Raw genomic sequence first — 56731 nt, 5'->3', positions numbered from 1 at the left:
CCCCGAACAACACTTCCCGTTTATCGGCGAAGTGCCGGAAGAAGGTTCGCTCGGTCAAACGCGCTCGTTCGGCGATCTCCGCGACGGTCGTCTGTTCGAATCCGCGCTCGGTGTAGAGCTCCAGCGCCGCCTGCTCGAGGCGGCCGCGGGCGTTGGGCTCCCACCGGCTCATGCCGCGATCTTAGGGGATGACAGCGACTGTCATCGGCGTTACTGTGATGACAGTAGCTGACATCAATGGGGGGTTCCAATGCGAGTCTTTGTCACCGGTGCGTCCGGCTTCATCGGTTCGGCCGTCGTTTCCGAGCTCATCGCGGCAGGTCATCAAGTCGTCGGCTTGGCGCGCTCGGATTCGTCCGCGCGGGCCCTCGAGGCCGCCGGAGCGCAGGTTCACCGCGGTGATCTCGACAAGGTGGAAAGTCTGCGCGCCGGTGCGGAGCCCGCCGAGGGAGTCATCCACTTGGCGTTCAAGCACGATTTCGCCGACTACGCCGGTGCCGCCGCGCTCGACCGACAAGCCATCAAAACCCTGGGCGCCGTGCTCGCCGGCTCAGACCGTCCGCTCGTCGTCACCTCTGGGCTGGCAGGCTTCCGACTCGGCCGGACGATGACGGAGGACGACGCCGCTTCTCCCGAGTCGCCTCGGTTCTCGGAACAGGCGGCGCTGGAATTCGCCTCGCGCGGAGTGCGTGTGTCGGTGCTGCGGCTGCCGCCGTCGGTGCATGGCGAAGGTGATCACGGCTTCGTCCCACGGTTGATCGACATCGCCCGCGAGAGGGGTGTTGCGGCCTACCCCGGCGACGGCTCCAACCGGTGGCCTGCAGTGCACCGGGTCGATGCGGCTCGACTGTTTCGGTTGGCACTCGAGTCCGCACCCACAGGTGCTCGGTTGCATGCGATCGGCGACGAGGGAGTCCCGGTGCGCGACATCGCCGCCGCCATCGGCCGCCACCTCGGCGTGCCCGTCGCCGCTGTTCCGACCGAAAAGGCGCTTGATCACTTCGGCTGGCTCGGCACGTTCTTCTCGCTGGATGTCCCGGCGTCAAGCGTTCAGACGCGGGAACTGTTGGGGTGGCAGCCGACGCGGCTCGGCTTACTCGACGATTTGGACGAAGGGCATTACTTCCGCGAACGAGCGGCGTGAGGTTGTCGGGCAATGGAGTATGATCGAACGTATGTTCGACGAGAGGGTGTTGGCGGCGGTGGATCCGCACGCCGATGACGCCACTCTGATCGAGCAGATCGCCTGGCTGGAACGGGTGAAGTCGGCTGCGGCGGCGGGCCAGGCGCGGGCGGCGGCGGCGCTGGATGAGAATCGTCGGGCCGCCGAAGCGGCAGCCGGGGTGCCCCCGGCCAAGCAGGGTCAGGGTTTGGCCAGTGAGGTGGCCTTGGCGCGACACGACTCTCCGGTGCGCGGTGGCAAGCATCTGGGCTTGGCCAAGGCGTTGGTGCACGAGATGCCACATACGCTGGCCGCGCTCGAATGCGGCGCCTTGTCGGAGTGGCGCGCAATCTTGATTGCGCGGGAGTCGGCCTGTCTGACCGTGGCCGATCGTCGACTGCTGGATGTCGAATTGTGCGAGGACACTTCGAAACTCGACGGCATGGGCGACGCGCGTATCACCGCCAAGGCGAAGGAGATCGCGGCCAGGTTGGATGCGCAAGCCGTGGTCGATCGGGCGGCAAAAGCTGAGGCGGGCCGGACGGTCACCATCAGGCCCGCGCCGGACTGCATGACGTATGTCACGGTGTTGTTGCCGGTCAGCAAGGGAGTCGGGATCTATGCGGCGCTCAAGCGTGAGGCCGACACCACCTTTGACGACCGAACGCGGGGTCAGGTGATGGCGGACACGATGTTTGAACGGGTGACTGGCCGCCGGGTCGACGAACCGGAATCGGTTTCGCTGAGTCTGGTGATGTCGGATCAGGCGTTGTGGGGGCAGGACAACGCACCGGCGGTCCTCGCGGGATACGGACCGATACCAACGTCGCTCGGACAACGTCTGGTTCGCGATGCGGTCGTGGACAAGCGGTCGTTGGCGACGCTGCGGCGACTATATCGACATCCGAAGAGCGGATCGTTGGTTGCGATGGAGTCGAGATCGCGGTACTTCCCCAAAGGGCTGGCGGCGTTCATCGGGCTTCGCGATCAAACCTGTCGCACACCGTATTGCGACGCGCCGATTCGACACCGCGACCATGCCAATCCACGCAACCGCGGAGGACCGACCAGTGCGAAGAACGGGCTGGGAGCGTGTGAACGTTGCAACTACACCAAGGAAGCTCCGGGCTGGCAGGTGACGGCCGACGACGAGAACGGCACGCATACAGCCGAATTCATCACTCCGACCGGCGCCCGATACCGCTCGACAGCGCCACCGTTGCCCGGCGCGCCGTTGGTCGCGATCAGCGAAGTGGAGGTAAGGATCGCGATCGACCTCGCCGACCTCCACGCCGCCTAGAGGTGAGAATCAGCCGGACCGCAGTTCGTGCGCCTCGCGGTAGACCTGCGCAACCCCTTGATCGACAGGGCGGCCCCGCTAGCCAAGGTGTCGAAACTGATTGTCCGGCACCGGCAATCCATAGTGCTCGCGTAGGGTTGTCCCCGTGTAATCTTCGCGAAACAGTCCTTTTCGTCGCAGGATCGGCAACACGTGGTCGATCAACGTTTCCAGGCCGGACGGTAGCGCGGCGGCCATGATGTTGAATCCGTCTGCCGCGCCACCTTCGAACCACGCGACGATCGTGTCGACGGCCTGGTCTGGCGTGCCGACGAAGGTGAAGTGGCCGCGTCCGCCCCCAAGCCGGGACAGGATCTCGCGGACAGTCAGGCTTTCCCGGTGCGCCAGTTCGATGATCAGGTCTGCCCGGCTCTGTGCGCCTTCGAGGTGCGGGCGCGCCAAAACCGCAGCGGGCAACGGACTGTCGAGCTCGAACTCTGACACGTCGACCTCGAGAATGTTCGACAACTGCCACAGCCCGTATTCCGGAACTCGAAGCTCGTCCAGTTCCCGGGCCAGCTCACGGGCTTCGCGCTCCGTCGAACCGATTACCGGCACGATCCCCGGCAGCACGAGCACGCCGTCGGGATCGCGGCCCGCGGCCTTTGTGCGCGCCTTGATGTCGCCGTAGAAATCGGCGGCACTCTCGTAGGTTTGGTGCGCGGTGAAGATCGCCTCGGCGTGCCGGGCGGCGAAGCTCTTGCCGTCCTCCGATGAACCCGCCTGCACCAGCAACGGATGGCCCTGCGGCGGCCGCTCCACGTTCAGCGGGCCCGCGACCTTGAAGTGGTCGCCGCGGTGGGCGATGGCGTGCAGGCGCGCCGGATCCGCGTAGCGACCCGACGATTTGTCCGCGAGGACAGCGCCGCTTTCCCAGCTGTCCCACAACGCTTTTGCCACAGTCAGAAACTCATCGGCTCGCGCATACCGCGACGCGTGGTCCAGGCGATCATCGAGGCCGAAGTTCGCCGCCTCTTCCGGGGTCGCCGAAGTGACGATATTCCAGCCGGCCCTGCCGCCGCTGACATGATCGACGGACGCAAGCCGCCGTGCCAGGTTGTAAGGCTCGTTGTACGTCGACGACACCGTCGCGATCAGCCCGATCCGCTCGGTGTGTTGCGACAGCGCGGTCAGCAGGGTCAGCGGCTCGAGCTGACCGGGTGGACGGAACTCCCCGGTGCCTGTCAACGACGGACCGTCGGCGAGGAAGACCGAGTCGAACTTCGCGTCTTCCGCCAGCTGCGCCAATTCGATCCAATGCGTCAAGTCGAAGTCGGCCCGTGGATTGCTCTGCGGCAACCGCCACGCCGCCTCATGGTGGCCGGCCTCCATGAGAAACGCGTTGAGATGAAGCTCCCGACGACCGCTCATGTCAGCTTGGAGCTATCGAAGCCGTCGGGCAGCAGGTTGTCGGTGATCTCGGCGAGGTCGACCTTCTTGGCGATCTCACCGGCCTCGAAGAAGGCATCAGACAGATCCTGTTCAGCCTTGATGTCCGCTGGCAGTACCTGAGTGACCTTGAATTGGTAGGCGTCGACCGTCGTGCGCGCATCGTCTTTCGAGATGCCGGTTTCCTTGGCGATGGCCTTGGCGTACTCGTCAGGATTGAGCTGGGCCCAGTTGAAGATTCGAGCGATGCGAGTCAGCACGTCTGCAAGGGCAGCCCGCTTGGTCGCGTCGCTGAGCGACTTCTCGTTGGCGACATAGTAGTTGTTGACCTGGTCGATCGGCGGAATGCCCTTGGCCAGGATGCGCGCACCGTCCTTGACGGCAATCGCGGAAGGCGGGTTCCAGATGGACCAGGCGTCGACCTTGCCGGTGTTGAACGCCGTGGCGCCGGCTGCGGGGCTGAGGTACACGAGCTCCACATCCTTCGGCGTCAGGCCAACACTCTTGAGCACGAGTAGCGCCAGCCCGTGCGCGGAACTGCCCTGCGGGATCGCGATCTTCTTCCCCTTGAGGTCAGCCAGCGTCTGGATCGGCGAGCCCTTCGGCACGATGATGTTCTCGGCGGCCTTGGTGGGGTCGGTGCCGTGCTGCGTGGCGACGATCTTGAAGCCGAATTGCTTTGCCGCACCGGTGATCGGCGGAACCGTGCCCACGTAGCCGAGGTCGATGTCACCGGTCGCAGCGGCCTGCACGAGTGGCGGGCCGTAGTCGAAGCGGGCGAATTTGACCTTGTACGGCGCATCGTCGAACGCACCGGTGACCTTGGCGAGTTCTTCGCTGCCGTCGCCGCCGTTGTCGCCGATGGTGAACGTGTACTGGCTCCACTCGGGGTGGGTCGCGGCTGTCGACCCGCCGGTGCTGCTCAGCGGGGCGGCAGGGCCCTTCGACGTGGAGCAGGCCGCAAGCACGCTCGCCACCGTGAGCAGCACAGCTGCAGAAGTGAGGCGAAAAGGTCTGTGAGACATGACTTCTCCTGTCAGTGGGTTAGTGCTGGCTTGCGAGCCCGAGGTCGGCCAAGAGCGCGGCGCGCAGTTCTTCGCGAGCGATGCTTGCCTCACGGTCAGCGGAGCAGAGGCGGACCGTGTGCGCATCGCCGATGCGCCCGTTGCTCATCACCACGATTCGATCGGCGAGCGCGATCGCTTCGTCGACGTCGTGGGTGACCAGCAGCATGGACGCATGGTGCTGACGCCGAAGTGCGCGCACCAGATCGTGCATTCGCAGCCGAGTGATCGCGTCCAGTGCCGCGAACGGCTCGTCGAGCAGCACCAGCTCGGGCTCCGAAACCAGCGCACGGGCCAATGCGACGCGCTGTGCTTCACCGCCGGAAAGCTGTTTAGGCCAAGCCTTTTCGCGCCCGGCCAGGTTCACTTCCGCGAGCACCGTGCGCGCCCGCTCGTCGGCCTCGGGTCCGCGCAGGCCCAGGGTGACGTTGCGAAGCACGCGCTGCCACGGCAACAACCGGTCGCCCTGAAACACGATCGCGCGCTTGGCGGGGACTTCAATGCGGCCGCCGTCTGGCTTGTCCAACCCGGCCAGTAGACGCAGCAGGGTGCTCTTGCCGCACCCGGACGGCCCGAGGAGGACGACGAGTTCGTCCTCTGCGATCGCCAGGTCGAGGTGGTCCAGGACGACGCGATCTCCGAATCTGCGGACGACCCGGTCGACCAGCACGCCCGTCTGCGTGCGCAATGCGGCGGTCATGGAGCCTCATAGCTGGGACGCCACCGCAGCAGCACCTGCTCGAGGATCCGGACGATCTGGTCGGCGAGAAGACCGAGAACGGAGTAGATCACCAAGCCGACGAACACCTTGTTCGTCTGCAGGTATGTCTGGGCCTGGGTGATCAAGAACCCGAGTCCCTCGTCGGCGTTGACCGTCTCGGCGGCGACCAAGCCCAAAATGCTGTAAGCCAGTGAAAAACGCAGGCCGACAAGGAAACCGGGCAGCGCACCCGGCACGAGCACACGCGTCACGATGCGCCACGACCCTGCGCCCGTGGTGCGGGCCATCTCAATGAGGCGTTGGTCGACGCCACGAATCGCCGCGAAAAGGTTCAGGTACATCGGAACCCCAGCCCCGAACGCGATCAACAAGACCTTCGTCAGCTCGTCGATGCCGAACCACACGACGAACAGCGGCAACACCGCGAGCAGCGGGATCGTGTTGAGGATCTGCGCAACGCCGTTGAACAGATACTCCCCCGTGCGCAGAAACCCGCCAAGGACACCTGTCACCATTCCGATGGCCAGCCCTATGCCGAGACCAATCCCCGCCCGCTGCAACGAAATCGCCAGATCCGGACCGAGCACCCCGTCCTGCCACAGCTCAACGGTCGTGCGCAGGATGTCGGATGGCGCCGGCGCGTATGTCGGCTTGAGGGCTCCCGCGCGGGCGAGCATCTCCCAGAGGATCACGATCGCGACCGGCGTGGTGTAGATCCCCAGCGGCCAGCGCAGCCACCGGTGCACGCTGCCAAGCCGGGCCGGCCGTTGGGCATCGCCGGGCAGAAACACGTCGCGCGGACGCGACGGCGCGCTGGCGGGCGCTGGGGGCGCGAGTAGGGCCATGGCATGCCTTCCATACCGAAGCGATGTGTCGGGGCGCTTTTTCCTTGCGCGCCCGTACGATTCGCGTGCACAAAATGTTGTCAACACCATGTCGCACTCGGGTCGACTGCGGGAGCCATGAAATCGACGCGATTCTTTCTCGGCCGCCGCAATTGGGGCGCGGAGCCGCGACTCGCCGAAAAATCATTCCCGGAAAGACTTGACTGATTCCAGAAAAGGGACAATATTGGGTGCCGTGACGTCCGCACCCGATTACGCGGATCAGCTGCGCGCAGCCGATCTACGCGTGACACGCCCTCGACTGGCGGTGCTGGAAGCGGTCCACGCTCATCAACATGCCGACACAGAGTCGATCTTCGGTGCCGTCCGTGCCGGCTTGCCCGACGTGTCGCGGCAGGCGGTATATGACGTGCTCGCCGCCCTGACCACCGCTGGCCTGGTCCGCCGGATTCAGCCGTCGGGGTCTGTCGCGCGCTACGAGTCGCGGGTCGGCGACAATCACCACCACGTGGTCTGCCGCTCCTGCGGGGTCATCGAAGACATCGACTGTGCGGTCGGCGAGGCCCCGTGCCTCACTCCGTCTGACCACGAGGCCTTGGATGGCTTCGTGCTCGACGAGGCCGAGGTCATCTACTGGGGACTGTGCCCTGATTGTTCGACAGTGAGAAGTTCGTAGATCACGCACCGTGATCGCAGCCCGTAACACCCACCCCCGGAAGGAATGCTGTGTCATCTGATACATCTGGCGCCCGCCCGCCGCACGACGACTCGAATACGGCTAGTCACAGCGAGAGCGAGAACCCGGCGATCGATTCGCCGAAGCCGAAGACGCACGCTCCGCTGACCAATAGGGATTGGTGGCCGGAGCAGGTCGACGTTTCCGTGCTGCACAAGCAGAACGAGAAAGGCAACCCGCTCGGTGAAGACTTCAACTACGCCGAGGAGTTCAAGAAGCTCGACGTCGAAGCGTTCAAGCGCGACGTCATCGAGGTGATCAACACTTCACAGGACTGGTGGCCCGCCGACTACGGCAGCTACGCAGGCCTGTTCATCCGCATGAGCTGGCACGCCGCGGGTACCTACCGCATCTTCGACGGCCGCGGTGGCGCCGGGCAGGGCGCGCAGCGCTTTGCTCCGCTCAACAGCTGGCCCGACAACGCGAACCTGGACAAGGCACGCCGGCTGCTGTGGCCGATCAAGCAGAAGTACGGCAACAAGATCTCCTGGGCCGACCTGATCGCCTACGCCGGAAACGCCGCTCTCGAGTCGGCGGGCTTCAAGACGTTCGGTTTCGCGTTCGGCCGCGAGGACATCTGGGAGCCCGAGGAGATGCTGTGGGGCCAGGAAGACACCTGGCTCGGCACAGATCAGCGCTACGGGGGGACGAACGACTCCGACCGCAAGCTGGCCGAGCCGTTCGGCGCCACCACCATGGGTCTAATTTACGTCAATCCGGAAGGCCCGGAAGGCAAGCCGGATCCCCTCGCCGCCGCGCACGACATCCGCGAGACGTTCGGCCGGATGGCGATGAACGATGAGGAAACCGCCGCGCTCATCGTGGGTGGCCACACCCTCGGCAAGACCCACGGCGCCGGCCCGGACGACGGCATGGGACCTGAACCCGAGGGCGCCCCCATCGAGCAGCAGGGTTTGGGCTGGAAATGCCCGTTCGGCTCCGGCAAGGCCGGTGACACGATCACCAGCGGTCTGGAGGTGGTGTGGACCAACACGCCGACGAAGTGGAGCAACGCCTACCTCGAAATCCTCTACGGCCACGAGTGGGAGCTGACCAAGAGCCCGGCCGGTGCGTGGCAGTTCGAGGCCAAGGACGCCGAGGCGACGATTCCTGACCCGTTCGGCGGCCCCAACCGCAAGCCGACGATGCTCGTCACCGACATCTCCATGCGGGTCGACCCGATTTACGGCGAAATCACCCGGCGTTGGCTCGACCATCCCGAGGAGCTCAACGAGGCGTTCGCCAAGGCGTGGTACAAGCTGATGCACCGCGACATGGGGCCGATCGAGCGCTACCTCGGTCCGTGGGTGGCGGAGCCGCAGCTTTGGCAGGACCCGGTGCCGGCCGTCGATCATCAGTTGATCGATGAGGCTGACATCGCGTCGCTGAAGGCCAAGCTGCTCGACTCCGGCCTGACCGTGCAGCAGTTGGTCAAGACGGCGTGGTCGTCGGCTTCCAATTTCCGCGGCACGGACAAGCGCGGTGGCGCCAACGGCGCACGGATTCGTCTTGAGCCGCAAAAGAACTGGGAGGCGAACGAGCCGTCGGAGCTGGCCCAGGTGCTGCCTGTGCTCGAGAAGATCCAGCAGGACTTCAACCGCTCGGCGACTGGCGGCAAGAAGGTGTCGTTGGCCGACGTGATCGTGCTCGGTGGCTCCGCGGCGGTCGAGAAGGCGGCCCACGACGCCGGCCTCGAGATCGACGTGCACTTCGCGTCCGGTCGCACCGACGCAACGCAAGAGCAGACCGACACGGACTCGTTCGCGGTGCTCGAACCGCGCGCCGACGGGTTCCGTAACTTCTCGCGGCCGGGTGAAAAGGCGCCGCTGGAGCAGCTTTTGGTCGAGCGTGCCTACATGCTCAACCTGACGGCTCCGGAGCTGACGGTGCTGATCGGTGGACTGCGTGCGCTGAACGTGAACCACGGCGGCAGCAAGCACGGCGTGTTCACCGACAAGCCGGGCGTGTTGTCCAACGACTTCTTCGTCAATCTGCTCGACATGAGCACTGAGTGGAAGCCGTCGGAAACGGCGGAGAACGTTTACGAGGGACGCGACCGGGCGTCGGGTGCGGTCAAGTGGACTGCTACCGCGAACGACCTGGTGTTCGGCTCGAACTCCGTGCTTCGTGGTATCGCGGAGGTGTACGCCCAGGACGACAGCAAGGACAAGTTTGTCGAGGACTTCGTCGCCGCATGGGTGAAGGTCATGAACAACGACCGGTTCGACCTGGCCTGATCGATCAAAGACGGCACCCCGCAAGTCAATCCGGCTTGCGGGGTGTTGTTCTTTCTAGATCTGTCGAGTCAGCTGTGCGCCGATCAGTGGCGCGATCTTCTCGGCCATGTAGGCGTGACCCGCATCGGTGGGGTGAACACCGTCCTTGCCGATCAAGTCGGGCCTGCCGACGAACCAGCCCTGCGCGATGGGGTCGATGAACGTTGCGCCCGCGATCCCGGCCTGATACTTCAGCGCATCGCGGATCCGTAGTACCGGATCGGGCGGGTCAGCCGTCGGCCACGGCGGACCGATCACCAGAAACTTCGCGGAAGGTGCTGTGCGCCGCGCCAATTGGAATGTGCCGTAGGCGAGAATCGACAGCTGCGTCGGGTCGACGCCCTGGTCGTTGCGGGAGCCGAAGAACACCACCAGGTCATCGTCGGGCTTGACGGCGTCGGCTGTGAGGTCCTCGAACACGCTGCCGTGATTGCCGCGCGTACCGTAGCCGGCGCCACCTTCGGCTGCCACGTCGGGCGCCACCCGGATGCCGTCGCGCGCGAGCAGTTGCCAGGCTCGGGTAGTCCAGCCATGGGAGCCAAGGCCACCCAGCTCGCCACCCGTCGTGTAGGAATCCCCCACCACGGCGATGCGGTTCAGCGATGAGTCCAACGTCCTTATCTCGTTGTGTCTCACCGGTGTTGGCTGCCCGCTGAACAGCCCAACGAGCAGAGCGATCGCGACGACGAACGTGACCAGACGACTCACCGGAACAGCCTACGGCCCAACTCGCAAGAACGCCGGGGCGGACGAAATTGTGCGCAATGTGTTACGAAATCGCTGCATTGTCATCGCACACAGCGCAATTGGGCTCTGTACCATGCCTCAGCCCGCTCGTGCGGTGACGGAATTCGCAGGCAGCTGCCGCGGGCCATGAATCGGTTGAAGCTTGCTCTGCGCGGGGTCGGGCGCCTCGGAGTGCGGGTCTGCGACGGGAAGTTTTCGTTCCTTGACCATTCTGCGCATCCAGATGCGAGCCGGCTCCTCGACGAACTGGTACAGCAGTACTGCACCGACGAGCGCGACCGCGAACACGCCGACCATGATCAGCTTCGCCGACCAGCCGGGCGTGAGAACGATTTCGAATTGCGCCGTGAACCAGTTCCACGCCGTGTGCACCAGCTCGTGCACCATGTACAGACTGAACGAGATGTATCCGCCGTACACCATGACTCGGGTGGACAGGAGCCGCGGCAGGCTGCCGATGCCGACGGCCAACGTGGCCACCAGCGGCACGAACAGCACATCGACCAGCCCGCTCGAGTCGGACACCTTGGGTATCGGATGCGCATCGAGGAAATAGAGAATGCCGATGATGCCGACGAAGAGGGCAAGCGACAGGTAGCCGGCCAGACGCCGACCTGACTCTGAGAGCTCCATCTTGCGGACCGCTGCGCAGGCCAGTGCGCCCGCGGTGAACTGCATCACGATTCGAGGGAGCCAGCTCCACGGTGTGTAGAAGTGGCCGGTCGCCAGCAGGAGCAGCGCAGGTGGCAGGCACGCGGCCACCGCGAGCCACAGCAGGCCCCTGACCCGCGTTGCCCGGGAGATGCGGAAGACGGCCAGTATCAACACCCCGAACAGCAGATACGCCAGCCACTCTGCGCTGATCGACCAGGCGGGTCCGTCCCAGCTGGATCCGTCGAAGAACGGCTGGAACCAGAGTTGAACAAGCAGGAGCTGGCGGGCATAACTGACCGCGCTGAGCTGGTCTGCGGCCGGTGACGGCAGGTGGCCGACATAGAGCGTGAAAATGATCCAGGCCAACGCGAGGTGAAGGGTCACCACGTAAACGGGCCACACTCGCGCTAGCCGTAGCCACAAGAAATGCAGGGTGGCCTTGATGGAGAACGACTGCCCCATCCGGTCGATGTAGTTCCACGTCAACACGAACCCGCTGAGCATGAAGAAAAGGTCAACGCCTTGTGCGCCGCAATTGATGACCGGGGCGAGTGCGGATCTGAAGCCGGGCGCCGATACCTCGAGCCAAGGCCGGAAGTGAAACAGCACCACCCACACTGCAGCGACGATGCGCAAGCCGGATAGGGCTTTGATCTCTCCGGTGCGCACAAAACTCTTTTCGTGAGGGAGTCTGCTGTTTCGGGTCATGGTGCCAGCGGTTACCTACCGGCGCTTGGCAGAATATCAGCGCGCTCGCCCGATTCGTGCGACCGGAAAGCTGTGCGATTCCTGCGAACCGGCGTGTCGCGGTGGGTCAGCTAAAGCAGTCCGCCGAGTCCGCCGAGTAGCCCGCCGCGTTGATCGTTATTACCCGGCGGCGGCTGATTCGGAAACGGCGTGCGGGTTTCGGGGCTGACGCTGATGGGTGCGCGCGTCGTCGGCGGCGGCATCGTGGCGGGCGGCGCGCTGGCAACGGTGGTCGGCTGCTCTTGCGGCGGCGCCAGCGGTGGCGGTGCAGCGGTCGGTGCCACTACCACCGACGTACTGATCGTGGCCGGCAGGACGGGAACGGGTGGCTCCGTCACGGTCAGTAACGGGGCGGGCATCGCCGAAGACGTCGGCATGGGCATCGTTGTGGGCGACGTGGTGGCGTCGGTCGGCGTGATGATTTGCGGAGCGGGCTGCGCCGGCTGAAGCAGGACAACCGCCGTCGTGATGGCCGCGACTAGAGTTGCTACGACGACGCCGGTGAGCACTATTCGGCGCGACCAGCGGCCCTCGCCGGCGTCGGCTGCGGGCGCGTCAGGACCCTCGTCGTGGCCGTCACCGGCCGAATCATCGACTTCCAGCGGTTCGAACAGGTAGTCGAACCGACCGGAAAGGTCCCCCCGAGGCATGCGCCGATGGTACGCGTACTGTTTGCCATACGTTGTGCATCTGCAAGAACAGCGGCGACGAGGCAGAGTGGATATGCTTGCGCCTTCTTGACGGAGGACGACTATGTCTGCTGAACCCGGCGCCGCGGCGCCGTCGCCTGCCAAGTCGAACGGCGCCTCCGGCCATATCCGCCTGACCTCTCACAGCGGCGGCCTCGACGCTCCGCCCATTCGCTGGGGCGCGCCGACGGCGGCCGAGCGCGGACCGCTTATCGGCACCACCACCAAACGCGCCCATCGCAACGTGATTGGCACACACAGCGGGTCCTACAGCGTGTACCGGGCCTTGGCAGTGGCCGCAGGGGCGTTGTCGCGTCAGCACAAGGCAGACCTCACCGACACGTCCCCCACTGACGTCATCGGCCCGTACCCGCAGTGGAGTGACCCCGGCAAGATCGTCAGCCTCGACCCGTGGGGCGCGATGGTGGCCGACGTGTTCGCCGCCGATCTGGCCGCTGGCTATGACATCCGCCCGACCATCGCGATCACCAAGGCGCATGTGATCGTCCCCGAGGTCATCGACGCCGTTCAGAAGGGACGCCTGGTCCCCGACGGCCGGATCCTGCTGCCCAACGGCGCGGCGCTTGTCACCAAGGCGGCTGTCGAGCCCGTCTGGCACCTGCCCGGGGTTGCGCACCGATTCGGCTGCAGCGAGACGGATCTGCGTCGGGTGCTGTTCGAAGAGACCGGCGGCATGTACCCCGAACTCGTCACGCGCTCCGACCTCGAGGTGTTCCTCCCGCCGATCGGCGGGCAGACGATCTACATCTTCGGCAGCGGCCGCGACTTGGGTGATCCCAGTGTGGAATTGACCGCGCGTGTGCACGACGAGTGCAACGGCTCGGACGTGTTCGGATCTGACATCTGCACCTGCCGCCCCTATCTGACGCATGCGATCGAGGAATGCATCCAGGGCGCGCAGCGCGGAGGCGTCGGTCTGGTGGCCTACTCCCGTAAGGAAGGCCGCGCCCTGGGCGAGGTGACCAAATTCCTCGTCTACAACGCCCGCAAGCGCCAAGTCGGCGGCGACACCGCCGAGGCCTACTTCGCCCGCACCGAGTGCGTGGCCGGCGTGCAGGACATGCGCTTCCAGGAATTGATGCCCGACGTGCTGCATTGGTTGGGCATCCGCAAGATCCACCGCCTGGTCTCGATGAGCAACATGAAGTACGACGCGATCACCGCTTCGGGAATCGAGGTCGGCGAGCGGGTGAACATCCCGGATGCGTTGATCCCGCCGGACGCGCGGGTCGAGATCGACGCCAAGATGGCCGCCGGGTACTTCACCCCTGGGCCGGTGCCCGACATCGAAGAACTGCGCAAGGTCAAGGGCCGGGGGCTCGACGGGTGAGCGTGGTCAGCGCCCATCTCGAGCATGACACCAGTGAGCCGGCCGGCGCAGCGGCGGCGCTACGGACCACGACCGCGATCCGTGAACGCGCACAGTTTCTGTTGAGTCGCGCGCGGGCGGGCGAGTCCCCGTGGTTCGTCGTCGACGACTCGTCACTGGCTAAGGCGGCGGCCGAAGTCGCCGACCTGACCCTGGCCCGCTACCCAGATCTGCGCATCCCGTTTCACGGCCGCTGGCGTCATTTCGAGGCTGGCGGCGTGGACCGCAAGGCAGAACTCGACGCGCGAGCCAGAGTCGATCTGACCGTGGTCAGCGTGCTTCTCGACGCAGGCGCGGGGCCGGATTGGTCCTACCGGGAAGCCTCCACCGGACAGCGCTTCAGCCGATCCGAGGGATTGGGCGTGGCGAGCTGGCATGCCTTCTGCAGTGGATTGTTTTCCGGGGATCTGGCGCAGCCGTTGCAGGCGGACGCGGCGGGCCTGCACAGTCTGACGGCCGGGCGGCTGGCCGAGGCGTTTCAGTGTGGACCCGCGAATCCGCTTGTGGGCCTGGACGGCCGCGTGTCGGTCCTGCATAGGCTTGGTGATGCCCTGGGTCCGCAGGGCAGGCCCAGTGATCTCTTCGACCTCACAGAAGGGAGTCGGATTTCCGCACACGACATTCTCAGTCGGCTGCTCGCCTCGCTGTCAGGAATCTGGTTGGCGGACAACAGTATTGGTGATGAGGCGCTCGGCGATTGCTGGCGCCATGACGCCGTCGGCGGGCCGGGGCTGACGCAGGGTTGGATGCCGTTCCACAAGCTGTCGCAGTGGCTGACGTACTCGCTACTGGAGCCCTTCGAATGGGCAGGGGTGCGTGTCGAGGACCTGGATGCGTTGACGGGACTGCCGGAATACCGCAATGGCGGGCTGCTACTCGACACGGCTGTGTTGCGTCTGCGCGACCCGGCGTGGGCGGCACGGGCCTGGAACGTCGGCCATGAACTGGTGGTGGAGTGGCGAGCCCTGACGGTGGCGCTCCTCGACGAACTGGCCCCGCTGGTGCGCGAGCACCTGGGCGTGGATGCGGAGCAGATGCCGTTGGCGTGCGTGCTCGAAGGCGGAACATGGGCGGCGGGCCGCGCGATCGCCGCGCGCATGCGGGACGGTCGTCCGCCGCTGTCTGTGGTAAGCGACGGGACGGTTTTCTGAGGCCATGGCCGCCGTACACCTGATCGACCACCCACTGGTCCAGCACAAGCTCACACTAATGCGTCGAAAAGACGCCTCCACCAATAGTTTTCGCCTGCTTTTGCATGAGCTCTCGGCCCTGATGGCCTACGAGGTGCTCAGGGACATGCCGATGCACGAAATCGAGATCGAAACTCCGTTGGAAAGCACCACCGGAATGGTTATCGACGGCAAGAAGCTGGTGTTCGTATCGATCCTGCGGGCAGGCAGCGGAATTTTGGACGGCATGCTGACCGTGGTGCCCGGGGCCCGCGTCGGGCACATCGGCCTGTATCGCGACCCCAAAACACTTGTTGCCGTTGAGTATTACTTCAAGATGCCCGGCGAGCTCGAAGAACGTGACGTGGTGGTGGTCGATCCGATGCTGGCCACCGGTAACTCAGCCGTGGCGGCGGTGGACCGGCTGAAGGAATGCGGCCCGAAGTCGATCAAGTTCGTCTGTCTGCTGACCTGTCCCGAAGGGTTGGAGGCCATGCAGACCGCTCATCCCGATGTGCCGATCTACACGGCCGCAATTGATCGTCAGCTCGACGAGCACGGCTACATCCTGCCTGGCCTCGGCGACGCCGGGGACCGCATCTTCGGCACCAAATAACCCCTAATCCCCTAACGTCGCGCACTCCCATATGCCCTGGGTGCGCCGTTCGCGCAGGGGCACACGACCCGTTTTGGCCGATCGGGCAGCTCCATACCGTGGCTTCCACACGAGTACATCGCCATCGCGAAAGGAGTTGGAGTCATGGCGCACTGTCGATACTGCAATCATTTCAGGTTGACCCGGATGGCAGGCCCTGGTGCCTGGCTCCTGGAATGCGGCCACACCTACCTGCCGCTACCCAGCGAGGCGCAGACCTGGGCGGCCTACACGCAGGAGGCGCGCCGCCCACGGGGTTAGTGGCGGCGTCGGGTGGGCAGTCTGCGGATATGCGGACGGTTGAGTATGCCCCGGGGAGAGCGGTCGACTTGTTCGGCGAAGCAGGACCTGCAGTTTTGATGTGGCACGGCGCGCAGACCGATGCCCGCAGCTCGATGCGACCGCTTGCCGAACTGGTCGCCGGCCACGGCCTCATGGTGGCGGTGCCGGATTGGGACTCGCACGCGGCGGATGGCGGGCGGAGTGATCTGCTCGGATCGGTTGAATTCACCCGCGAACGCCTCGGCTCGGGTGGCCTCATTCTCGTCGGTTGGTCGCTAGGTGGTGCCGCCGCTGCCGGGTTGGCCATCACTGCTGAGCGGCTCAATGTGCCCGTTGCACATACCATTTGCCTTGCGGGCGCGTTTATTGCGCGCAATGCGATCACGGGCGCACCGCTGCCGACCAAACTGCCGCCGAAGCCCTCGCCGTTCACCCTGCTGCACGGCTCTGCAGACGATGTGGTGCGGCCCGAGGTGAGTCGGTCCTTCGCGGCGACGCTTGAGGACAACGGGTGGCCGCTCGAATACGTCGAGCTGGCCGCCGATCACGGATCGATCGCCGGCGCCACGTATGACCGCGCTCGCGATCGCTACGTGGCTGCAGATGATCCCGAAACGTTGGCGGTGGCCACCGATGTGGCGACGCGGATCGCCGCGGTCGTCACCTAACCGTCCTTGAGGGGCGGGCGTTGATCGTTCGGGTCGTTCGGGTCGGGGTCGCCGAACCATCGCCACGGTGTGTGCTCGGCGTAGGTGTCGTGCCAGTTCCACCATTCGTACGGCGGCGTCTGCGGATAACCCACCGGTGAGTCTTCCCACTCCTCTTGGCGGCCAAGGGCAGTCATGTCCAGGAGGTTCCAGGTGTTGACAAACACCTCATCGCCGCGGCCGTTGATGAAGTACGTTTTGAACACCCTGTCGCCAGCCCCGTCATTCCAGCGGATGAACGCCGTCGTGCCGTGCCACTCGTCGACACCGAAGTCCTTGGCGAAATCGTCGGTCATCGTGTACCACGGGATGTGCTGCCAGCCCATCTTCGCCTTCATCCGTTCGAGCTCGGGCTGCGATGCGAGGGAGGCGTAGACGAATGTGGTGTTCCGAGCATTGAGGTGGGCAAGGTTGGGCACATGGTCGGCCATCAAAGAGCAACCCGTGCAGCCATGTTCGGGCCAGTCACCCGTGCCGGGTTCGATGAATGCGCGGTAGACGATCAGTTGGCGTCTGCCGTCGAACAGGTCGAGCAGGCTCGCCTTGCCATCGGGGCCGTCGAATGTGTACTGCCGTTCGACCGGCGTCCATGGCATTCGGCGGCGCTGCGCGGCCAACGCGTCGCGCGCCCGCTGCACTTCCTTTTCTTTTACGAGCATCTCCTTGAGCGCCGCGTCCCATTCTTGCGCCGAAACAATCGGTGGTGTTTGCATTTGCCTTGTCTCCCTTCGCTAGTCAGCTCAGCGCGTCGGAGCGACCCGCTTCGAGGCGGGACCACTGGGCGATCGGTCGTCCATTCATGCGCACGCGTTCATTGTTGTTCGAGATTGGTCGTATCGGCCAGCCGGGTGGTGAGTCCTCCCACTCCTCCTGGCGTCCGTACGCGCTGAGGTCCATCAGCGCGAAGCTGTAGTCCATGGCTTCGACGCCGCGGTAGTTCGTCCAGTAGGTCTCGAACACGCGGTCGCCGTCCCGGAGGTAGCACACAATGTGCATCAGGTTCTTCTGGCGTCCGACGAGAAGCGTGTCGAGCGAGTCTTGCGCCGAGTACCAGGGCATCTCCCAACCCATGAAGTCGCGGTAGCGACTGCTCTCGTCGAACGGACCCTGGCAGAACACCGCGTAGGTAATGTCGCGGGAATGTAGGTAGGACAACTCGGCGACATGGGTGGTGCACCATGTGCAGCCTTCGCACTGTTCCGGGGCGGGATGGCCGGTGTGCCACATGAAGTAGTACGCGATCAATTGCGAGCGGCCTTCGCACGCGTCGAGCAGTGTGACTGATCCGGCGGGCCCGACCAGCGGCGTCGTCGCGTCCACTTCGACCATCGGCAGTCGTCGGCGCGCCGCGGCGATCGCGTCTCCCTCTCGCGTATGCGCCTTTTCGCGGACCCGCAGCGCGTCAAGCTCGTTTTGGAAGGTCGTCCGGTCAGCCACCCGGGGCATCGCGGTCATGACTGTTCGAGGGCGGTCTTGAGGTTGGAGAGCTTCCATGGCCAGCCGCCGGAGATCAGGCCGAGCACCGTGCTGTCCGGGCCGAAGTCGTCGTGGATGACGGTGAGCTTGACCATGTCGCCCTCGGGTTCGAGGTCGAACGACACCTTCGAGCGTCGTTCGGCCGCGCAGGTGGCGACCGTCTTCTCGTCGAGTTGTTCGACGGCAGTGGCTAGTTCGGGGACGAACGTGTGGAAGGTGAAGGCGAGCCGGCGATACGGGTCGGATTCGAGGATCACCTGCTCGGGGTGTTCGATCTTGAGTCCGTGGTCCTCCCAGGCGTATGTCGACCCCTTCTGGAAGTCGGACACCATCGCGTGGCCCATGTAGCGGTGCGAGAACGCGGGGTCCGTTATTGCCTGCCACAACTTTTCCGGCGTGGTCCGGATGTAGGTGGTGTAGACGAATTCTCCACTGCTGCTCATTGATTCGGTCTCCAATGCTGTTTTCAAGTCCGCGAGTGCCTGTACTCGCGGACGGTCGTACTGAGTGATCCAGCGATCGGCGATCGCATTGATCGGTTCTGCGTTGAGGTAGTGCAGCTTTTCCCTCCCCCGCCACACGGTGGTGACCAGGTTGGCTGCTTCGAGGACGGCAAGATGCTTGCTGACCGACTGCCGCGCCATCGACAATCGCGCGCACAACTCCTGCAGGTTCTGCCCGTTGCGCGCATTGAGGCTGTCGAGCAGAAGACGTCGGCTCGGGTCAGCCAGCGCCCTGAATACCTCGTCCATCTCTTCCGTTTCCTTGATATGCAGCTGATTGGCTGCATATCGGACTATATGCAGCCCTCTGGCTGCATGTCAACGGTTAGGCCCCTTTTAATTGCGTGAATCGGGCTAGCGCCTGCTCGCGCTGGTCGGCGTCGAAGAGCTCGAAATGGGTAAGGCGATTACCTTCAAAGAAGCTCAGCAGCACCATCGGGATCTCTATCTCGACGCCGTCAAGCGATGTGCCCTTCGCTACGAGGTCGCCGACAACTCCGGAAGCCGAGTAGCGGAGGATTTCGGATGGCTCTACCCATACGTTCGGGATGAGCGACACAACCGCGGTGACCGACGTGGCAAAGTCGGTGACCGTCTCGCCGGTCCCCAGTTGACGATGGTTGACGTATGTGGCGCCGGCCAAGCTCGCGTTGTGCGCATCCCAGTCGTGGCGGTTCAATTCCTGCAGAATCCTAAGGTGCGCCTTGATGACTTGGGGATGTGCGACCTCTCCTGATGCGATCCAGCGGGCCGTCAGCTCAGCGATCGCGCCGTTGATGTCCTCAGGATCGAACCTCACGGAGTGACGCAGAAGGCCGTCGTCGCTGACTTCCACGACCGTCAAGTACTCCGCTGCGATCGGCACGTCGGGCTCGGCGGTGTCACGGAAACGGTTGCGCATCAGCGCAAAATGAGCACCCCTGATCGCGACGAGGTCCGCCTCCGATCGCCAGCTGGGGGTGGCGTCGAACATCGCCTGCGCGGCGTCGCGCGGTGCCAACCTCTCGAACGAGGCGCGCAGACCTTTTCGCCGATCCTCCGCATGGCAGTCCTCGGTAATCAGCGACTGAAAGTCGTCCACGTCGCGGCGGTTGAATGTATCCGCTAGTTGCGTCCAAGTCCGAGTAGCGGCGTTTTCAAGCGGCGCAGGTGAATTGAGCTTCTCAAAGCTCGCGAGTGCGGCTTCGATGTCTATGTCGTCGAACATCTCGCAACGGTCAATCCGGTCGCTTTCGATCGAATAGACGTCGACCACTCGCCACTCGGTGTCCGCGCCGTCCTGTGACGTCGCCTTCGCCACATGGGTAACAACCGCGCCGCGGTCTGTTAGCCGATGCACGGCCTCGATGTAAACGGTGATGTCAGGGGTGAGGTCGAGCGTTGCCGCGATGTATGCCTTCAAGTCCACCCCGTCAACCGGCGCTAGCCGGCGTCTGTCGATGAATTGTCCTGTTATCGACGGGACTTCGCCCCGATTGATCGCGGCGTACCCCTGCGCGATGAGCGACCACGTGCATGTATGAGGGGCCGCTTCACCGGCAAGGTAGCGGGCGTCGAGTTCTTCGAAAGCCGCATCAATGTCGTCGGGCTCGAACAAGACACATGCCACGATCAGGTTTTCGGCGTTGGTCTCGACAAGGTCGAGTAACTCGGCACGGAATACACCGGCGCTTTGGTCGCGGCCCGAGTAGCGGGCCCGTGTGAGAACCAGCCGCTCGCCGCGGGTCGCGACGACAGTCGGCGTCACATTCGTGATCCCAGTCTCCGCTATTTCCCGCATGTTGGTGATCTCGGCATCGCGACCACGCCGGATGCCGGCATTCACTATGCGACGACGATCGTCGCAGATCATGCCTTGCGACATTGCGTCGGCCATCGAATCCCAGTCGCGCGCAGCGAAGTAGGAGAAGAAACGATCATCTGCTCGGCTCGCCGCGTTTTCCAATCGCGTCGCGGGCAGATCTAGTTCGTCGAATCGCACTAGCGCGTCGTCGAGGTCTGCTTCCTCGAAAACTTCTGCCCGGTTGATCAAGTCAGCCTCGAACGTAACGACACAGACATAGCGCCATTCGACTTCGAAGCCCTCATTTGAGGTTCCCTGCGAAGCATTGGTGAGGACTGCTCCGAGGTCGGTAAGTCGATGAACAGTCTCGATGTAGGTGGTGGATTGCGGAGTGAGATCCCATGTGGCGCGGAGATATGCCGGCAATTCGCTCATCTCGTACATAGGGAGCGGTCGACGGTCGACGTGTACCCAATCTGGCGTCGTCGCATGTACCTCGTGCCTGTTGAGCGCGACCCAGGTGCGTGCAATGAGCGCCCAGGTGTGCGCGTGCGTTGCCGCTTCGCCGGCGAGATATCGAGCATCGAGTTCCTCGAATGCAGCATCGAGGTCGTCGGGGTCGAACATGACGAGCGCGGCGATCCGTTCGTCGGCGTCGATCTCCGCAATTTGTAGGACATCTGTGTAGAAGGCCCCCCGTCGTTCGCCGTAGTGTGCGTCGCCGCGAACGAGGATGAGGCGCTCCCCACGGCTCGCGATATCGACGGCGGTCAGGTAGGCCACCCCGAACTCGGCGGCCGCTCGCAAGTCTTCGATCGCTGAGTGTCGACCATGTCGGACGCCCGCGTTCACGACTCGTCGGCGATCCTCGTTGTACAGGTTGTCGGTTAGCGAGTCGGTCATCGCGTCCCAGTCCCGAGCCGCAAATGATGCCCGAAAGCGCTCGCACACTTGGCTTGCCGTGTTTGATCGCGGCGACGGCCGTCGCAGTTCCTCGAACCGCGCGAGCGCGGAATCGAGCTCCGTCTCGTCGAATAGGTCGCAGCGACTGATTAGGTCGCCATCGACCGTCATTAGGCCGATCCCGCGCTGCTCGATCTCAAAGCCCTCGTGTGAAATTCCATGCGCGGCCCAGGTCACGACTGCCCCGGGAGTGCTTAATCTGTGCACGGTTTCGATGTAGATGCCGCTGTCTTTCGAGAGTTCCCACCCGGCACGGATGGATGCGGTCAGACCGCCTGCCTCAATCATTGCGAGCAGTCTCCGGTCAACGTTCTGCCAGGCAGGCGTCGTTGCTGGGAGTTGGTGCCGGTTTAGCGCGGCATATGCCTCCGCCACTACCGACCAAACGCGAGCGTGCGCGGCGGCTTCGCCTGCAAGATAGCGCTTTTCGAGTTCCGCGAAGGCGGCGTCGATGTCGTCAGGGTCGAACACGATGTGCGTCGCGATCCGCTCGTCGGCGTTGATCTCGACGACGGCAAGTATGTCCGTGCGGAAGGCCCCAGGCCCTTCCTCGGGACCCGTGAAGTGGGCACGCGCGAGGATGAGTCGACTTCCGCGGGTGGCTATAACGGTCGACCTCAGGTTCGTCATCCCGAAGTCGGCGATCGCTCGGGTCGTGTCCTTTACGGCCTCCCGACCCTGTCGGACTGTCCCGCCCACCACGCGGCGGCGATCGTCCGTCGAAACGTCGTCGGCGAATACTGCTCCCATCGCGTCCCAATCGCGGGCTGCGAAGTACGCGTTGCAGCGGTCGTACACGTGGCTTGCTGTGTTTTCCAGCCGTTGGGCACCTCGTTGCAGCTCCTCAAACCGGGCGATCGCCGCATCGAGGTCCACCTCGTCGAAGATCTCTGCGTGGCTTATCCGTTCGCCTTCGGTGGCCACAATTTCGACAATCCGCCACTCGGCGGCGAAGCCCTCCTGTGAACTTCCTTTCAGCACCTGCGTGTAGACCGCTCCGAGGTTGCTCAGCCGATGGACAGCCTCGATATGGAACGTCAGGTCCGGAATCTGATTCCAGGAGGCGTGGATGTACTCAATGAGGTCACCGGGCGGGAACGCCATTGCCCCGCGACGGTGGTCGATGCTCACCAAGTCCGCTGTGGCTGGGTACATCTCATGGCGGTTGAGGACGGCGTACGCTCGCGTGATGACTGACCATGTGTGAGTGTGGGCTGCGGCTTCGCCTGCGAGATAGCGGGTTTCGAGTTCCTCGAACGCCGCGTCGATGTCGTCGGGGTCAAACATGACGAGAGCGGCGATCCGGTCGTTCGCGTCGATCTCGGCAATCTGTAGGAGATCGGTTCGAAACGCTCCGGGGCGCTCGTCGTAAATTGCGTCGCCACGAACGAGAACCAGGCGCTCCCCACGGGTCGCGATTTCAGTAGCCGACAAATAGGTGACCCCGATCTCGACTGCTGCCCGTAAGTCTTCGATCATGGAGTCTTGACCATGTCGGATACCTGCGTTCACGACAGCCCTGCGGTCCTCGTTGTATAGGTCGCCGGAGAGCATCTCCGCCATGGCGCTCCAGTCGCGATTAGCGAAAGCCGCCCGGAACTGCGCGCATACGCGGCTCGCCGCGTTCTCGGGCCGCGGCAACGTCTGACTGAGTTCGTCGAACCTCGCAAGCGCGGATTCGAGGTCTGACTCGTCGAAGAGCTCGGCGTGGTCCACCGCGTCGTCGTCGACCGTGACAAGTTCGACGACTCGCCATTCGGCGTCGAAGCCTCGCTGCGAGCTGCCATGCGAGACCTGCGTGAAGACAGCTCCGACATCACTCAGCCGATGCACAGCCTCGATGAATAGCTTGAGGTCCGGCGTGAAATTCCACATGGCACGGATTTCCGCGGTTGGATCACCCGCTTCCACCGTTACCAGTGGTCGATGGTCGAGCAATTCTGGTGTGTTCGGGGGTAATTCGCGCCGGTTGAACAAGTCATGGTGATCCGCGATGACCGACCATGTGTGGGCGTGTGCTGCGGCTTCCCCGGCGATGTATCGCGCATCGAGTTCTTCGAAGGCGGCATCGAAGTCGTCGCGGTCGAACATGACGCAGGCCGCCATCCGATTGTTGGCCTCTACCTCAACGATTGCGAGCACCTCGGTATGGAAGTCATCGGACCGGTGATCGTGGCCAGACCATCGGGTACGAATAAGGACGAGTCGCGCACCGCGGGTTGCTATGACGTCGACCGTCGTGGACTCGACTCCGACGTCTGCCATCGCTCGCATGCTTGCCAGCGCGACGTCGCGCCCCTGCCGGAGCACGTCGCTGACTACGTGCCGGCGATCGTCTACGTAGTAATCGTCGGCCAGCATTCCGGTTAGGGCGGCCCAGTCGCGAGCCATGAAATTGGCCTGCATACGCGCGGTGCTCTGGGCGGCGGTGTTCTCAAGCCGCCGCGGCGGCCGACCGAGTTCGTCGAAGCGCGCGAGCGCGGCGTCGAGGTCTGACTCGTCGAACAGCTCGATGCGATTGAACCGGTCGCCGTCGACGGTGAGGACGTTGATCTGCCGCCACATCGCGGCGACGCCCTCCTTTGAAGTCCCAGTAATCACATGAGTGACGACCGCTCCCAGGCTGTTCAACTGGTGCGCGACCTCGATGTAGCCATGAATGTCCGGCATCAGGTCCCACGCGGAACGGATATAGGCGAACAGGTCACCGGTGCGCAATGCTGTCGCCCTACGATGGTCGATGTTCACCCAGTCCGGTGTCGTCGGCGGTAGCTCTTGGCGGTTGAGCGCGGCGTGCGCGCCCACGACTACCAACCATGTGTGCGCGTGAGCGACCCCTTCGCCTGCACGGTATCGCGCTTCGAGTTCTGCGAAGGCCGCGTCGAAGTCGTCGGGTTCGAAGATGGCGACCCTCGCGATGCGAATGTCCTCGGTGGTTTCCACAACGGCAATCACCTCGGCGTGGAACGACCACGGATCCTGGTCGCCTCCCGAAAAGCAGGCTCGAATGAGCGCAAGGCGTTCGCCGCGTGTCGCCACCACCGTCGCCGAAGCCTTATTTGTACCTACATCAGCAGCGGCACGCAGGCTTGCGATCTCGGCGTCTCTTCCCTTTCGAATGCCTGCGCCCACTATCCGTCTACGGTCGTCTGTTGATATGTCCCGGGCGAGTATTTCGGAGATGGCGTCCCAGTCACGCGCCTCGAAGCAGGCGCGCAAGCGGTTAGCCACTCGGCTCGCCGCGTTCTCAAGTCGTTGTGCTGGCCGGTCGAGTTCACCGAACCGCGCAAGTCCAGCGTCGAGGTCGGTTTCGTCGAAGATTTCGGTGCGGTTGACCAGGTTGCCTTGGACTGTAACGATCTCGACGATCCGCCACTCGGCGGCGACGCCCTCTTGTGAGGTTCCTTTCAGCACGAGCGTGCAAACGGCTCCGAGGTCACTTAGCCGATGCACCGCCTCGATGTGAAAGCTTAGGTCGGGAATCTGATTCCAGGTGGCGCGGACGTACGGCACAAGGTCACCGGGCGGGAAGGCGATCACGCGGCGATGGTCGATGTTCACGAAGTCGGTTGGCGGCGGCCGTATTTCACGCCGATTCAGAGCCGCGGCTTGCTCCGTTATGAGTGACCAGGTATGCGCATGGGCGGCGGCTTCGCCGGCGATATAGCGGGTTTCGAGTTCTTCAAAGGCGGCGTCGATGTCATCGAGGTCGAACGTCACTGTTGCCGCGATCCGTTCTTCGGCATCGACCTCGACAATGTTCAGGAAATCGAGGCCGAACTCGTCCGCGCTTCCATCGCCGCGCGAGAATCGAGCGCGCGCGAGGATGACGCGATCTCCACGGGTCGCTATGGCATTCGCTGTTTGGGTGGCGCCGAGATCGGCTGCCGCCCGAAGGTTGTCGATGAAGAGATCCCGTCCGATCTGCAGGTCGGCGTTCACCACCCGACGACGGTCGTCGAAGCTGATGTCGTTAATCACCATCTGCGCCATGGCTTCCCAGTCGCCTGCGGCGAATCGCTCTAGGAAGCGGTCGGTCACTTGGCTTGCCGTGTTTTCCAGCCGTGGCGCCGGTCGGCTGAGCTGTTCGAACATGGCGAGCGCCGCGTCGAGGTCGTCCTCGTCGTACACCTCCATCCGCTGTTCGTCGGGAACAAGCGCAACGATGCGAGGCCACTGCAGTTCATTCCCACGAGTGTCGGTGCCTTCGATGACGAGGCTGGCAACGGTGCCGTGGGCGTCAAGCGCATGTATTGCCGTCACCCGATACCGGGCGTCGGGCACGAGCGCCCACAACTCCTCAACCGCCCGCCCGAAGTCATTAGACCCGAACGAAACCCGGCGATGATCGACGTACGTGAGTCCGCCCATGATGGGTCCCAGCTCATGACGATTCGCTTCGCCAAGCGTATCCATCACGCTCTGCCAGACGCCTGGATACGGTGCCGCTTCACCGGTGAGGTATCGCGCATCGAGTTCGGCGATAGCGGTGTCGATATCTTCGGGGTCGAAATTGGTCCTGCTCACGAAAAGTCCGTCGCTGTCTAATTCTACGATCATGAGCGCTTCAAAGTGGAACGCGTCGGCCAGGTCGTCGCTGGCCTCGACGCGCCCGTAGGCGAGGCATAAACAATCGCCGCGAAGTGCCACCGGCGTTGAGGTGATCCTGTCTACGCCCAGCGCGGCCAACGCCCGTGCCTCGGCGACCGCGCCCGCACGGCCGTTGGTCTCGCCGCGGAGGCCCTGCCGACGGTCTTCAATCCGGACGTTGTCGGCGAGCAGTGTGCCAATCTCATCCCACTGACCACTTGCGAAAAGTGCCGTATAGCGGTCGATGCCGCGACTCGCGGCGTTTTCGAGAGGCGCTCGAGAACTTTGCGCCTCGAACCGGGCGTGCGCAGCGTCCAGCTCGGCCATCGCAGCGTCGATGTCATCGACATCGAACATCACCTGCAGTGCGATCCGACCGTCCTCGTCGAGACCGCATAAAACGAGCATCTCCTCGTGCGGCGCTCCGGGGCTCGCGTCATCGGTGCCGAGGTCGAGTCGAGTGAGGGCCAGGCGCTCGCCTCGGACGGCGATGATTGTCCAACGCTGCCACGCCCATCCTTCGCGAAGATGTCTGGCAACTCGTGGCCAGTCGCCTGGCCGAAGATCGGTCTGCGTGAAGCCGACCACCTTGCGCCGACTCTCGACGAAGACGTCGGGCGCATAGGTTTTCTCGCACTCGTCCCAGTCCTCGCGTTCGAAGGCAGATTCCAGCTCATGCATCACCCGGACGCAAAGGTTGTCGAGCTTCACGGCCGGGGTATCGAGGGTGGGAGCGAGCGCCGGAACGTCACGTCCGCTGAGAAGGCGGCGTGCCTTGTCGGCAAGTGCCGCTGCGCCTTTCCGCTCATACAACTCGGCAGCCTGCGCGGCCGCTGCTTGCGCACCCGCGAGGTCGCCGACGATATCCAACACCGTGGCCAGCGCCAAGCAGGCATCGCCATGGTCGACCAGAGCGTCAGTGCCCGCAGCAATAGCGACAGCCTCCTCGGCCACCTGTCGGGCCGCGTCGTGAGCGCCGTTTCGCGCCAACAGCTGTGCCCGAACCATCCGCCAGGTCATCGATGCCTTCAGCGCATGACCGGCCAGACGTTCACTCTCCGTGCATAATTCGTCGGCATCGGCGTCTCTGTCTAGTGCCAGGCAAGCGCGTGCCAACAAAGCGGCGGTCTCGGCCGTATCCGCATCGAGGCGCATGCGCCGGAAGCCGTCGTAGGCCTGCCGTAGGTGCGTCTCGGCAGACGCGGGTTCGTCGGCTACCAATTCGACAATGCCTGCGAACTGCTCAACCTCGAGTAACGCGTGGCGCATGCCAAGGTCGTTCAACGCGCGTCGGGCCGAGTCGATCAGGCGTCGGCCGGCCTCGGGGCGACCTCGAAATGCGTCCAGCACGCCCTGGCATCTCGTCGACGTTGCCTCGACGACGGCCGACCCCGTTGTGATGCGAAGCAGCCGCACCACATCGAGACACCGTCCGCCCGCGCGCGGCACCGGGTTTGGACCCCATAACGCCGCGAGTGGCGCTCCCGCTAGCACCGCGTTCACCCGTCGGTGGTCACGTGCGCGCCGCGCCGCGGTCAGCGCGTGGTCCAGCGCCATTTCGCAGTCGCCGATGCGACCGAGGCGTGCCAGACATCCGGCGCGAACGGTGTGCGCCTTGGCCTCCCCCGCCGCATCGTCGAGTATGGCCAGCTCCTCGGCGGCGACGGCAAGCGCGGATTCGACCTCGTCCAAGCGCTCGGGGTGGGTGAGCATCGAGAGCTGACCGTCGAAACACGTGCCCCAGGCCGCGAGCCTGGCGGAATCGCCTGCTGCTTCTTGCAGTTGCGACACCGCGCCTGCCGCCGACGCGACGTCACCCGCGGCTAGTAGCGCCTCACACCGCGCCACCAGCAGTTCGGCCTGTTGGTCGGCGCGGTCGGGCAGCTCGTCATCGAGCTCCTCGAGCGCGTGCAGCGCCCGGTCGTACAGGTCGGCCGCGCCTTCGTAGGCGAGGCGGGCCATCGCCTGCTCTGCTGCACGCCTGCAGTACTCGACCGCCTTCGGCGCGTTTCCTGCCCATGCACATTCGAAGTAGTGATACGCCAATTCGGCCAGTCGTTCGTCTTCGGCACCGGACTCGGCTTCGAGCGTCGCCGCGATGCGCTGGTGTAATCGCATGCGGCGCACCGACGCCAGTTCGGCGAGCAGCGACTGGCGGACGATGGCGTGGTTGAAACGGTAACGGCCGCCGGATTCTTCAATGACGATGCCGGCTTTGGACGCTCCGTCGAAAGCGTCGACGAGGTCGTTGCCGACCACCCGCTCGACCAGATCGAGCGCAAACCGGCTGCCCACCACCGCGGCAGCGGCCAGGGCCTTGTTGGTCTCCTCCGGCAACCGAGAAAGTCTGCGGCTTATAGCTTCTCGAACCCCTTGCGGCAAAGTGCTCGGGTCCCAACGGCCGCCACTTTCGTCCACATGGCGCAGCGCCTCGATGAGGAAGAACGGATTTCCGCCGGTGACCGTCGCCAACGCCCGGGCCAGCTCCTGGTCGTCGTAGCCGGCTTCGGCAACGTAGGCACTCACGTCGTCCTCGCCTAGACCGCGCAACTGAAGGCGATTATCGGAGCCGTCGCGGTGAAGGTCGGCGAGCATGGCCGCGAGCGGGTGGGAGCGGTCGAGATCGGTACTGCGATACGTGCCGACGATCTGTACGCGGGCGTGCTCGCCGAAGCGAAGGAGATGTCGTAACAGCAAAAGCGTGGGCTTGGCCGCCCAATGGAGGTCATCGAGGACGAGCACGACCGGTGCGATGTCTGAGGCAACGCCCAGCAGTGCGACGACAGCATCGAACAGCGCGTAGCGTTCGGTGTCCGCGTCGGCGTGTGGCGGCGCGGCCAGATCGGGTAACAACTCGCTTAGTGCCGGCACCAGTGGAAGCAGTGCTTCGACACCGCGCAATCCGCGAATCCGGTTGGCGCCGAGACAAGGTGCGAGCGCACGCAGGGCTTCTGCGAACGGCTGGTACGGCGCGCCGAGGTCCTCATCGCAACGGCCGTAGAGGACGACCGCACCCCCGTCGTAGGCGTGGCGGGACCATTCACCCGCCAGACGTGTCTTTCCTACGCCGGGCTCCCCGGCGATCATCACCGCGCGCGTGCCAGCGGCAAGTGTGGCCTGCCAAATCGACACCAGCTGCTCGAGTTCGCTGTCCCGCCCGACGAAAGGCCCGGGGCCGGCCAAAACGGCTGGCAGCGCTGGTCGTTCGATGGGTGTGTCCGTTGCGGGGGCACGGGATTCGTCACTGGCATCCAACCGAAGTTCGTAGACGTGTTCGGGGCGGGCAAGGTTCTTGAGCTGACGCGTCCCGAGGTCGGCCAGCACGACGTCGTCTCGAAGCGAGTCGATGACGAGTTCGGCTGTAGCACCTGAACATAGGATTTGGCCCCCGGCTGCCAGCGACCGCAGTCGGGCGGCCCGGTTGACCGCCCGGCCGAAGTAGTCGCCGTCCCGCAGCTCGACCTCGCCGGTGTGCAGCGCTACGCGGATGCGCATCGGCTCTGCCAATACCCACGGCTCGTGAAAGATCGCTTCCTGCAGCTCGATCGCCGCCCCAGCCGCGGCCGACGGCCGATCAAACACGGAGAATGTCGCATCACCCTCACCACGCGTCTTGATGAGCCGTCCGCCGCGCGATGTGACAACCTGCTCGACGATCTCGTCGTGTCTCGCGAGTGCGGCCGCCATCGCGTCGGCGTCCGCCTCCCATGCGGCGGTCGAACCCTCGATGTCGGTGAGTAGGAAGGTCACCGCCCGGGTCACCGCGGAGAGCTGCTGTGACGCAGGGACTTCCAATGCGGCGTCCTGTGTGATGATGGCGGCCTCGAGCCGACGCAACTCCGGTCCGGGGTCGACGCCCAGCTCGTCGGCCAGCAGGGATCGTGCGCGTTGGTAAGCGCCAAGCGCCTCTCCCTGCCTGCCAGCGCGGTAGAGAGCGAGCATCAGCTGGCCCCAACGCCTTTCACGAAGCGGCGCGTCTGCCACGGCAGCTTCGAGTTCGCCGATGATCTCTGCTGCACGGCCGGTCGCAAGCAGTGCATCGGCCCTGTCTTCGACGAGGGCCGCGTGCCCCTCGATCCATCGTGTTTTCTCGGATACACCGCGCGGGCCATCGGGCAATTCGGGGATACCGCGCCAGAGAGCCAGCGCCTCGTCGAAGCGGGCGATCGCTTGACTCGGGTCTCCAGCGGCGACCGCGTCGCGACCCAGCCGAGCGGCCAGCTTGTAACGCGTGGCATCAGTCTCGGTGGTGTTGAGGACCCAGCCGGCGCCCTCGGTCAACACACAGCCGTCACCAAGGGTGCGCCGCAGCGAGGAGATGTGGGTTTGCAGTGCTTTGGCCGCGGTGCGTGGCGGATCATCGCCCCACAGCAGCTCAACGAGTGTGTCCGCCGAGACGACCCCGCCGCCGTGCAGTCCGAGCATCGTCAGAATGGCGCGGGGCTTGGCGCCGGGAATGGCGACCGGCAGGCCATACTGCCGGACCTGCAGAGTCCCCAAAACCCCCAGCTCCACCGTTTGAAGCGTAGTCACGTCGTCATCGTCAGGAAGGCGATTCAATGCGCGGTCAAGGTTCAGTAAAGGTGTCCCGCACGGTCATTGCGTTGTCAAATACCTCGGACATGTCGGTGGGGCCTTGCAGGATGGCGCCATGGCGACGATTCGTAAGGAAGGACAAATCCATGCCTCGCCCGAACAGGCGTGGGACGCGCTGAGGGATGTCGGAGCGCTGCACACTCGGCTGGCCGCCGGATTTGTTGCCGACACGAGGATGGAAGGCACCGCGCGCATCGTCACGTTCGCGAACGGCATGGTCGCGCACCCACCGACCTGCTGCCCGACGAACTGGCGCCGAATGTGGACGAAATGATGACCGCAGGCATCGCCGCGATCAAAAAGACAATCGAAGCCACGTGACCGCGGCGCGGTGCGGTGCTATGGCAGGCTCGCGCTGTGGACCTGCCGACGCCGGATCCTGACCTCCCGCACCTGGCCGACGTGGTGCCGTCGGTGCTGGCCGCGATGGGCGTCGCGGGATTCGACGGCGCGATTCCCCTCCCAGGCGAGGTCACCGGCGCGTGCGTGCTGCTCATCGACGGACTGGGCGCGGAACTCTTGGATTCCTACGCCGCGGACGCGCCAGTCTTGGCCGCCCTGCGGGGACGGACGCTCGGGGTCGGATTCCCGTCCACCACCGTGGCAGGACTGGCGGCGATCGGTACCGGATGTCGCTCGGGTGAGCACGGGATGGTCGGCCTCTCATTTCGACTGCCCGGTGCCGATGTGGTCAACGCCCTCGGATGGCGACCACACCCGACGGGGCGTGACCTGCGCGAGAAGGTCCCACCGGAGCAGGTCCAGCCGATGCCGACGACGTTTGAGCGCGCCGCCGCGACCGGCATCGCGGTCAGCGTCATCTCCGGCGCGCAATTCAGCGCGTCAGGCCTGACCCGCGCCGTGCTGCGCGGCGCCCGCTATGTCGGCGTACACGCACTCGGCGACCTCGCCGCATGTGTGCGGTCGGCGGTCATCGACGGCGGTTTCTGCTACGGCTACCACTCAGAGCTCGACCTGCTCGGACACATCAACGGCCCTGGGGCGCCGGCATGGCGGATGCAGCTGCGCCAGGTCGACCGGCTGGTCGAGTCCATCGTGGACGGCTTGCCGCGCGGCGCTTTGCTGGCCGTCGTCGCCGACCACGGCATGGTGTCGATCGACGCGTCGCAGGTCGTCGACATCGACGCCAGCGAGTCACTGCTGGACGGCGTCGACGCCATTGGTGGCGAGCCGCGCGCTCGGCACGTCTACGTCGCCGACGGCGCGGCGGATGCGGTCCTCGCCGCGTGGCGAGAAACGTTGGGGCAGCGGGCATGGGTGGCGTCGCGCGACGAAGCGATCGCGGCGGGATGGTTTGGCGACCGGGTCGGCGATGACGCGCGGTTTCGTATCGGCGATGTCGTCGCGGCGGCCCGAGGAAGGGCCGGCATCATGCGGCGCACCACCGAACCACTGTTGTCGGCACTGATCGGCCAACACGGTTCGCTGACAGACGCCGAGCAGCGCGTGCCACTGCTTCTTGGTTATTCGTAAACATGTAACGCTGTGTAATACAAAGACTTTCAGATAGGGGAGATCTTACTTCCCTGTGCGAGAGGGTATTTGAATACGGAATGTGAACCTTAAGAACGTAACTACTTGGTGTTAGGCAATTCCCATTTAACGCGAGGCGAGCTGACAGCTGCGCTGCGGACTCGCGGTACCGTGAATGCCCGCATACCCGGCGTTTTGAAGCGGCATTTCGCTGTGGCCCAGGCCACATTTCATGATCTTGAAATGTGATACCCGCCACTCAACTGCGGCTTTCGGCCTACCCGATCTGACCGATCTCTAACACGAACTCGCAACGCTTCCATATCGGTATGGCCTTCGCCGACGTGTGTTTGCGCGTGTAACTACATGCGGCTACCAGCGGGTACTTCTGAATTCCAAAGCGGCGGTTCCGGATTGGTCCATTTGTCAGTCTGCGACATTTCGTGAACCAACCCGCTGGAGACGCGAGTTGTGAAGGGCATCACAGATTTTGGTGCGTTACAAAACCCTCTAGTAGCGTCCGGCCGCATGTTTGCTACCGTAACGCTGTTGACGCTTGTGAGCTCGGTTTCGGGCACACCGTACATCTCCGGCGGGGACTCCCCCAGGGGCACGGACTGCTCGGGCCTGGTTTCGTGGGTCGCGAATGCGGCAACGGGCCGGCCGATCTACGGCGACCGGTTCAACACCGGCAATATCGAGAGGGCCCTGCTGGCCCGCGGCTTCCAATACGGCACGCAGCCCGGCGCACTCAATGTCGGCTGGAACGGCGGTCACACCGCAGCCACGCTGCCCGACGGCACGCCCGTCTCCTCCGGTGAGGGCGGCGGAGTACGGATCGGTGGCGGTGGCGCCTTCCAGGGGCAGTTCAGCCACCACATGTACCTGCCGCTGGCGCCCGAGGACGTCCCGCCCGCGCCCGATGCGATGCCGGCCCCCGAGGGCATGCCGTTCATGCCGCCCGCGCCCGAGATGGTGCCGCCACCCGCTCCTGAGGCTCCGATCGTGTTGATGGCTGGGGAGGTTCCGCCCCCGGAGATGGCGCCGCCCGCGCCTGCCCCCGAGATGGCACCGCCCGCGCCTGCCCCGGAGATGGCGCCACCGGCGCCCGCAGATCTGCCCGCGCCGGCCTGAGCCGGCGCTTGGGGGCGGTGACGGTTCTCGCCCTCGGCTAGCGTCACGACCGTGATCGTGCTGCTGCCGCCGTCGGAGACCAAGCACGTCGGGGGTGACGGACCGCCGCTACGACTCGAGACGCTCAGTTCACCTGAGCTCGGGCCGTTGCGCGAGTCTCTTGTCGACGAACTCGTCGAGCTTGCAGCCGACCACGCCGCCTGCCGTCTGGCTCTGGGCATCTCCGCCTCGCAGCACGCCGAGATCGAACGCAATGCTGCCCTGCGTAGCTCGGCAACCATGCCCGCGATCGGCCGCTACACCGGCGTTCTTTACGACGCGCTGGATGTCGGGTCGCTGCGCGGCGCATCCGCAACCCGTGCCCGAAGCCGGCTCGCGGTCGGCTCCGCATTGTTCGGACTGTTGCGCGCGGACGACGCCGTGCCGGCCTATCGACTCTCGGCGACTTCGAAGCTGCCAGGGCGGCCAACGTTGGCTTCGCGATGGCGACCCTTGCTGGAGCCCGTGCTGGCGCATCTCGCGTTGATTGAACTCGTCGTCGATCTGCGCTCTGGTTCCTACGCCGCGCTCGGTCGGCTGCCCGGTGCCGTCAAGGTCGACGTGTTGGCCGAGCGTGCCGATGGCACGCGCACCGTGGTGAGTCACTTCAACAAGGCGCACAAAGGTCGGCTGGCGCGCGCCCTGGCCACGACAAAAGCGGAGCCCGACGATGCAGCACAGGTTGCGGCCGTCGCTCGGCGCGCAGGCATGCGTGTCGAACGTCAGGGTGACGATCTCACGGTCGTCATCCCCGGATAGCCTGCACCAGCACCACCGCGGTATCTGCACCCGCCCGACGGTCTTCCGAAATCCGTTGGTAATCAGGCGATTCAGCCCACTCGCGAAACGACGCCTCGTCGGGAAAACTCATCAACACGACCTTGTCCCGGTCCCACTCCCCTTCGATGACCCGCGGCGCCTCGTCGGCCGCGAGGAGTGTTCCCGAGTAACGCTGGAAGACGTCCATGAACGCTGCCTGGTACCGGCTGTAGGCGTCGCGGTCGGTGAACTTCAGCGTGGCGATGGCATAGACGGTCACCGGCCCACCGTAGTCAAACTTTCGCGGCGTCAACGCGTAGCTGGCAAATCACGCAGTGATTCAACAAGATTCGCGCTCACTGCGGGATGGGTGGCCATGGCTTTTCCTACAACCGTTGTCGTGCAGAATGTTCCGCACAACCAGTGCACGAAGTTGCATGACGGGAGCGCCCTTCGTCACCAGCTCGGGGTATGTGACGCGACCTTCCCAAACCCGCGGCCGACAACGAAAGCAGCCTTCCCCCGCTCGACTTCTGCTACGCAGGCACCTGGCGCTCGGCGGATCGGCTCTCCTGCTCGCGACGCTGATCGTCTCGGTCGGCGCGGTGGTGAAGTGGGCATCCCCCGAGTCGATTTCGCCGCCGACCGCCTTCCCCTTCGGCACCAGCCGCGACCCGCCCACCTGAGCCGCCCGCCGAACCGCCCAGCCCTCCAGTCGCATCGCCCGCCCCGTTCGCGGTCGACGACAGGGGCTTAATCAACACCGAGGCACGAGGTGATGGAAACCAAACCGCCGTCGCGATCGGGCGAACGCAGGGTTCCCTCGTGGTGATCTGTGGCGACCACGACGGTCGCTACGGCTACCGGGGGGTGCGGCTCAGCGACGACGCGGTACTCAAGACCGCCCGTACGACCGCGACGCGCGAGTTCGTTGCGCAGAACGCGAGCGTCACCTACTCGATTTCACCCGCCGGGTTGCGCATCACCGCAGCGGGCAGAGTACTCAGGCAGGAGCCGATGATCGATTACCGAGGGCACGACTTTAAATCGGCACGATGAAGTCGGACGTATAGAACTCATCGGGTGTCTGCGACAAATAGCCGGGTCGACTGACGTACATCCACGCGCCCGTGGCGCCAGGCGCAATCGGTCCGCGAAGAGTCGTGCTGCCGTTGCCGAAGTCATCGGCCGTGACCACGCCAGAGATCACGCCGGGATCGCCGGGGTTGCAACCAACCGCCGATGAGTGCGGCATCTCGACCAACCCCACCACGTAAACCGTGCCCGGGATCGCCCTCATGACCTGCACGTCGGCGATCACCTCGGTGCCCGTCGTGCGCACCACGGCGGTCGATCCCGCATATCCGGTCGGCCCGACGTGTGTCTTGGTACTGAAGTCGCATCGCCTGAAGATCTGGGTGAATGCGACGAAGGTTCCGCCACCGGCTGTCTCCCCTGCGCCGGTCGGGCCGTCGGCCCCCGACATCCCGGTTCCGACTGTCAAAGCCGTCGGCACCGCCACCACCGCTGCCGCGACAACGTTGAGAATTCGCTGACGCTTCATTGCGCCCCCCATAGTCAGTGTCCGGTGTCCCCGACATTAGTAATTAACGCTTGTTGCGACGGCGAAATCGCAGAACCGTTCGCGTACCGTCGATCACATGACGGTGTTGCCCGATTTAGGTGTCGTGCGCCAGACCCTGGGCCGCAGCCTGTTCGGCATGGTTGCCGGTCCCGATGGGCCAGCCAACCGAGCGCGCATTCACCAGACGCCGGGGGCGCGGTGGTTCGACGAAGACCGTCCGATCCGCCGAGTGCACGCCGACGCCTCGATGTTCGTCGGCGGCCTGCGCGCGCTGCTCCTGCAGTCGCTGCATCCGCTCGCGATGGCGGGTGTCGCTCAACATTCCGACTACCGCGGAGATCCGTGGGGCCGCCTGCAGCGCACCAGTACGTTCCTGGCGGTGACGACCTTCGGTCCGGCCGCCGACGCGCAGCGTGCGGTCGACCGGGTGCGCGGCATCCATCAACGTGTCCATGGGACCGCGCCCGATGGCAGGCCTTATCGCGCGTCCGATCCACACCTGCTCGAATGGGTGCATGTGGCCGAGGTCGACAGCTTCCTTCTGGCCCACCGGCTTTACGGCGCGCATCCCCTCGACCAGAGCGGGCGCGACGGGTATGTGGCCGATACCGCCCGCGTGGCAACGGCGCTCGGTGTTGCGGACCCGCCGATGTCGGAGAAGGAACTACGCGAACGGATAGAGGCGTTTCGGCCCGAGTTGTCCGGCACCGCGGCCGCGCGTGACGCCGCCCGCTTCCTGCTGTTGACTCCCCCACTGCCGATCGCCGCGCGCGCGCCGTACGGCCTGCTGGCAGCCGCATCGGTGTCGATGTTGCCGCCGTGGGCGCGGATGCCGTTGCTGCTGCCCTATTTTCCTCCGGTCGAGGCCACCGTCATCCGGATGGCCGGGCGGGTAGTCGTCGGCGGTATCCGGTGGGCGATGGCCGCGGGCCGCTGACTGGTCTCAGTCCCGGCACTCGACGACATCGAACGCGCCGTCGGCGTATTGCGACCGGATGACCTTCTTGTCGAATTTGCCTACGCTCGTTTTCGGCACTTCGTCTATGAACGTCCAGCGCTCGGGTAGCCAGAACCGGGCAACCTTGTCGCACAGATGCTTTCGCAGTTCGGCTGCCGTAACAGTGGCATCCGTCTTGACGACGACCGCCGCCAACGGTCTTTCCTGCCAGCGATCGTCGGGCACCGCCACCACGGCGGCCTCGAGTACCGCGGGATGATCCATGAGCAACAGCTCCAACTCGACCGACGAAATCCATTCGCCGCCAGACTTGATGACGTCCTTGGCGCGGTCGGTCAGCGTGATGAAGCCCTGCGGGTCGATCCGGCCGACATCCCCCGTGCGGAGCCAGCCGTTGTCGAACTTCGACGGGTCGGCGTTCTGATAGTACGAGCCGGTGATCCACGGCCCGCGAATTTCTACCTCTCCCACCGCTTTACCGTCGTTGGGAAGCACGGCACCCGCGTCGTCGACGAGGCGAACTTCGACCCCGGCGACCACCCGGCCCGCGGTGGCACGCAACAGCCAGTGGTCGGCCCCGGTCACCTCCGGCGGCGGAGCCGCAAGCGCGGCCAGCGGCGAGGTCTCCGTCATGCCCCAGGCCTGGCGGATGTGCACGCCGTAATTCTGCTCGTATTCCTTCATCATCCCGAGCGGTACCGCCGAGCCACCGCAGGCCACCAGCCGCAGCGACGAGATGTCACGACCGGGATTCGCTTGCAGGTATTGCAACACGTCGTTCCAGATCGTCGGCACCGCGGCGGCCACGGTAGGACGCCGCGCTTCGATCATGTCGACCAGTGCGGCGGCCTGCATGAACCGGTTTGGCATCAGCAAGTCGGCGCCCGCCATCACGGCCGCATACGGCTGGCCCCACGCATTCGCGTGGAACATGTTCGCGACTGGCAGCACACGGTCACCGTCACGCAGGCCGAAACCATTGCCCATGCACACCGACATCGAGTGCAGGTAGCTCGACCGGTGACTGTAAACCACGCCTTTCGGGTTTCCGGTCGTGCCGCTGGTGTAACACATTGCGGCAGCGCTTCTTTCGTCTAGATCGGGCCAACTGTAGTCGAGCGGTTGTCCGCTCAAGAGATCGTCGTATTGGATCACGTGCTTGCCCGACGCTTCCAGCTGCGCCACATCGCCATCGCCGACGACCACTACCGTATGCACCGACACCAACTCCGGCAGTACGGGCGCCAGCAGCGCAGCCGCCGACATGTCGACCAGCACAACGCGATCCTCGGCCTGGTTGGCGATGAACGCTATCTGCTCCCCAGCAAGCCTGACGTTCAAGGTATGCAACACCGCGCCCATGCACGGCGCGGCAAAGTAGGCCTCGAGGTGCTCCTGGTTGTTCCACATGAAGGTCGCGACGCGATCGCCGTCGCCCACGCCGAGTTGGCGCAGGCCATGAGCCAGCTGCGATACCCGGGTGCCAAGCTCCCCGTAACTGATATCGCGGTAGCCGTCGCCAGTCGCGGTGGTGACCCGCCGACTCGAGTACCACCCCGTGCCATGACGAAGGATGCCCGTGATTGTCAACGGGAAATCCTGCATTGTGCTTTGCATATCCGCCCCCACAGTCGATTGCGCCATGATGGTTGATCCGACACTGCAATCGGCGAGAAACGGCGAAACAGGCAATAACCACTAACATCGCCTGGCATGGCGAACCCCAGCTATCCGCCGCCACCGCAGCGGAAACCGCCCATCGCGACCACCGACTTGTGGGTATCGATTGGCGCGCTGATCCTCACCATGGCTTTCGGGATGGTCGCCGCGGTCATGGGGCTGTTCTCGCTCGCCTTTCTGGATTACTGCCCGCCGGAAACCTGTAGCGCCGAGGGCGCCGCCACCGCCGTCGGGACAGCGCTGCTCGCCGCGGTCGCGCTCGGGACCGTCGGCCTGGTGCTGACGGTGATTCAGCTTTATCGGCGCAAGCCGGCATGGCCGTTTGCGGTTGGCACGTTGGTGTTCTGCGGAGTGGCCGTCGGGCTGGGAGGCGTCGGTTACGCCATGGCGGTCGGATAGGGCGTGTCGGGCCAAATCAGCCCGCCGGCTGGGCGTCGTCGCCTACCGTTGCCAGCGTGGAACCACACCATTTAAAGGCCCCTGAGCTGGTGCCTGTCGAGGCACTGCGCTCGGGGGAACACGTCACCGACGTCAACGGTGGCGGTCAGCATTACATCGTTCTGGAGTCCAAGGTCCTCGGCGGCGGCTGCGTCGTCCTGGAACTGGAATCAAAGGCCAATGACCAGCTTCGGGTCATCGAGATGTCGTTCCCCGCGGGTTACGAAATGGGAAGGTCACCCCGCCGCCCCATTCTGTGAGACGACCAGGCACGGCACGCCGAACTTGTCGGCGACGAGGCCAAGGCGCGACGCAAACGGCGTTGCTGCCATCGGCACCTGCACGGTGCCCCCATCGGCCAGCGCTGCGAACAGGCGCTCGGCCTCTGCGTCATCGGATGCGCTGAGAGACAACGAAAATCCACTGAATTCCGGCTGACCGTCACCCTGTCCGTCAGAGGCCAACACGGCCGTGTCGCCGATGCGCAGCTCGACATGACCGACCCTGTCTTCGAAGCGGGCGAACACCGGTGAAGGGCCTCAGCACCGATGGCGCCGCGATAGAACTCGAGGGCCTCATCGCAACGACCTAAGCACCGAACGATTCGTCAACGGTTGTGCATCGCCGCGGATCGCGGTCTCCACCACCGGGTCCCGTCTGAGCACCCCGCGCCGAACGAGCTTGTGCACATAGCGTTCCGCGTTCTCGACGTCCGGCAGCGGCCACCGAAAACCGTGCAGCTCGAATGACCCGTCATCCGACACCGGCAGATTCATGGCGCGGTGATCGAGTAGCACGCCGGTCGACAGCGACGGCATGTGCACCCCGAGCCGGAATCGGATCGCCTCCCACTCGCCACGGGGTGGGCAGTCGATGGTCGTCGCCCTCGTCTCGGGCCCGCGCGCCGTGACCATGGTGAAGTCTGCGAGCCGCGTGACGACGAGTTCGAGGTGGCCCGCAGCGACGGATACGAACAGGCCGCCACCGTCGCTGCGGTCCCGCCACACCCGTTCGATGTACGGCGAAGCCAACGGCCGGGTCCGCGAACGGCAGTATCACTCAGCGGATGCGTTCGCAGAGGTGCACGGTCACCTCGTCGCCCGGTTGCTTGCCGATGCGCTGACGCAGGTCGGTCTTCACCGGCAGTTTGTGGGTGCCGTCGCCGAGCGCCATGAACGAGCTGGCGAACGGCTGTCCGTCGACGGTGCCACGAACCTTGACCAGGCCGCGGGTGCCGAAGAAGGCGGCAGAATCCGGCATGACCACGTAGGTCCAGCCGCCCTTGTTCTCGCTCTTGAGCAGTTTTGCGGTGAACTGCCTGTCCAGTGATTGCTTCATGAGTCGTCCTTTCGCGTCTGTGTACCCATAACGACTCGACCGGGCCCGAAAAGACATCGGCTGCCTCGAGTTGCCGTGCAATTCATGGCGTTGAATGATCCGTCCCAATGAACACCACCGATGCTTTCGCACTCGCCGAGGTTGACGCCATAGGCCAGGCCGAGTTGGTCGCCTCGGGTGAAGTCACCGCCACGGAATTGCTCGAGGCGGCGATCGTGCGCCTCGAGGCCACCCGCTTTCTGAACGCCGTCATCACGGACCTGTTGGATCGCGGCCGTGAGCAGGCAGCGACTTTGACTGCGTCTGGCCCACTCGCGGGAGTTCCTTTCCTGCTCAAGGATCTTGGCGCGTCGCTAGCCGGCGCGCCCGAGGCGATGGGCTCACGCGCACTGCGCACCCACGTGGCGGCTGAGTCGGCGTGGATCGTCGATCGGTACCTCGCGGCCGGACTCGTCGTGTTCGGCAAGACCAACACCCCCGAATGGGGCAACCACTGCACGACCGAGCCTTCGCTGTTCGGTCGCACGGTGAACCCGTGGTCGCCGTCGATCACGCCCGGCGGCTCGAGTGGTGGGTCGGCTGCTGCGGTGGCGGCAGGGGTGGTCCCCGCGGCCTCGGGCGGTGACGGCACCGGGTCGATCCGCGTGCCGGCATCGTGTTGTGGGCTCGTCGGTCTCAAGCCGCGCCGCGGTCGTACTTCCTTCGCACCTGGCGCCGGCCACGGGCTGGAGGGATTGGTCAACGAGCACGCGCTGACCCGCACCGTGCGCGACAGCGCTGCGCTGCTCGACGCCGTCGCGGGTTCGGCGCCCGGCGACCCGTACAACGCTCCCGCCCCGAAAGTGCCGTTCCTGCAAGCGATCACGCAGCAGCCCGCAGCCACGCGCATCGTGATCGCGACATCGTCGCCCTTTCCCGGGCCCGTTACCGACCCCGACGTCGTCGACGCCGTCGAGCGCGCAGGCGCGGTGCTCGAGGGGCTCGGGCACATCGTCGAGCCGGGCGCGCCCGCCGTCGACGCCGACGTCGTCGCCGAAGCGATCGCCGTGCTGCACAACGTCAGCAATGTCCAACTGCACGCGCTGGCGACCGCACACCTCGGACGCGAACCGCATGAGGACGAGTTCGAGGCAAGCACCTGGGTGATGGTCCGCGAGGGCTTCACGACGACGGGCCTCGCGTACGCCGACGCCATCGGTGCGGTGCACGCGCAGACGCGTCGCTTCGCCGCCGGGATGAGTGGTCACGACGTGCTGCTCGTGCCCACGCTGCTGACATCGCCGCCGCCCTACGCGCTGCTGGATCAGCCGCGTGGCACCACGCGGGCGTTCTTCGACGTCGAGTTCGCCACCACCGGCTGGACGTCGTTGGCGAATGTGACTGGCTGGGCGGCGATCTCGCTACCGCTCGGGGCCACCTCGGACGGCTTGCCGATCGGGGTGCAGCTGATGGCCCCCGACGAGACGATCCTGCTTCAGCTCGCCGCCCAGCTGGAAACCGCGATGCCATGGTTACAACGGCGGCCACGTATGTAATGTCGCTGCATGGTGCGCGACATCCGAGAGCTGACCGATTCGCCCGAGGCATACGCCGACGAACTGCGTCGGCGATGGGGTGGGTTGCTGAGCTACCGCTACATCGGCCGCAGCCACGCGTCGATGGATCTCGGCCCGGAAGACAACACCGTGACCATCCGCCGCGATATGCGCAGCGGCGCGGGCGGACTGCTGCTTGCCGTGCTGGGCATCGCGTCGCCCGAGGGCGGCCACATGTCCGACCTCGAAGCCGTGCCGAACCCCGTCGTCCATTCTTGCCAGATCCTGGATCCCGGCGTCGACGTGCGCCGCATCGAGATGGTGTCGGAGGACCTCAAGCGCGGCCGGCAGATGGGCTACAGCAGGACGAAGATCGTCGACGCCGACCGACCCGACCGCGTGCTGGCGCTGACCCAGGGCCAGGGCATCAGCATCGGCACGCCGCCCGACGGCCTCGAGAAGATGGAGACCAATCCGCTCGACGTGGTCGACTCCCCCGACCTGCCGCCGCTATGGCAGGTCTTCGGAGGGCATCGCCGCCCCGACGGCCGATGGGCGCTGCCCGAACTCGCCGTCGAGGTGGCTTCGCCCGATGCCGCACTGCACATCGGCCCGCAGTTCGTCATCCTCGAAACCGCTGCCGTCGATGCCGCGGCCGCCGTCGCGGGCACCGATCGCATCCAGGGCTTGTCGTCGCACGTGATGTTCATGGCGCGCGGTAAGACGGGGCCATTCCGAGTCGAAACCGAACCGATGCGCGGAGTCGACGGAACGGTTGCCGTGCGCACAGTGATGTACGACGAGGGCAACGGAGACCGCGTCACGACGGTGGGGTCGTATTTGCTCCGATCGGCGCAGTGAGACACTTTCGGCATGGCTGTCGCAATCGCCCGTCCGAAGCTGGAAGGCACCATCGCCGTCGGCGATGACCGTCAGATCGGGTTCGCCGAGTTCGGCGACCCGCAGGGCCGCGCGGTGTTCTGGCTGCACGGCACCCCGGGCGCCCGCAGGCAGATCCCGGTGGAGGCCCGCGTCTACGCCGAGCAACGACAGATCAGGCTGATCGGGGTCGACCGCCCTGGCATCGGTTCGTCCACGCCGTATCAGTACGACACAGTGTTCGCGTTCGCCGAGGACTTACGCACCATCGCCGACACATTGGGCATCGGCAGGTTCGAAGTGATCGGGCTCTCCGGCGGCGGCCCCTACACCTTGGCGTGCGCGGCGGCGATGCCCGACCGGGTGGTGGCCGCAGGCGTGCTGGGCGGTGTGGCGCCGGTTCGGGGCGCGGACGGGATCGGTGGTGGCGTGTCGACACTGATCTCGGCGGTGGCGCCGGTGATCCAAATCGCGGGTGCGCCGCTGCGGTTGATCGCCAGCCAACTGATCAAGCTCATCCGGCCCATCGGTGAGCCGGCGCTATATGCCTACGCCAGGATTTCGCCGGAGGCCGACCGCAGGCTCCTGGTCCGCCCCGAGTTCAAGGCGATGTTCCTCGACGACCTGCTCAACGGCAGCCGCAAGCAACTCGCCGCGCCATTCGCCGACGTCGTGGTGTTCTCACGCGACTGGGGTTTCCGGCTCGACGAGATCAAAGTGCCGGTGCGGTGGTGGCACGGCGACCGCGACCACATCGTCCCATTCGAGCATGGCCAGCACGTGGTGTCCCGGCTGCCCGACGCGCAGTTGACCCACCTGCCCGGCGAAAGCCACCTGGCCGGTCTAGGTCGGGCCGAGGAAATCCTTGGCTCGATGCTCGCGCTGTGGGACCACATCGACCAAAGGTGAGCGGCTCAGAAACCGTAACCAAGGACCGCTGGCCCGTCGGTCATAAACGCTGCGTCCAGTCCCTTGATGAGGCTGACTTCATTCGTGTGTAACCGGTTGGCGGCGGCAAACGACGATGCCTTATGTACGCCCAGGTACAGGCTGCCGAGGACGTCGAGGTCCATCCGAATGTCGGGCTCCGCGCTCGTGGGTGTGCAGCGGGCGCGGCCGTCGTTGACCTCGAGTGCGAATCGGCCGCCGTCACTGCGGAATCCATCGGACACCTCGATCACTGTGGAGACATCCGCTTCATAGGCGCGCGCTTCGAGAGTCGTGGGGATGTCCATGATCCGCAGCCACAAGTCGTCTTCCTGGTGGGTCAGACGGGCAACCCGATGATCCGTCAACTGGTACGGCAACGGGTCGCCGACGTGCGTACCGACGTGGACCGTTTCCATCAGGTCGAGCCCGAAAAGCGCACGGCACAAGGCGATTCGGGCGTCGGGCGTCGCCGCGATGATTTCGCCGACCCGCACGAACATCGGGTGATCGCCGAACACCCGATACAACACGTAGCCGTCCGGGTGCAGGAGCGCGTACCACTCGGAGCCGCCGCGGCGGTCCGACTCGCGATCGGCCAGCAGCTCATCCCACAGCGCGGCAGGGCGGACGAGGCCGCCCGGTGTGCGCTGGCGCCACTGCTCGTAGACCCGTTCGAGTTCGTCGCGGCGGTCGGCGGGCTTGATCAACCGGACACCGCCGGGATCGGGAGCGTCGTCACGGAAACGGGCGAAGCGCCGGTCAACAGTGAACTCCTGCTCGATGGTTGCGGGCCCGTATCCGAAGCGGCCGTAGATCCCGCCCTCGCTGGCGGTCAGGCCCGCGACGGGATAGTGCGCGTCGGCAATGCGGTTGTGCAGCTCGGTGTACATCGCGCGCAGGATGCCGCGGCGGCGGTGGGTCGGCGCGACACCGACGATCGTGATGCCCGCCATCGGCAGGACCGCGCCGCCGGGCACGGTCAGTTGCATATCGAGGTAGTGCGCCATGCCGACGATGTCGCCGCCATCGCATGCAAGGACGGTGCCCTCGGGCGGCATCAGCGACCGCCATGCCGTCAAGGACTCGGGATGCCCGAATCTGCCGAAACTGGTGGCATCCAACAACGAGATCGCCGGCCAGTCGGCGTCGGTGGCGGAACGGATTTCCACGGATGTCGAGGTGTCGGAAGCGAGCACAGAATTCGACGGTGCCATAAACCGTCGTCCGAGCGCATCCGAATTTCGCGCCTAGCCGATACCGTTGGGATTGCACGGAAGGAGCGCTCATCATGGCGACCGATTTGACGCTCTACCTCGATGATCAGCCTGGCGAATTGGCCAGAGTCGGCGACGTGCTCGGCAAGGCCGGGACCAACATCGGAGGCCTATGCGCGCTGACCACCGGCGGTGGGCAGGCCGAGGTGCACATTTTAGTGGCCGATGCGACATCCGCGTTCGAGGCGCTGGCTGATGCCGGCATCAAAATTGCCGCCGAGCAGGAAGTTATCGTGCTTGATGTGGAGGATCGGCCCGGCGCGCTCGGTGAGGTGGCGCGCAAACTCGGCGATGCCAAGGTCAACCTGACCACGGCGTACCTGGCGACGAACACCCGACTGGTGCTGGCGGCCGACAACCTCGCGGAGGCGAAGGCCGCGCTCAGCTGATCAGCGTTTGATCCAGCTCCTGACGGTGGCCAGATCGCGCGAGTACGCGGTGAGGATGTCGTCGTGGTACAGCGAGCCGCCGCTGATCGCTTCGGTGCCGTGCCACAGCACCTGAACCCGGACGATGCCCTTGGCGTAGTAGTCGGTGCGATCGACATCCCGGCGTTCCCAGCCGCCGAGATCGGCGAGCTCAGCTAGCGTCTGCCGCTCGTCGGTTGTAGTCATCGGTGAGACGATACAGCGATGATCTCGCTGGAAGTTCAGCAGGCCGACGTGACCCGCCTCGAGGTCGACGCGATAGCCAACGCGGCCAACACGCAGCTCAAGCACGGCGGCGGGGTCGCGGCCGCGATCTCGCGCGCGGGCGGACCTGCGGTACAGCGCGAGTCCACCGAGAAGGCCCCGATCGGTCTCGGCGATGCTGTCGAGACCACGGCCGGTGACATGGCGGCGCACTACGTCATCCACGCCGCGACGATGGAACTCGGCGGCCCGACATCGGCGGAGATCATCGTCAAGGCGACGCGTTCGACGTTGGTGAAGGCGGATGACCTCGAATGCCGGTCGCTCGCTCTCGTGGCGTTCGGCACGGGCGTCGGTGGCTTCCCCGTTGCAGAGGCCGCGCGGCTGATGGTCGACGCCGTTCGTGGATACCACCCCCGTTCTCTCGACAGGGTGGTGTTCGCTGTCCACGGCGACGAGGCGGAGCACGCCTTCCGCGCGGAGACAGAACAATGACTGGAGACGTTCCGACTGTCGGAGTCGAGGAGGAGTTCCTGCTCGTCGATCCCGACAGCGGTCGCCCGCAGCCGGCGGCGGCCGCTGTCGTCGCGGCAGCCGAAGCGGATCTGGGCGATCAGGTGTGCGGAGAATTCACCAGAAACCAGATCGAGGTCAGGACCTCACCGTGCGCCGATGCCGGTCAGCTGAGAGACGAACTCGCTCGGCTGCGCAGCGCCGTAGCGGCGTCCGCAGTCGCAGAAGGCTTGCGGCTGTGCGCATCTGGCACGCCCGTCGTCGCAGCCGGACTCTCCCCCGTCGCCGACCACCCGCGGTATCGCGCCGGCGCGGCGCAATACCGTGCGATGCTCGACGACTTCATGGTCTGTTCGACGCACGTCCATGTGTACCTACCGGACCGCGAGCTTGCCGTGCGCGTCAGCAATCATTTACGGCCCTGGTTGCCGCTCCTGATCGCGGTGAGCGCGAATTCACCCTTCCACCAAGGCAATGACACCGGCTATGCCGACTGGCGCGCTGTGATCCGCAGCCGGTTTCCGTGTCTCGGGCCGCCACCGTACGCCGAATCCCTGCGACACCACGAGGAACTCGCGGTGGCGATCGCCGACTCGGGCGCGATGCTGAATGCGGCAACACCGTTCTGGGACATCCGGCCAAACCCCAAACTGCCGACACTGGAAGTCCGTTCGATGGACATTGTCGCCGACATCGATGACACCGTCGCGCTGGCGATGGTGATCCGTGCGCTGGTCTCGGTCTCGACGGACAAGGCGCTCGCCGGTGATCCCGGTCCCCAACCCAACGGTGAGGTGCTGCGCGCCGCGTATTGGCGCGCGGCCAGAGACGGCTGGCCCGGCTGCGGCGTGGATGCGCTGTCCGGCGAGGTGCTGCCCACGTCGGTGCAGATGGCCAGGCTCCTTGATCACCTGGAGCCGGCACTGCGAGGCCATGGCGACAGCGCGACGGTGCACGGGTTCATGGATCGGCTCGTCAACCGCGGCACCGGTGCCGACCTGCAACGGGTCTCCCTTGGTCGGCGCGGCTCGCTTGCCGGCGTCGTCGACGACCTCGTCAGCTTGACGGTGCGAACGTAACCACGAGGACGTCGCGTTGCGCGGGCCGCGAGGGATCGCGTGGCCGAATCGGTGACACTCCGTGCAGAGTCCTTCGGTCGTCGCCGAAAAGTAGCGTGCCGGGCTCGTTCAAGGTGGCCGAGAGCAGCGGCCGCCCTGCCATGTCCGTGACCGTGCTCTCGCCGCCAAGCGCGTTACGCCTGCCGACCAATAGCGAGGTGACGAGCGTGACCCCGTCGCGGTGCATCCCCTCCGGCGTAGGCTGGCCCGCGTCGCCTGCGGTCGCCAGTACCCGAAACGGCGTCACCTTCACGTCCCATTCAGCGGCATCGGCAAGGGCGGTGGCCAGCCGGCCCAGTACCGACAGAATTTGTTGCAGCAGTGGGTCTTTGGCGAATGCATCGGTCAGCGGCTCGAAGTGCCGGTCGGTCCCGACGTACAGCGGGTTGGAGTCCTCGGGCTGAATGAACGCACTGTGTGTCGTCGGCTCGAAGGCGCCGTCAGCGGGACTGAAGACGAAGTGGCCGTAGCGACGCAGCCGTTGGGTGCCCAAATCTGCGGCATATCGATCGGGCGCAAGATCCTCCCAGTGAGTCGCGAAGTGCGTCCACGCGGAGCCGTCGATGCCGAGGCACGCATTGAGTTCGGCCGGCCGCATCACGCCAGCCCCGACAGCCGTGAGCTGCTGCGCAACCTGTTCTGACGTCATGGCGGCAAATGCATACCCAAAAAAGCGTCAGGTACTACTGAGCGCGCGCCGCAACATGTGCATCGCGACGGTGGTCGCCCGTTCGCGGATGTCGGAGCGATCGCCCGGCAACCGCAGCGTGCGGGTCGCCGTCGCGCCGTCGGCGAGTTTCACGGTGAAGCACACCGTGCCGACGGGCTTGTCCTCGGTTCCGCCTCCTGGCCCGGCGATCCCCGTGATCGCGACCGCGGTATCGGCCCCGAAGCGGCTCATCGCGCCATCAGCCATCGCCTCGGCGACCGGCTCGGACACCGCGCCATGTTCTGCGATCACCTCGGGTGCGACGCCGAGCAGCATGGTCTTTGCCTCGTTCGCATACGCGGCGACACCGCCTGCGACGTAGGCCGACGAACCCGGCAGGTCGGTCAGCCTTGCGGAAAGCATTCCGCCAGTACAGGATTCGGCTGTCGCGATCCGTCGGCCCGAAAGCAGTTGGGCGATCTGATCGTCGACCAGCGAGCCATCCTCGGAGTAGATTTCCCGGCCGTGCCGCTCGCGCAGCAACTCCATCAGCTTGGTGTAGACGGCTGAGGCGTCGGGCTCATAGCGCGTGACGATCTCGAGCTCGCCGCGCCGCAGACAAGTGGTGATCTCGAGCCGCTCGAAGCCGTCGACGTTCTGCTCGGCCTCACGCAGCGTCTCGGCCAGGCCTGACTCGGGCAGCCCGAACATCCGCACCATCTCTTGCCGGTACGTGGTCCGTCCCGCGATCGCCTGTTGCACCGCATCGGTTTCCACCGCGAGCGGCCACATCGGCTGCAACTCGCGCGGCGGACCGGGCAACACCACGATCGTCGGCTTACCCGGCACCACGACGCCGGGGGCGGTGCCCACCGGGTTGATGACATGGGCGCCGACGGGAATCAGGGCTTGCTTGCGGTTGGCGGCACGGACCGCGTCGATATCGACATTGTCGAAACGCGCCATCAATCGCTTGAGGATGTCTGTGATGCGGTCTTCAAGGGCTTGATCGAGCTGCAGCTCGAGGCCGGCGAATTTCGCCACCGTGGCCACCGTCATGTCGTCGGCGGTCGGACCGAGGCCGCCGCTGGTGACGATCAGGTCGACACCTTCGTCGGCGAGGAAGCGCAGCTGCGCCTCGATGTCACGCTCGCGGTCTCCACAGATGGTGATGTGGGCCAGTTCGACGCCCAGTTCCAGCAGCCGGTCGGCAATCCATGGGCCGTTGCGATCCTGAACTCGTCCCGTCAACACTTCGGTGCCCGTGACGACGATTCCTGCGCGTGCACTCACGTTCAACGACATTACGGCAGCCCGGTAACGTCATTCTCCATGACGGCGCCGAAGTCCCTCCGCGAGCTGTTCGATCAGCTGGGTCTGCAGGAGGTCCCGTCGGCCGACGGCACCGTGACCATGCAGATGCCCGTCGACGAACGAACGGTCAATACGGCAGGCGGTCTGCAAGGCGGGCTCGTCGCGACCATGGCCGACGTGACGGCGGGCCAACTGGCCGCGCGAGCAACGCCATTCGGGATGCGCATTGCCACCACCGATTTGTTCATCCGCTATTTGCGGCCCATCAAGGTCGGGCCTGCGCGCGCCGTAGCCCGGATCCTGCGCACCGGCAAGCGATCCGTGGTGGTTCAGGTCGACATTTACCGGGCCAACGACGACGAAATCGGTGCGACGGCGACGGTCAACTTCGCCGCGGTGGACTAACTACGCGCGAACGTTCCTTACCGCTCGAAAATCCGTCGAAATTTCGAGCGGTAAGGAACGTTCGGCGGACTATTTGATCGCTACCAATTGCGCCGGGGTGTTGTAGCCCGTCACTCTCACCCAGTTCGGGGTCACGCCGGTCCAGGCCTGCCCTGACAGTTCGACGGTCTCGCCGGGAAACACCGTAACGTAGTTGTCGCTGTATTCGACCGGCAGGATTTCGTCGCCCTCGCGTGTCGGAACTAGTTCTGCACGCTCGAAGAAAGCAACCCGCTGCGACGGGTTGTGTAGCCGAATGGTCACCCGATTGTCGCCGGGGTCAGCCGATTTCGACGCGGTGACATCGAGCGGAACCTGGGGCATGGAATTGAGCCCTGTCATGTTGGCCCAACTCGTTTGGCTGAGCTCGAACGCTGAATCGTTGCCCGGATCACCGACGTCGTCGAGCTGTTGCGACTGCCAATAGGTGTTCTCGGACAAGATTTTTCCGGTCGAGTCGAGCAGTTGAGCGCGGACGAAGTAGACACTCGAATCGCGGACAAGTCGTGGCAGCGTCAGCGCCTGCGTCGCTGCCCCCGCCGGCACGTTGACGTTGCCTGCAGTGCGATCGTCACGAACCTTGCCCTGCAAGTCGTAGGTGCGCACCCGCACCGTCAAACCAGTTTTCTCGCTTGGGGTTTGGTTGACGACCGTGACGTTGGCGTGGTCGTGGTTGCCTGTTGCATACGAGTCGAAGACAACCGATAACGGCCGTAGTCCCTTCTTCGCGCCGTAGTACGCGCCGCCGGGCCGAAGGTAATAGTCGAAGATGTGCCCGAAGAATGACGGCCAGTGATTGTTGAGCATCCAGTAGATCGTCATCTTGTGGTTGTCCCAGCCGCCGGCGGCGAATGCCTCGAACTGAGCGCGGGTCGACTCGTAGTGCGCCAGTTGCGCCTTGCGCGTGAACTCCTCGGCGTCATCGGACGGCCCGTACCTGCGGTCAACCGCGCGCCGAATACTCGTCAGCTCTGCGTTTCTCGGATCGGAACCGGCATGGAAGAACCAGGCGTCGTTGATCGGCCAGAGCTTGTCCGGCGGGATGAACTTCTTCAGGCTCGCAAAGGGCGGGATACTCTCGTTGTCGCCTTGTTCGGCCGTCGACCCGCGGGTGGCCGGATAGCGGCCGGAGAACCAGTAGCTCGGTGGTCGCCAGCTGTACGGGCCCGCCATCTGGATGCCGTCCCAGCCGCGCTCCCCCAAATCGTGGACAGCCAAGGTGGAAACCGTGTCGACGGTCGCGTTCTGCCAGTGCAGGTCTGAAAGGATCGAGTGGTACTCGGCCAGGACGTCGTCGGGGGCCCTGCCGTCACTGCCGTTGGCCCACATGAACACGGACGGATGGCTGCGAAGCCCCTCGATCTGCGACCGAAGGCTGTCCCGTGCGACGCGGATGTCCTCGTCGCCCCACTGATTCCATTTCTCCCACTGGTTGCAGCACATCCAGCCGTACATCAACGGGATACCCATCTCGTCGGCCATCTCGGTGATGTGATCGCCGGGGAACTTGCCCTCGAGGCGAATCATGTTGAGCCCGAGGTCTTTTACATAACCCAGAATCGCGGCGTCGCGGCTCGGGTCGTTGGCATACAACAGATCGGGGGTGTAGGCCGCGCCCCGGACCAAGAAGTCCTTGCCGTTGACCTTCAGATAGAAGTTGCCGCCCTTGCCGAGTTCGGGGAATTGCTCATCCTGGTCGCGGAACTGCTGAACGGAGCGGATGCCGAACCGAAGATGCTCGGCATCGATCTGGCGGTCGAATTGCCGGAACTCCAGATGCAGGTCGTAGAGGTTGGGCCTGCCCATGGTATAGGGCCACCACAGGTCCGGATTGTCGACGGCCAGCTGCGCGAACTTGTCTGGGGTGAAGCTGATCTCGCGCTGCTCTCCCGCGGCGAGGGTAACCGGCTGCTCGACTTGCAGATCGGGCTTACCGGGGCGGGTGATCGTTGCCCGCAACACACCGCGTACCTGTTGTGCGGAGGCGTTGTGCAGGCTGCTGTAGATCGTCAGCTTGGCGGAATTCGTTCGTGGCAGCGGTAATTCGGAGTTGACCGTGGCCGGGCCGAGGGCCACCGCGCCGGACGTCTTGAGGTAGACGGGCTTCCAAATGCCCGCATTGCGGTCGGGCACAAACGAATTTCCGTTGTTCGGATTCTTGCCGGGCCCTTGATAGCCGAGGTAGTTCCAGTTGATCCAGTCATACCAGCTGTCGGCCAATTCGACGCCGTTGACATCCTGCAGCGCCCGCTCCGGGGTGATCTTCACCGCCAGTGCGTTCGCCTCGCCCTGGTTCACCCACCGCGACACGTCGAGTTCGTGTGCGGTGTGCATGCCGACGATCTGGGTGTTGCCCGCGATGAGATGGCCGTTCAACCAGATCTCGGCGCGGTAGTTGATGCCGGGAAACTCCAACTGGTAGGCGGTGTGACCGGCCGGCGCCGTGAATGTGGTGCGATACCACCAGTCCTGCTTGTACAGGTCCTGCGGGACGGCCCCTAGATTCGTGCCGTAATACAGGTTTGGGTACGTGCCGTCGTCTTGCAGCGTCTGCAACACGGTCGCCGGCATCCGCGGAATGGTGTGCCATCCGGCGGCCTTGTAGCCGGGCGTGGACAGCGCGGCCCCGTCGGCAGACACATTCGAGGCGGAGATCAGGCTCCAGCCCTGCGCCAGCTCGATCTGTCCCGGGGGCGGCCCAGACTTGGCGAAATCGGGGAAGTCTGCCGCGCAGAGCAGCAGCAACAGCGCCACGGATAGCAGAATTCTTAAGACGATGTGCCGACGCCGTTCAACCGACATCTGCTCCCCGTCCACCGCATCACCGTACCTGCAGCCCCGGCTGCAGGCTCAGTCAAGCAGCGCAACGGAATTCGTGTCTGTCACTCTGTTCGCGCCAACACCTCCCGCACCAGCTCTAGCGTGGTGTCGGGGTGCAGGAAGGCGAATCGGCCTACCGTTTCGCCTTCCCATTTGGTGGGCGGAATGAACGCGACCTGGTCGTAGTGCAGGCGCTGCGCCCAGGCGTCGTAGTCCTCGGGTTTCCAGCCCAGCCGACGGAACAGCACCACCCCGAGGTCGGGCTCGCGGATCAGCTCCAGCTGCGGGGCGGCGTTGATCAGCTCGGCGGTCTGGTTCGCGAGCGTCGCCGCGACCTCGATGGCGCGACGATAGGCATCCAGCCCGTACACCGCCATCGAAAACCACAGCGGCAGCCCGCGGGCCCGGCGGGTCAGGTGGTAGGCGTAGTCCGACGGGTTCCACTCCCGGTCGGCAGTATGGATGACATCGAGGTACGACGCGTCCTGGGTGTGGGTGGCCCGGGCCAACTCGGGCTCTCGATACAGCAACGCGCAGCAGTCGAATGGGGTGAACAGCCACTTGTGCGGGTCGAGGATGAACGAGTCCGCCTGCTCGAGGCCTTTGTACTTCGGTTTCAGCGAGGGCGCGAAGATGCCGGAGCCACCGTAGGCGCCGTCGACGTGGAACCACCAGCCGCGTTCGCGGGCGAGGGCCCCGACCCCGGCCAGGTCGTCGATGATGCCCGCGTTCGTCGTGCCCGACGTGCAGACCACCGCGGCGACGTTGGCCGCATCCGCGGGCACCGCGTCGCGAACGGTGGCGGCGGTGAGCCGATGATCGGGGGTGTCGACGACGAGCGCGTCCATCTCCAGCAGCCGAAGCGTGTTGACGATCGACGAGTGCGCATCCGAGCCGACGACCACGCGCAGCCTGCCGGTAGCGCCGCGTTTCTTGGCGGTCTCGCGCGCGACGGCCAGCGCGGATAGATTGCCCGCCGAACCGCCGGACACGAAGCAACCACCCGAGGTCGTCGGGAGGCCGGCCTCATGCGCGATCACCCGCAGCACGCTGTTCTCGGCTGCGATCGCGCCCGACGCCTCGAGCCACGAGATGCCTTGTATCGAGGCGCAAGACACCAGCATGTCGAACAGCAGTGCGGCCTTGGTCGGGGCGGCAGGGATGAAGCCGAGGAACCGTGGGCTGTCCGCGGAAATCACGCTCGGCGCGATCACCGACGTGTAGACGCCGAGCACTTCGTCGGGCGGGCGCGGCTGATCGCGGATCACACCATCGAGCCGGTCGTAAAGCTCGTCGGCGGGCAGCACCCCCTTGTCGAGCGGCACAGGGTTCATTCGCAGCCGGTTCTCGGCGTACGCGAGCACACTGCGCACCATCTGTTCGGTGGTTTGGTCGACCTCGTGCATGGCTGAAGTCTTCCACTGGCCGGCGTCGGATCAGTGGGTTACGCGCAGGCGCTACTTGTGCGGCACGTCGTTGGTGAGACCGCCGTCCATGACGAACTCGGCTCCGGTCGAATACCGCGACTCGTCGCTCGCGAGGAACACGACGAACGTCGCGACCTCTTCGGGCTGACCGGGTCGGCCCAACGGGATGCGCAGCATGTTGTCGGGGAAATGCTTTGTCATCGGGGTGCGGATGAAGCCGGGGTGCACCGAGTTCACCCGGATGTTGTGGGGGCCGAGCTCGAGCGCTGCGGACTTGGTCAGCCCGCGCACTGCCCACTTGGAAGCCACGTAGGGATGCACCATGACGGCACCGCGTAGCCCCTCGATCGAGGAGATGTTGATGATTGAGCCGCCGCCGTCGGCCTTCATCGCCTCGACTGATGCCTGCATGCCGAGGAACGTCCCGGTGAGGTTGACGTCGATGACCTTCTGCCATTTGGCCATGTCGAACTGGCCGATCTGACCCAGCGCTACCGTCCCGGCGTTGTTGACCAGAACGTTGAGCCTGCCGAACTCGTTGATCGCGGTCGCGACTGCGGCCTCCCAGTCGTCGGCCTGGGTGACGTCGAGGTGGACGTAGCGCGCAGCTTCGCCGATCTCGTCGGCCAGTGCCTTGCCCTTGTCGTCGAGGATGTCACCAATCACCACTTTGGCGCCCTCGGCGACCAGCGCCCTCGCGTCGGCTGCGCCCATTCCCTGCGCCCCGCCACTGATGAGTGCAACTTTTCCGTCCACGCGTCCCATGACGGGTCAGGCTATCAAGCCGCACGTGCTACAAGTAGAACCTGTTCCAGTTCTGACCGGAGGGAACCAGGATGGCGATCCAAGTTGCGCTCATCGGCACCGGCAACTGCGGCAGCCTCGCGCTCAAGCAACTCGTCGAGGACGCCCGCTTCGATCTGACCGGCGTCTGGGTGTCGACCGACGCCAAGGTAGGCCGAGACGCCGGTGAGCTCGCCGGGCTCGACGTGACGACGGGTGTCGCCGCGACCGGTGATCTCGATGCGATCATCGCGGACAACCCCGATTGCGTTGTGTACTGCGCGATGGGCGACACCCGGCTGCCTGACGCGATGGCCGACGTACGCAAGATCCTTGGCGCAGGTATCGACGTCGTCGGTTCCGGGCTCGGCGTGTTGCAATATCCGTGGCAGGTGATCCCTCACAAGTACATCCAGCGCATCGAAGATGCTGCGCGAGAAGGCAATTCGACCGTCTTCATGACGGGCGTCGATCCGGGATTCGCGACCGACCTGCTGCCGTTCGCGCTCGCCGGGACGTGTCAGAGCATCGAGCAGGTGCGCACCATGGAAATCGCCGACTATGCCACCTACGACGGGGCGACGGTGATGTTCGACGTGATGGGCTTCGGCAACCGGATCGGCGACCTGCCGATGCTCTACCAGCCGGGCATCCTGAGCATCGCGTGGGGAACCGCGATCCGGCAGCTCGCGGCGGGCCTCGGCATCGAGGTCGACGAGATCAAGGACAGCGTCGAGCAAGAACCGGCACCCGAGGACTTCGACGTGGCGGTCGGCACCATCAAGAAGGGCACCGTGGCGGCAGTGCGCTTCCAGATCGAGGGCATGGTCGAGGGCAAGCCCGTGATCGTCGTCGAACACGTCACCCGGCTGCGCCCCGACCTGAGGCCGGATTGGGCACAGCCCGCTCAGCCCGGTGGTTCCTACCGCGTCGAGATCACCGGCGAGCCGTCGTACGTGATGGACATCTGCCCAACGAGTCGCAACGGCGACCACAACTACGCGGCCATCCTCGCCGCCGCCGGCCGGATCGTGAACGCGATTCCGGATGTGGTGGCCGCGGCGCCGGGCATTAGGACGACGCTCGATATGCCGCTGGTGACCGGGAAGGGCTTGTACCGCAGCTAAGTACGCTGTTGTGATGGCCGCGCAGCCCAGCCAAGCAGACGCGATCGCCGAGATCGCGTCGAGTCCGGCCGGCCCGCAGATCGGGGCGTTCTTCGATCTCGACGGGACGTTGGTCGACGGCTTCACCGCGACGGCACACGCCAGCGATCGCATCCGGCGCAGGCAGGCGCGAATCGGCGAGGTGCTGGGCGTCATCGAGGCCTCGGCGCGCTATCGGCTCGGCAGGATGCGCTTCGAACACCTACTGACCAGGGCGGCGGGTTACCTGCGGGGCGAGTCGCTTGTCGATCTCGACGAGCTTGGCGAGCGATTGTTCGTCGAACGGGTGTCCTCGCGGGTGTTCCCCGCGATGCACGAAATCGTTCGGGCGCATCAAACGCGAGGCCATACCGTGGTGCTCAGTTCGTCGGCGATGACCATCCACGCCGAGCCGGTGGCCCGCTTCCTGGAGATCGACCACGTGTTGTGCAACCACTTCGAGCTCGACGACGACCGCCGGCTGACCGGCAGGATCGCGAAGCCTGTCGTGTGGGGCCGCAACAAGGCATCCGTGGTACAGCAGTTCAGCGATGCGAATGACGTTGACTTGCAACGTAGTTACTTCTACGCCGACGGCGACGAGGATGCGGCTCTGATGAAGGTGGTCGGATGCCCGCGTCCGGTGAACCCGCGACCCGGCCTTGCTGGGTTGGCTGCCGAGAATGGATGGCCGGTGCTGCGTGTGATCGGACCAGGCGGCCGGCGACGGCGTTCGTTGCGCAGGCTCGTCGGCTACGACTAATCCGCTGGGGAACGAATATCCGAAGCCTCAGCACTTGGGTTCCTTCCTGGATCACGGCTGGGCAGCTAAGCTAAACTAGAACACGTTTCAGTTCGGCGATTGCCCACCCGAGGAGCAGGAATGCACACCCCCATCTGCGACGAACTCAACATCGAGTTCCCGATCTTCGCGTTCACCCATTGCCGTGACGTTGTCGTGGCCGTGAGTAAGGCGGGCGGTTTCGGGGTGCTCGGAGCGGTTGGCTTCACACCGGAACAGCTCGAGATCGAGCTAAACTGGATCGACGAGAACATCGGTGACCACCCGTATGGCGTCGACATCGTGATCCCGAACAAGTACGAGGGCATGGACTCGACGGACTTGTCGCCCGAGGTGCTCAAGAAGACGCTGAATGACCTTGTCCCACAGGAACACATCGATTTCGCCAAGAAGATCCTCGCTGACCACGGCGTGCCCGTCGACCATAGCGACGACGACGCGCTGCAGCTGTTGGGCTGGACCGAGGCCACCGCGACGCCGCAGGTGGAGGTGGCGTTGCAGCACCCGAAGTGCACGCTGATCGCCAATGCGCTGGGCACCCCGCCTGCCGACATGATC

52 protein-coding genes (2 of these 52 only partly in view) are annotated in these 56731 nt (G+C 65.0%); 27 read left to right on the top strand and 25 right to left on the bottom strand.

The features are described 5' to 3' along the window. A protein-coding gene (locus tag MYCSM_RS16715; RefSeq protein WP_015307345.1) for a TetR family transcriptional regulator crosses the window boundary here: on the bottom strand, positions 1 to 172 show its 5' end (the start). The gene continues 395 nt to the left of window position 1, outside the view; 172 of the gene's 567 nt are visible here — the first part of the coding sequence; its start codon is at positions 170 to 172; its stop codon lies beyond the left edge, outside the window. A 78-nt stretch (positions 173 to 250) separates the two neighbouring features. On the opposite strand from MYCSM_RS16715, the gene MYCSM_RS16710 reads away from it, so the two are divergent. Next, positions 251 to 1144, top strand: a complete 894-nt coding sequence (locus tag MYCSM_RS16710) for an SDR family oxidoreductase (protein ID WP_015307344.1) — start codon at positions 251 to 253, stop codon at positions 1142 to 1144. A 31-nt stretch (positions 1145 to 1175) separates the two neighbouring features. After that, positions 1176 to 2462 carry an HNH endonuclease gene (locus MYCSM_RS16705; RefSeq protein WP_015307343.1) on the top strand — a complete coding sequence of 429 codons (1287 nt, stop codon included), beginning with the start codon at positions 1176 to 1178 and terminating at the stop codon, positions 2460 to 2462. Between the two features lie 78 nt (positions 2463 to 2540). On the opposite strand, the gene MYCSM_RS16700 is transcribed toward MYCSM_RS16705, so the two are convergent. From MYCSM_RS16700 to MYCSM_RS16685, 4 genes are read right to left on the bottom strand one after another with little or no spacing between them, the layout of a single operon-like run. Continuing rightward, positions 2541 to 3872 carry an LLM class flavin-dependent oxidoreductase gene (locus MYCSM_RS16700; RefSeq protein WP_015307342.1) on the bottom strand — a complete coding sequence of 444 codons (1332 nt, stop codon included), beginning with the start codon at positions 3870 to 3872 and terminating at the stop codon, positions 2541 to 2543. Further along, positions 3869 to 4915: an aliphatic sulfonate ABC transporter substrate-binding protein gene (locus MYCSM_RS16695; protein WP_015307341.1), complete on the bottom strand. Its 1047-nt coding sequence runs from the start codon at positions 4913 to 4915 to the stop codon at positions 3869 to 3871. The genes MYCSM_RS16700 and MYCSM_RS16695 overlap by 4 nt, the downstream gene beginning before the upstream one ends. Before the next feature lie 19 nt (positions 4916 to 4934). Beyond that, positions 4935 to 5654, bottom strand: a complete 720-nt coding sequence (locus tag MYCSM_RS16690) for an ABC transporter ATP-binding protein (protein ID WP_015307340.1) — start codon at positions 5652 to 5654, stop codon at positions 4935 to 4937. Next, the gene (locus tag MYCSM_RS16685) at positions 5651 to 6520 is read right to left on the bottom strand and encodes an ABC transporter permease (RefSeq protein ID WP_015307339.1); all 870 of its coding nucleotides are present in this window, start codon (positions 6518 to 6520) and stop codon (positions 5651 to 5653) included. Before MYCSM_RS16685 ends, MYCSM_RS16690 begins: the two co-directional genes overlap by 4 nt. Before the next feature lie 235 nt (positions 6521 to 6755). On the opposite strand from MYCSM_RS16685, the gene MYCSM_RS16680 reads away from it, so the two are divergent. Together MYCSM_RS16680 and katG are read left to right on the top strand one after the other, a co-directional pair. Continuing rightward, the gene (locus MYCSM_RS16680; RefSeq protein WP_015307338.1) at positions 6756 to 7196 is read left to right on the top strand and encodes a Fur family transcriptional regulator; all 441 of its coding nucleotides are present in this window, start codon (positions 6756 to 6758) and stop codon (positions 7194 to 7196) included. Between the two features lie 50 nt (positions 7197 to 7246). Continuing rightward, positions 7247 to 9493 carry a catalase/peroxidase HPI gene (katG, locus tag MYCSM_RS16675; protein WP_015307337.1) on the top strand — a complete coding sequence of 749 codons (2247 nt, stop codon included), beginning with the start codon at positions 7247 to 7249 and terminating at the stop codon, positions 9491 to 9493. Between the two features lie 54 nt (positions 9494 to 9547). On the opposite strand, the gene MYCSM_RS16670 is transcribed toward katG, so the two are convergent. The 3 genes from MYCSM_RS16670 to MYCSM_RS16660 form a co-directional block, all read right to left on the bottom strand. Continuing rightward, complete coding sequence (locus MYCSM_RS16670) at positions 9548 to 10240, bottom strand: Rv0518 family GDSL lipase (protein ID WP_015307336.1); 693 nt, start codon at positions 10238 to 10240, stop codon at positions 9548 to 9550. 117 nt (positions 10241 to 10357) lie between these two features. Then, positions 10358 to 11641, bottom strand: coding sequence for an acyltransferase family protein (locus tag MYCSM_RS16665; RefSeq protein WP_015307335.1), 1284 nt, complete (start codon positions 11639 to 11641; stop codon positions 10358 to 10360). Positions 11642 to 11751: 110 nt separating this feature from the next. Beyond that, positions 11752 to 12330, bottom strand: a complete 579-nt coding sequence (locus MYCSM_RS16660; RefSeq protein WP_041312219.1) for a hypothetical protein — start codon at positions 12328 to 12330, stop codon at positions 11752 to 11754. Between the two features lie 103 nt (positions 12331 to 12433). Between MYCSM_RS16660 and MYCSM_RS16655 the strand changes: the two genes are divergently transcribed. From MYCSM_RS16655 to MYCSM_RS16640, 4 genes are all read left to right on the top strand, one after another. Continuing rightward, the gene (locus MYCSM_RS16655) at positions 12434 to 13720 is read left to right on the top strand and encodes a GTP cyclohydrolase II (protein ID WP_015307334.1); all 1287 of its coding nucleotides are present in this window, start codon (positions 12434 to 12436) and stop codon (positions 13718 to 13720) included. Then, positions 13717 to 14910 (top strand): URC4/urg3 family protein, encoded by a 1194-nt coding sequence (locus MYCSM_RS16650; RefSeq protein WP_015307333.1) that lies wholly within the window; start codon positions 13717 to 13719, stop codon positions 14908 to 14910. The genes MYCSM_RS16655 and MYCSM_RS16650 overlap by 4 nt, the downstream gene beginning before the upstream one ends. Positions 14911 to 14914: 4 nt before the next feature. Further along, entirely contained in the window at positions 14915 to 15544 is a 630-nt protein-coding gene (upp, locus tag MYCSM_RS16645) for a uracil phosphoribosyltransferase (RefSeq protein ID WP_015307332.1), read from the top strand. Positions 15545 to 15873: 329 nt separating this feature from the next. Further along, positions 15874 to 16533, top strand: coding sequence for an alpha/beta fold hydrolase (locus tag MYCSM_RS16640; RefSeq protein WP_041312216.1), 660 nt, complete (start codon positions 15874 to 15876; stop codon positions 16531 to 16533). On the opposite strand, the gene MYCSM_RS16635 is transcribed toward MYCSM_RS16640, so the two are convergent. From MYCSM_RS16635 to MYCSM_RS16620, 4 genes are all read right to left on the bottom strand, one after another. Then, positions 16530 to 17285, bottom strand: coding sequence for a DUF899 domain-containing protein (locus MYCSM_RS16635; RefSeq protein ID WP_015307329.1), 756 nt, complete (start codon positions 17283 to 17285; stop codon positions 16530 to 16532). The two genes, MYCSM_RS16640 and MYCSM_RS16635, sit on opposite strands and share 4 nt — an antisense overlap. 22 nt (positions 17286 to 17307) lie before the next feature. Then, the gene (locus MYCSM_RS16630) at positions 17308 to 18027 is read right to left on the bottom strand and encodes a DUF899 family protein (protein WP_015307328.1); all 720 of its coding nucleotides are present in this window, start codon (positions 18025 to 18027) and stop codon (positions 17308 to 17310) included. Next, positions 18024 to 18800, bottom strand: coding sequence for an ArsR/SmtB family transcription factor (locus tag MYCSM_RS16625; protein WP_015307327.1), 777 nt, complete (start codon positions 18798 to 18800; stop codon positions 18024 to 18026). Before MYCSM_RS16625 ends, MYCSM_RS16630 begins: the two co-directional genes overlap by 4 nt. 76 nt (positions 18801 to 18876) lie before the next feature. Continuing rightward, positions 18877 to 30402, bottom strand: a complete 11526-nt coding sequence (locus MYCSM_RS16620) for a BTAD domain-containing putative transcriptional regulator (RefSeq protein WP_015307326.1) — start codon at positions 30400 to 30402, stop codon at positions 18877 to 18879. Positions 30403 to 30538: 136 nt separating this feature from the next. Here MYCSM_RS16620 and MYCSM_RS16615 point away from each other — a divergent pair, with 136 nt between their 5' ends. The 4 genes from MYCSM_RS16615 (at position 30539) to yaaA (ending at position 33909) form a co-directional block, all read left to right on the top strand. Further along, entirely contained in the window at positions 30539 to 30757 is a 219-nt protein-coding gene (locus MYCSM_RS16615; protein WP_015307325.1) for a polyketide cyclase / dehydrase and lipid transport, read from the top strand. Between the two features lie 83 nt (positions 30758 to 30840). Beyond that, positions 30841 to 31977 (top strand): alkaline phosphatase family protein, encoded by a 1137-nt coding sequence (locus tag MYCSM_RS16610; RefSeq protein ID WP_015307324.1) that lies wholly within the window; start codon positions 30841 to 30843, stop codon positions 31975 to 31977. Positions 31978 to 32505: 528 nt separating this feature from the next. Continuing rightward, a complete protein-coding gene (locus tag MYCSM_RS16605; RefSeq protein ID WP_041312213.1) occupies positions 32506 to 33111 on the top strand; it encodes a glycoside hydrolase in 606 nt (201 codons plus the stop codon). Between the two features lie 51 nt (positions 33112 to 33162). Then, entirely contained in the window at positions 33163 to 33909 is a 747-nt protein-coding gene (gene yaaA, locus MYCSM_RS16600; protein ID WP_015307322.1) for a peroxide stress protein YaaA, read from the top strand. On the opposite strand, the gene MYCSM_RS16595 is transcribed toward yaaA, so the two are convergent. Beyond that, positions 33896 to 34189 (bottom strand): DUF1330 domain-containing protein, encoded by a 294-nt coding sequence (locus MYCSM_RS16595; RefSeq protein WP_015307321.1) that lies wholly within the window; start codon positions 34187 to 34189, stop codon positions 33896 to 33898. The two genes, yaaA and MYCSM_RS16595, sit on opposite strands and share 14 nt — an antisense overlap. 157 nt (positions 34190 to 34346) lie before the next feature. Here MYCSM_RS16595 and MYCSM_RS37205 point away from each other — a divergent pair, with 157 nt between their 5' ends. Both MYCSM_RS37205 and MYCSM_RS16590 read left to right on the top strand, forming a co-directional pair. Then, positions 34347 to 34595: a hypothetical protein gene (locus MYCSM_RS37205; protein ID WP_015307320.1), complete on the top strand. Its 249-nt coding sequence runs from the start codon at positions 34347 to 34349 to the stop codon at positions 34593 to 34595. A gap of 139 nt (positions 34596 to 34734) precedes the next feature. Further along, positions 34735 to 34968 (top strand): hypothetical protein, encoded by a 234-nt coding sequence (locus tag MYCSM_RS16590; RefSeq protein ID WP_051073761.1) that lies wholly within the window; start codon positions 34735 to 34737, stop codon positions 34966 to 34968. Here MYCSM_RS16590 and MYCSM_RS16585 read toward each other — a convergent pair. Further along, positions 34952 to 35473 carry a hypothetical protein gene (locus MYCSM_RS16585; protein ID WP_041312210.1) on the bottom strand — a complete coding sequence of 174 codons (522 nt, stop codon included), beginning with the start codon at positions 35471 to 35473 and terminating at the stop codon, positions 34952 to 34954. The two genes, MYCSM_RS16590 and MYCSM_RS16585, sit on opposite strands and share 17 nt — an antisense overlap. 97 nt (positions 35474 to 35570) lie before the next feature. Here MYCSM_RS16585 and MYCSM_RS16580 point away from each other — a divergent pair, with 97 nt between their 5' ends. After that, positions 35571 to 36431: an oxygenase MpaB family protein gene (locus MYCSM_RS16580; protein WP_015307318.1), complete on the top strand. Its 861-nt coding sequence runs from the start codon at positions 35571 to 35573 to the stop codon at positions 36429 to 36431. A gap of 6 nt (positions 36432 to 36437) precedes the next feature. Here the strand turns inward: MYCSM_RS16580 and MYCSM_RS16575 are convergent, their stop codons facing one another. Continuing rightward, on the bottom strand, positions 36438 to 38069 hold the full coding sequence (locus MYCSM_RS16575) for a fatty acid--CoA ligase (protein ID WP_015307317.1): 1632 nt from the start codon (positions 38067 to 38069) through the stop codon (positions 36438 to 36440). 96 nt (positions 38070 to 38165) lie between these two features. Here MYCSM_RS16575 and MYCSM_RS16570 point away from each other — a divergent pair, with 96 nt between their 5' ends. Next, positions 38166 to 38531, top strand: a complete 366-nt coding sequence (locus tag MYCSM_RS16570; protein WP_015307316.1) for a hypothetical protein — start codon at positions 38166 to 38168, stop codon at positions 38529 to 38531. 56 nt (positions 38532 to 38587) lie between these two features. Then, on the top strand, positions 38588 to 38830 hold the full coding sequence (locus MYCSM_RS16565) for a hypothetical protein (protein ID WP_198344942.1): 243 nt from the start codon (positions 38588 to 38590) through the stop codon (positions 38828 to 38830). Here the strand turns inward: MYCSM_RS16565 and MYCSM_RS16560 are convergent. From MYCSM_RS16560 to MYCSM_RS16550, 3 genes are read right to left on the bottom strand one after another with little or no spacing between them, the layout of a single operon-like run. After that, the gene (locus tag MYCSM_RS16560) at positions 38807 to 39097 is read right to left on the bottom strand and encodes a VOC family protein (RefSeq protein WP_051073760.1); all 291 of its coding nucleotides are present in this window, start codon (positions 39095 to 39097) and stop codon (positions 38807 to 38809) included. The two genes, MYCSM_RS16565 and MYCSM_RS16560, sit on opposite strands and share 24 nt — an antisense overlap. Before the next feature lie 48 nt (positions 39098 to 39145). Beyond that, positions 39146 to 39601 carry a hypothetical protein gene (locus MYCSM_RS16555; protein ID WP_015307314.1) on the bottom strand — a complete coding sequence of 152 codons (456 nt, stop codon included), beginning with the start codon at positions 39599 to 39601 and terminating at the stop codon, positions 39146 to 39148. 28 nt (positions 39602 to 39629) lie between these two features. Further along, entirely contained in the window at positions 39630 to 39908 is a 279-nt protein-coding gene (locus MYCSM_RS16550) for a DUF1905 domain-containing protein (RefSeq protein WP_015307313.1), read from the bottom strand. 107 nt (positions 39909 to 40015) lie between these two features. Between MYCSM_RS16550 and MYCSM_RS16545 the strand changes: the two genes are divergently transcribed. The 3 genes from MYCSM_RS16545 to MYCSM_RS16535 are packed head-to-tail and all read left to right on the top strand — an operon-like array spanning position 40016 to position 43231. Beyond that, positions 40016 to 41443: an amidase gene (locus tag MYCSM_RS16545; RefSeq protein ID WP_015307312.1), complete on the top strand. Its 1428-nt coding sequence runs from the start codon at positions 40016 to 40018 to the stop codon at positions 41441 to 41443. A 9-nt stretch (positions 41444 to 41452) separates the two neighbouring features. Next, positions 41453 to 42304: a hypothetical protein gene (locus MYCSM_RS16540; protein ID WP_015307311.1), complete on the top strand. Its 852-nt coding sequence runs from the start codon at positions 41453 to 41455 to the stop codon at positions 42302 to 42304. Between the two features lie 12 nt (positions 42305 to 42316). Continuing rightward, positions 42317 to 43231 (top strand): alpha/beta fold hydrolase, encoded by a 915-nt coding sequence (locus MYCSM_RS16535; RefSeq protein ID WP_015307310.1) that lies wholly within the window; start codon positions 42317 to 42319, stop codon positions 43229 to 43231. A 5-nt stretch (positions 43232 to 43236) separates the two neighbouring features. Here MYCSM_RS16535 and MYCSM_RS16530 read toward each other — a convergent pair whose 3' ends face one another. Then, positions 43237 to 44466, bottom strand: coding sequence for an enhanced intracellular survival protein Eis (locus MYCSM_RS16530; RefSeq protein ID WP_015307309.1), 1230 nt, complete (start codon positions 44464 to 44466; stop codon positions 43237 to 43239). Positions 44467 to 44540: 74 nt separating this feature from the next. Between MYCSM_RS16530 and MYCSM_RS16525 the strand changes: the two genes are divergently transcribed. Then, positions 44541 to 44915 carry an ACT domain-containing protein gene (locus MYCSM_RS16525; protein WP_015307308.1) on the top strand — a complete coding sequence of 125 codons (375 nt, stop codon included), beginning with the start codon at positions 44541 to 44543 and terminating at the stop codon, positions 44913 to 44915. On the opposite strand, the gene MYCSM_RS16520 is transcribed toward MYCSM_RS16525, so the two are convergent. Continuing rightward, positions 44916 to 45140, bottom strand: coding sequence for a hypothetical protein (locus MYCSM_RS16520; protein WP_015307307.1), 225 nt, complete (start codon positions 45138 to 45140; stop codon positions 44916 to 44918). It lies immediately after the preceding gene. A gap of 18 nt (positions 45141 to 45158) precedes the next feature. Here MYCSM_RS16520 and MYCSM_RS16515 point away from each other — a divergent pair, with 18 nt between their 5' ends. Next, positions 45159 to 45653, top strand: coding sequence for a macro domain-containing protein (locus MYCSM_RS16515; RefSeq protein ID WP_015307306.1), 495 nt, complete (start codon positions 45159 to 45161; stop codon positions 45651 to 45653). Next, positions 45650 to 46750 carry a carboxylate-amine ligase gene (locus tag MYCSM_RS16510; protein ID WP_015307305.1) on the top strand — a complete coding sequence of 367 codons (1101 nt, stop codon included), beginning with the start codon at positions 45650 to 45652 and terminating at the stop codon, positions 46748 to 46750. Before MYCSM_RS16515 ends, MYCSM_RS16510 begins: the two co-directional genes overlap by 4 nt. Here the strand turns inward: MYCSM_RS16510 and MYCSM_RS16505 are convergent. Both MYCSM_RS16505 and MYCSM_RS16500 read right to left on the bottom strand, forming a co-directional pair. Then, positions 46728 to 47438, bottom strand: coding sequence for a 2OG-Fe dioxygenase family protein (locus MYCSM_RS16505; RefSeq protein WP_015307304.1), 711 nt, complete (start codon positions 47436 to 47438; stop codon positions 46728 to 46730). The genes MYCSM_RS16510 and MYCSM_RS16505 overlap by 23 nt on opposite strands. Positions 47439 to 47465: 27 nt before the next feature. Continuing rightward, the gene (locus MYCSM_RS16500; RefSeq protein ID WP_041314181.1) at positions 47466 to 48731 is read right to left on the bottom strand and encodes a competence/damage-inducible protein A; all 1266 of its coding nucleotides are present in this window, start codon (positions 48729 to 48731) and stop codon (positions 47466 to 47468) included. Between the two features lie 39 nt (positions 48732 to 48770). Here MYCSM_RS16500 and MYCSM_RS16495 point away from each other — a divergent pair, with 39 nt between their 5' ends. Next, complete coding sequence (locus MYCSM_RS16495) at positions 48771 to 49157, top strand: PaaI family thioesterase (protein ID WP_015307302.1); 387 nt, start codon at positions 48771 to 48773, stop codon at positions 49155 to 49157. Between the two features lie 69 nt (positions 49158 to 49226). Here MYCSM_RS16495 and MYCSM_RS16490 read toward each other — a convergent pair whose 3' ends face one another. The 3 genes from MYCSM_RS16490 to MYCSM_RS16480 all read right to left on the bottom strand — a co-directional run bounded on the left by MYCSM_RS16490 (position 49227) and on the right by MYCSM_RS16480 (position 54208). Then, a complete protein-coding gene (locus MYCSM_RS16490; RefSeq protein WP_015307301.1) occupies positions 49227 to 51998 on the bottom strand; it encodes a glycosyl hydrolase 2 galactose-binding domain-containing protein in 2772 nt (923 codons plus the stop codon). Positions 51999 to 52078: 80 nt separating this feature from the next. After that, positions 52079 to 53422 (bottom strand): pyridoxal phosphate-dependent decarboxylase family protein, encoded by a 1344-nt coding sequence (locus MYCSM_RS16485; protein WP_015307300.1) that lies wholly within the window; start codon positions 53420 to 53422, stop codon positions 52079 to 52081. Positions 53423 to 53473: 51 nt separating this feature from the next. Next, positions 53474 to 54208 carry a glucose 1-dehydrogenase gene (locus MYCSM_RS16480; RefSeq protein ID WP_015307299.1) on the bottom strand — a complete coding sequence of 245 codons (735 nt, stop codon included), beginning with the start codon at positions 54206 to 54208 and terminating at the stop codon, positions 53474 to 53476. Between the two features lie 71 nt (positions 54209 to 54279). Between MYCSM_RS16480 and MYCSM_RS16475 the strand changes: the two genes are divergently transcribed. The 3 genes from MYCSM_RS16475 to MYCSM_RS16465 form a co-directional block, all read left to right on the top strand. After that, positions 54280 to 55353 (top strand): NAD(P)H-dependent amine dehydrogenase family protein, encoded by a 1074-nt coding sequence (locus MYCSM_RS16475; RefSeq protein ID WP_015307298.1) that lies wholly within the window; start codon positions 54280 to 54282, stop codon positions 55351 to 55353. A gap of 13 nt (positions 55354 to 55366) precedes the next feature. Beyond that, positions 55367 to 56134, top strand: coding sequence for an HAD family hydrolase (locus MYCSM_RS16470; protein ID WP_015307297.1), 768 nt, complete (start codon positions 55367 to 55369; stop codon positions 56132 to 56134). Between the two features lie 120 nt (positions 56135 to 56254). After that, positions 56255 to 56731 carry the 5' end (the start) of a nitronate monooxygenase gene (locus MYCSM_RS16465; RefSeq protein ID WP_015307296.1) on the top strand. The gene runs 657 nt beyond the window's last position, so only the first 477 of its 1134 coding nucleotides appear in the window; it begins with the start codon at positions 56255 to 56257; its stop codon lies off the right edge, out of view.

Source organism: Mycobacterium sp. JS623, assembly GCF_000328565.1.
GTDB lineage: Bacteria > Actinomycetota > Actinomycetes > Mycobacteriales > Mycobacteriaceae > Mycobacterium.
The sequence above is the reverse complement of the archived record's forward strand: the minus strand, read 5'-3'. Positions and strand labels throughout refer to the sequence as shown.

Excerpts from the sequence above, each read along its gene's own strand:
- MYCSM_RS16710 (WP_015307344.1), top strand. The coding sequence starts at position 251 with ATGCGAGTCTTTGTCACCGGTGCGTCCGGCTTCATCGGTTCGGCCGTC.
- MYCSM_RS16705 (WP_015307343.1), top strand. The coding sequence starts at position 1,176 with ATGTTCGACGAGAGGGTGTTGGCGGCGGTGGATCCGCACGCCGATGAC.
- MYCSM_RS16700 (WP_015307342.1), bottom strand. The coding sequence starts at position 3,872 with ATGAGCGGTCGTCGGGAGCTTCATCTCAACGCGTTTCTCATGGAGGCC.
- MYCSM_RS16695 (WP_015307341.1), bottom strand. The coding sequence starts at position 4,915 with ATGTCTCACAGACCTTTTCGCCTCACTTCTGCAGCTGTGCTGCTCACG.
- MYCSM_RS16690 (WP_015307340.1), bottom strand. The coding sequence starts at position 5,654 with ATGACCGCCGCATTGCGCACGCAGACGGGCGTGCTGGTCGACCGGGTC.
- MYCSM_RS16685 (WP_015307339.1), bottom strand. The coding sequence starts at position 6,520 with ATGGCCCTACTCGCGCCCCCAGCGCCCGCCAGCGCGCCGTCGCGTCCG.
- MYCSM_RS16665 (WP_015307335.1), bottom strand. The coding sequence starts at position 11,641 with ATGACCCGAAACAGCAGACTCCCTCACGAAAAGAGTTTTGTGCGCACC.
- MYCSM_RS16660 (WP_041312219.1), bottom strand. The coding sequence starts at position 12,330 with ATGCCTCGGGGGGACCTTTCCGGTCGGTTCGACTACCTGTTCGAACCG.
- MYCSM_RS16655 (WP_015307334.1), top strand. The coding sequence starts at position 12,434 with ATGTCTGCTGAACCCGGCGCCGCGGCGCCGTCGCCTGCCAAGTCGAAC.
- upp (WP_015307332.1), top strand. The coding sequence starts at position 14,915 with ATGGCCGCCGTACACCTGATCGACCACCCACTGGTCCAGCACAAGCTC.
- MYCSM_RS16640 (WP_041312216.1), top strand. The coding sequence starts at position 15,874 with ATGCGGACGGTTGAGTATGCCCCGGGGAGAGCGGTCGACTTGTTCGGC.
- MYCSM_RS16635 (WP_015307329.1), bottom strand. The coding sequence starts at position 17,285 with ATGCAAACACCACCGATTGTTTCGGCGCAAGAATGGGACGCGGCGCTC.
- MYCSM_RS16630 (WP_015307328.1), bottom strand. The coding sequence starts at position 18,027 with ATGACCGCGATGCCCCGGGTGGCTGACCGGACGACCTTCCAAAACGAG.
- MYCSM_RS16625 (WP_015307327.1), bottom strand. The coding sequence starts at position 18,800 with ATGGACGAGGTATTCAGGGCGCTGGCTGACCCGAGCCGACGTCTTCTG.
- MYCSM_RS16615 (WP_015307325.1), top strand. The coding sequence starts at position 30,539 with ATGGCGACGATTCGTAAGGAAGGACAAATCCATGCCTCGCCCGAACAG.
- MYCSM_RS16605 (WP_041312213.1), top strand. The coding sequence starts at position 32,506 with ATGTTTGCTACCGTAACGCTGTTGACGCTTGTGAGCTCGGTTTCGGGC.
- MYCSM_RS37205 (WP_015307320.1), top strand. The coding sequence starts at position 34,347 with ATGACGGGAGCGCCCTTCGTCACCAGCTCGGGGTATGTGACGCGACCT.
- MYCSM_RS16585 (WP_041312210.1), bottom strand. The coding sequence starts at position 35,473 with ATGAAGCGTCAGCGAATTCTCAACGTTGTCGCGGCAGCGGTGGTGGCG.
- MYCSM_RS16580 (WP_015307318.1), top strand. The coding sequence starts at position 35,571 with ATGACGGTGTTGCCCGATTTAGGTGTCGTGCGCCAGACCCTGGGCCGC.
- MYCSM_RS16575 (WP_015307317.1), bottom strand. The coding sequence starts at position 38,069 with ATGCAAAGCACAATGCAGGATTTCCCGTTGACAATCACGGGCATCCTT.
- MYCSM_RS16570 (WP_015307316.1), top strand. The coding sequence starts at position 38,166 with ATGGCGAACCCCAGCTATCCGCCGCCACCGCAGCGGAAACCGCCCATC.
- MYCSM_RS16550 (WP_015307313.1), bottom strand. The coding sequence starts at position 39,908 with ATGAAGCAATCACTGGACAGGCAGTTCACCGCAAAACTGCTCAAGAGC.
- MYCSM_RS16545 (WP_015307312.1), top strand. The coding sequence starts at position 40,016 with ATGAACACCACCGATGCTTTCGCACTCGCCGAGGTTGACGCCATAGGC.
- MYCSM_RS16540 (WP_015307311.1), top strand. The coding sequence starts at position 41,453 with ATGGTGCGCGACATCCGAGAGCTGACCGATTCGCCCGAGGCATACGCC.
- MYCSM_RS16535 (WP_015307310.1), top strand. The coding sequence starts at position 42,317 with ATGGCTGTCGCAATCGCCCGTCCGAAGCTGGAAGGCACCATCGCCGTC.
- MYCSM_RS16530 (WP_015307309.1), bottom strand. The coding sequence starts at position 44,466 with ATGGCACCGTCGAATTCTGTGCTCGCTTCCGACACCTCGACATCCGTG.
- MYCSM_RS16525 (WP_015307308.1), top strand. The coding sequence starts at position 44,541 with ATGGCGACCGATTTGACGCTCTACCTCGATGATCAGCCTGGCGAATTG.
- MYCSM_RS16520 (WP_015307307.1), bottom strand. The coding sequence starts at position 45,140 with ATGACTACAACCGACGAGCGGCAGACGCTAGCTGAGCTCGCCGATCTC.
- MYCSM_RS16515 (WP_015307306.1), top strand. The coding sequence starts at position 45,159 with ATGATCTCGCTGGAAGTTCAGCAGGCCGACGTGACCCGCCTCGAGGTC.
- MYCSM_RS16510 (WP_015307305.1), top strand. The coding sequence starts at position 45,650 with ATGACTGGAGACGTTCCGACTGTCGGAGTCGAGGAGGAGTTCCTGCTC.
- MYCSM_RS16505 (WP_015307304.1), bottom strand. The coding sequence starts at position 47,438 with ATGACGTCAGAACAGGTTGCGCAGCAGCTCACGGCTGTCGGGGCTGGC.
- MYCSM_RS16495 (WP_015307302.1), top strand. The coding sequence starts at position 48,771 with ATGACGGCGCCGAAGTCCCTCCGCGAGCTGTTCGATCAGCTGGGTCTG.
- MYCSM_RS16490 (WP_015307301.1), bottom strand. The coding sequence starts at position 51,998 with ATGTCGGTTGAACGGCGTCGGCACATCGTCTTAAGAATTCTGCTATCC.
- MYCSM_RS16485 (WP_015307300.1), bottom strand. The coding sequence starts at position 53,422 with ATGCACGAGGTCGACCAAACCACCGAACAGATGGTGCGCAGTGTGCTC.
- MYCSM_RS16480 (WP_015307299.1), bottom strand. The coding sequence starts at position 54,208 with ATGGGACGCGTGGACGGAAAAGTTGCACTCATCAGTGGCGGGGCGCAG.
- MYCSM_RS16475 (WP_015307298.1), top strand. The coding sequence starts at position 54,280 with ATGGCGATCCAAGTTGCGCTCATCGGCACCGGCAACTGCGGCAGCCTC.
- MYCSM_RS16470 (WP_015307297.1), top strand. The coding sequence starts at position 55,367 with ATGGCCGCGCAGCCCAGCCAAGCAGACGCGATCGCCGAGATCGCGTCG.